This window comes from Salegentibacter salarius (assembly GCF_900168265.1).
GTDB classification, from domain to species: Bacteria; Bacteroidota; Bacteroidia; order Flavobacteriales; family Flavobacteriaceae; genus Salegentibacter; species Salegentibacter salarius.
Map to the genome: position 1 here is coordinate 1 of NZ_FVZF01000030.1, position 48,990 is coordinate 48,990.

Sequence of the window (48,990 nt, forward strand, 5' to 3'; positions counted from 1 at the left end):
ATACTTGATGACTTTGGACTTAAAGGTCTGGATAATATTAACAGACACTCCCTGATGGAAATTATTGAAGATAGGCACGGAAAAAAATCTACTATAATAGCCTCCCAGTTACCGGTAGAGGCCTGGCACGAGATTATCGGAGAACAGACCATTGCAGACGCCATACTGGATCGTTTAGTTCATACCGCTCACAGAATAGATATCAAGGGGGAATCAATGAGGAAAAAACTTAAAAATAAATAGTAAATTTAACCATAATAGAATCGATTTTGAGCACTTAGTTTGCTATGCTCACTTTCATCCGGCGCACGTGGTTCACTTTGACCGGCTCATCCACCAGGGAGCTGGTGGCCTCATCAAGGAATAAATAATCTGGATTTTTATAAACTGCCCTTGCAAGTAAAATTCTTTGTCTCTCTCCGCCACTAAGGAGTTGCCCATTTTCACCAATCTTTGTCTGGTACCCAAGAGGTAGTTTTTCAATAAATTCATTTAGATTAACCATTTCTACAGCTTTTCGCAAGGAGATTCGATCCACCGGAATATCTGGTTGTGATTCTGTAATATTTCTTTCAATAGTATCGTTAAAAAGACAACCATCCTGCATTACCACTCCACACCTGCTTCTCCAAAAAGATGTATTAATATCACGAAGATCTTCATCTCCGACTTTCAAAGTACCTTTCCAGGGTTTATAAAATTTCAAAAGCATTTTTAATAAAGTTGTCTTTCCTGAACCGCTTGACCCAACAATTGCAGTGATCTTTCCTTTAGGAATCGTGATATTCAAATCATTTAACAAAGGAGGTAAGGAAGGGTTTCCATATCCAAAACTTAGATTCCTTAGCCGAAGATCTCCTTCGGGTATGGTATTGTCATACCTTCTTCTGTTATCTTCAGGTTTTTGATTATGTACTTCAGACAATCTATTAAAAGAGAGTTTGGCGCTCTGGTAATCTGTAAGAAAATTGATCATATTCGATATAGGCAAGGACAGTGAGCCAATAATAAATTGGATAGCCAGCATAGCCCCTAAAGTAATTTGACCTGTGATCACGGCTTTTGCAGACCAGAAAATTATCAAAATATTGGTTAATTCATTTAAGAATAAACCGCCTTTAATTTGAGCCTGCCCTACGCTTAAAATCTTTGACTTTATCCTGAAAAGACCATTTTGGTTAAGTTCCCACTCCCCTTTCCTCCTGTTCTCAGAATTGTTTAATTTAATTTCGGAAACAGCCAGAATGATCTGCAGAAATAGGGATTGGTCTTTCCTGTTAAGGTCGAAAAGCTGGTTATCCAAAAGTTCCTTTCTTTTCATAAATAATAATGACCAACCGAAAAACAAAGAAGTGCCGGTAAAGAAGATAAGTGCAATATGGGGATGGAAGTAAAACAGCACTAATCCGAATACTACTATAGAAAAGATATCAAAAGGAATATTTAAGCCACGGCCGGTTAGAAACTCGTCTATCCTTTGATGATCATAGATTCTTTGCATAAAATCACCGGTGTTTTTTGATTCAAAATATGCTAAAGGAAGGCTTAGTAGTTTTCCCAAAAAATCTGAAAGCATCTGAATATTTACTCGTGAATTTATATACAACAGGATCCAGTCTCTGATCACTTCTGATGCGGATCGCGTTAGAAATAGAAAGAACTGTGATAATAATATAAGGTTGATGAAACCAAAATCTTCATAATTAATTCCGTAGTCCACCAGGCTCTGGGTAAGGAAAGGAAGCATTAACTGAATGGTAGCGGCAATTATTAAACCCAGAAATAGCTGGTTTATATATCTTTTGTAAGGTTTGAGATAGTGAAGAAGAAAACCCAGACTATTTCTCTGCCCTACTTCTGGAGGTTCCTCATCTAAAAAATTATTATTGGGTTCTACCAAAAGAAGAACACCCTGTTTATTCTCTGCCTCAGTCCATTTGCTGATGAACTCATTATGGCGGTATTTCAACTTGCCATAGGCCGGGTCGGAGACATAAATGAACTTGTGGTTAACCTTATAAATAATTATAAAATGATTCCCCTCCCAATGTGCAATAGCAGGAAGGGGAATTTCTGAAATTAATTCCTGAAAATTTACTTTGATTCCGACTGATTCTATTCCCAATTTGCTTAATGCCTCGGAAAGTCCTCCCAAAGACGCTCCATCCTTTTGCAAAAAAGAGATTTGTCTTAAATATTGCAGATCATATTTTTTTCCGAAGAATTCTGTGAGCATCTTTAAACAAGATGGCCCACAATCCATTTGATCCATTTGACGATAAACGGGAAAATCGATAGTCCTAAACATAACAAATGAAACTAATTACAGTTAAATTTAATTTGGAATTGATTAGGTTCCATCTCAAATAATCGCTGATTTATAAATCACGTTCTTTTGGAATAGAGATAGGGGATATCTTTTCCTGTAATGTCGCTTATTATAAGATTTGTTTAATCGAGGGTATGCTTAAGACTTCCAATCGATTGGGCAGCAGAAATTTAAGAAATAAAATAATATGTTTTAAATAAATTTTATTAGCAAAAAGAGAAATTTTTAAAATAACAAAGTGATATAAAAAGGGGCAAACAATAAAAAGTATTGCCCCTTTATGTGTGAATTCAAGATGCCACATTTGGATTTTGAGTGGAATCTTCATCTTTCTTCTGTTTCAGAATTCCACGTAAAGCATTCATATCCTGGCTAATCTTGTTTTCCAAAACTCTGGCATAAATCTGAGTTGTAGAAATTTTGGTATGCCCTAAGAGTTTAGAAACTGTTTCTATTGGCACACCATTACTTAAAGTAACTGTAGTTGCAAAGGTATGCCTGGCCATATGAAAGGTCAAAATCTTCTTTATCCCACATAGAATAGCAACTTCTTTTAAATAAACGTTTAATTTCTCATTCGTGATTTTAGGTAATAAGGTTCCTGAGACAATGGTCATAGGGTGTTCTTCATATTTCTTAATCATTTCCATAACAGGCTCTAATAAGGGAACTTTAATTGGTGTATTAGTCTTTTGCCTTTTAGAAATAATCCATTTATTTCTATCTAAACCAATGGAAATATTATCTTTAGTAAGCTTCATTATATCAACATAACTGATACCTGTGTAACAACTGAAGACAAATAGATCGCGAACACGATCAAGCCTTTCTACCGGGAACTCATAAGTTTCCAAATTGGACAACTCACCAACTGACAAGAATTCCCGATCTTTTTTCTCAAAAGTATTTTTCCAACGGCGAAAGGGATCTTTATCTATCCATTCCATATTATAAGCTAGTGTAACCATTTTTCGTAAGCGCTGAATATGCTTCATAATAGTATTATGCCCCATAGCTTTTGGATGCCCTTTTGGATAGTAAGAGCCTAGAAAATCTTCAAAATCGCAGAGGAACTTATAGTTCAATTCTCTTAGATATACATCGGTTGTCTTTTTTTCTTTCTTTAAAAATTTAAAAATATAACCTTCAGTTATTTTGAAATTTTTAATAGTCCCAGGAGATAAGGTATGTTCTATTTTTCTGGAATGATAATCTATAAGATTCTGAAGTGATTTAGAGTTCTCATCTTCTCCTAGGTAAGTCGCTTTGATTAGCTGGGCAGTAATTTTCTTACCACTTGAATTTAAATCCTGATAACATTGGAAAATTCGGGCTTTAGTAGAATCCAAATAGTGATTTATTTGTTTTGCCTCTGAAGAAGTTCCCTTTACTTTCTTTTTCGAAGAATCCCATAAATCAAATGAAATTTTACGCTTTAAACTGACGAGGACCCTTCGTTGGTTCACAGTTATCCTGGCATAGATAATTCCCTGGTTAACCTTTTCATTTGTGGGTTTCACCCAAAAATGTACTGAAAATGTGTTTTTAGTTCGCATTGCTGTCATCTTTAAATTAAACATTTAAAATTTAGATGAAGTCAAATCAACAATACAAGTTCAAATATAAGCTTTTACCTTAAACGTAACCTTAGGTTACATTTGAAAATTAAGGTAACCTTTTAGTTCTCATTACAATTTGAATACTATCAAATAAAATAAAAACCCAAAAACTAAAAAACCGCGCTAATCATAAGATTTGCGCGGTTTTAAAAAGATTTGTTAATCTTTTAAGTGACCTTGCCAGGATTCAAACCTGGAACCTCCTGAGCCGTAATCAGGTGCGCTATTCAGTTGCGCCACAAGGCCATTAAATCATTGCTTTTCCTAAGCGGTTAAGCGGCTGCAAATATATTATTATTTTTATAATCTGGAAATAAATCTTTGATTTTTTTAGTCTAAACTATCTCTGCACTTAGTCCTTCTTCTAATAATTTTGAACATCTGGGTTTTAATTCATCAAAAGAACCGGTTTTAACCGTACACTTCCCTTTATAATGCACCAGAATAGCACATTGTTCAGCCTGCACTGGAGTATGCTCGCAGGCATATATTAAAGTTTCTATTACGTGATCAAACGTATTGTAATCGTCATTATAAAGTACGATCTCATTCTCCTTCTGCGTGGTGGTCTTCACCTCTTCTAATACTTCTTCTTTAGTACTCATCTTCATTTACAATTTTAAAACCTCAAAGATACAAATTATCTATAAAATGCTTATGCTGAAAACTTTACAGCCACCCAATTACTACTTTCGAAATGTTCTATATAAGTTAGCCCAAGTTTTATACAGGCTTCTTTAATTACCGGAATATCTTCCTCATAAAATCCGCTTAAAAAGAGGTCTCCACCCTTATTAAGACAGTCTACATAAATAGGAAGATCCCTTAGTAAAATGTTTCTATTAATATTAGCAAGAATCATATCATACTTTCTATCCTGCAGTAATTCGGCTCCGCCCTCTTCTACATTAATATTATCGCAATCATTTCTGCCTACATTTTCCATGGTATTCTGGTAACACCAATTATCAATATCAATAGCGTCAACAAACTTCGCCCCTTTTAAACTTGCCAGGATAGCTAACACACCGGTGCCGCAACCCATATCGAGCACAGCTTTATCGTTCCAGTCATTTTTTAATATATGCTGAATCATCATATGCGTGGTAGCGTGATGACCTGTTCCAAAAGACATTTTTGGTTCAATTACGATATCATATTCAACATCGGGCTCGGGATGAAAGGGTGCTCGCACACTACAAATATCGTTTACCATAATGGGATTGAAATTCTTTTCCCATTCCTCATTCCAGTTTACCTGTTCTATTTCTCCTTTAGAATAGGTGATTTCAAAATCCTCTGATTGTAAAATATGAACCCCTGCCAGGAGATCATCTTCGTATTCCTCGGCAGGGATATAGGCTGTAATGCCATCTTCTTCTTCCACAAAACTCTCAAACCCCAAATAGCCCAGCTCTGCTACAAGGATTTCCGAGGCAGGCTGCAGCGGTTCTATTTTAAACTTGAATTCGAGATAGTTTGAAGACATACTTAAAAGGCATTTATAATTTCCACAAAATCTACCGCTTTAAGACTAGCTCCACCAATAAGTCCGCCGTCCACATCTTCTTTTGCAAAGATCTCTTTGGCATTTGCTGGTTTCACACTTCCTCCATAAAGGATAGAAACATTTTGTGCGATTTTATCATTGAATTTTTCTGAAATATTCTTTCTGATAAAAGCGTGCATTTCCTGCGCTTGTTCTGGCGAAGCGGTCTCCCCGGTGCCAATTGCCCAAACCGGTTCGTATGCTAAGATCACATTTTTCCAATCTGCTTCTGAAATTTGATATAAACTCTCCTCTAGTTGTTTCGCAACAAGATCAAAATGCTTATCGCTTTTCCTATCGGCAAGTTCTTCCCCAAAGCAAAAAATAATTTTCATCTCGCTTTTAAGCGCTGAATTTACTTTTTCGGCAAGAATATCGTTGGTTTCTCCAAAATGGGCACGGCGTTCACTATGGCCAAGAATAACCGTATCTACACCAATACTTTTAAGCATTTTTGCTGACACTTCTCCGGTATAAGCTCCGTTCTCTGCCTGGTGCATATTTTGCGCCACAACCTGTACAGGAGTATCTTTTAAACCTTGAAAAGCTGAATATAAATTAGTAAAAGCCGGCGCCACCATAACTTCGGCTTCAGGCTCTTTTACCAATTGCATTTTTAAATGTGAAAGCAAATCTTGCGTTTCAGCAAGATCATTGTTCATTTTCCAGTTTCCGGCTACTATCTTTTTTCTCATAATTTCTTAGTTGATTTTAATTATTTCCGCGGAAAAAATCCGCACTCCTACAAATATATCGATAAGTATAAACATAGCTGTGCCCAAGCCGACTGAAGATTGGCTTTTTACCAATATTTTAAAAAATCTTAAGGATGATTTATAATTTTATATCGCCTGCATCAAACCAGTGCTTTTTCTGGGTAATTGTTCCTTTTTCCAAAACCAGAAGTCCGGGATTAGACCTTACAATGGTTTGTAGAACTTTTTTATCTACCTGGTAAAATTCAAAATCGAGCTTGAATTTATTTATGATTTTTTGCTGATCTGCATCATTTGAAGCAGTTAAACCAACTACTTTATAGCCCTTTTCTTCAGCTTCTGCTGCTAGTTTCTGAATGGCTTTAAAACCTTCCTGCTCGGTATGTGAAAGATCATAGGCTACTACCATAAAAAGCTTCTCAGCATCGAGAATTTGACTGGTGATCACCTCGCCATTGTCTTCAATTTCAAAATCCTGGATTGGAGGCACGTATCCTTCCTCGATCATCGTAGTTTCCACGCCAACAAATTCCCCTTCCTGATTAGGATAAGTACCATCTGTAGTTACTTTTACTTCTTCGCCATTTTGATTAAAAGTCCACTCATATTCATAGACGGCTTTTTGAGCGTCTTCAGGCACCTGCATTAATTCTTCAATATTATTTCCAATCTTATAAGCCCTAAAATCAAAGACCGGCAAATGCATCAATACATGGTAGCAAAACCAAAAACAAAGCATAAAGGATAAAAAAATGATCCAGCGATGTGAAATAGGATTAAAAACGGGAGTGATCAATTTTCGGTTAAAGAAAAGTATCAATATAAAAATCAGCAGAATAACATCTTTAATGAACGACTGCCAGGGGGTTAACGGGATCGCATCTCCAAAACATCCACAATCTGTAACCTTGTTGAAATAAGCCGAATAAAAGGTAAGAAACGTAAAGAAAACGATCATTAAAAGCAAGCTCCAGAGGGTAAATTTAGGCAGGTAACCAATTAGAAGCATAATCCCCACCACCAGCTCAAAAACCACCAATACTATAGCGATTACCAGTGAAAATGGAACCAGAACATCAAGCCCTAAAACCTCCGGACTAAAATATTCCTGTAGTTTATAAGAAAATCCCAGTGGATCATTGAGTTTTATAAATCCTGAAAAAATAAATAATACTCCAACCAGTACTCTGGAAATTCCTACTAATAATTTCATGCTCCTTTATTTATAAAATGCTTTTATCTTCTGAAAAGTTATAAAACCTATGCTTCTTCTTCACTCATTAGAATCATTGCGAATATGGAATAATTTATCATATCCTGGTAATTCGCATCAATCCCTTCGCTCACCAAGGTTTTCCCTTTATTATCTTCAATTTGCTTTACACGCAATAATTTTTGAATAATTAGATCGGTTAAAGAACTTACCCGCATATCTCGCCAGGCCTCGCCATAATCGTGATTTTTATTCATCATCAGGGCTTTGGTTTCAGCTATGTTTTCATCATAAAGCTCTGCAGCTTCTTCCACCCCAAGATCTGGTTGGGCGACAACGCCTTTTTTTAACTGAATTAAAGCCATGATCGAGTAATTGATGATTCCTATAAATTCAGATTTCTCATCCTCATCTACTTTTCTCACTCCATTTTCCTGGAGTTTTCTTATGCGCTGGGCTTTTATAAAAATTTGATCGGTAAGTGACGGAAGCCTAAGAATTCTCCAGGCGCTTCCGTAATCTTTCATCTTGTTAATAAACAGGCTGCGGCAGGTAGCCACCACCGCGTCATACTGTTTTGAGGTATTCTGCATAAAAGAGATCTAATTTCCGTAAATTTCGTGCAAATATTTTAGATAGTAAAACAATATTAATCTAATCGTTTTTTACAAATCCTTTCAAATATTAATAATTATGTATAACCTCCTACTTTCTAATATTGAGGTTTTATTTTTTTATACTTTGTAATGTGGATTTTTAAGCGGCCTACCGAAAATTTATCGTGAAAATTGAAGTGATGCACCGTGAAATTTTAGGCTGTTTGAGCTAAATTAATTTCTTTTTTTTAGTTGATTTCTTATAGCGAGTTCCTGAAATTTAGGCGCTGAACGATAAATTTAGATAAAGTTTCGTAAGCCTAGATTTTTTTGGTTCTTTTTTCATCAATGGAAAAAAGAACAAGCATAAATTATTTAAAACAGAATTAATATTAAAACCACATTTTATAATTTCTGAATTGAACTTTAAAAATCATTGTTTTTCACTTCAGAATATTCAATTAAAATCTCACGAAAATGACCATAAATTGCAAAGGCAAACTTATAGATCTTAACAACCCTAAAGTAATGGGGATCATTAATACCACTCCCAATTCTTTTTATGCTGAAAGTCGAAAAACTTCGGAAAAAGATATTCTTAAACAGGTAGAAAAAATGCTGAAAGATGGCGCCGATTTTATTGATGTTGGTGGCTATAGTACTCCGCCCGGAGCACCCAAAGTTGAGGAAACCGAAGAGTTGAAACGTGTACTTCCCGCAATAGAAAATATTTTAAAACATTTCCCGGAAACATTAATTTCTGTAGATACTTTTCGCGCAAATGTAGCCGAACAAAGTATTGAAGCCGGCGCAGCCATAATTAACGATATTTCTGCAGGAAATTTAGATCCTGAAATGATGAAAACCGTGGCAAAGCACCAAGTGCCTTATATTATGATGCACATGCGTGGCACACCACAAACTATGAAAGACCTCAACCAATATGATGATCTTTTGCAGGATATTTTATTCTATTTTTCAGAAAAAATAAGTGCGGCAAGAGCTTTAGGCATAAATGATCTTATTGTAGATCCAGGCTTTGGCTTTGCTAAGAATATTGATCAGAATTTTGAATTGCTTTCTAAAATGGAACTCTTTAAAACTTTAGAACTCCCTTTATTGGCAGGACATTCAAGAAAATCATTGATCTATAAAACTTTAAAAACATCGGCAGCAGAAGCTTTAAACGGAACTACCTTCTTAAATACCATAGCTCTATCTAAAGGCGCCAATATTTTGAGAGTACACGATGTAAAAGAAGCGGTAGAATGCACTAAATTATTTGCAGAACTTAATAAGTAGCCGCATATTTTCTATTTTTACAAAAAACCCCACTAATTTGGATATAATCAATCTTCGTTTTCTAGATGTGCTGGATATTGTATTTGTCGCATTCCTGCTGTATTATCTATATAAATTAGTAAAAGGAACAGTTGCGGTAAATATCTTTATAGGAATCGTGATTATTTACCTCATGGGAAGCCTTACCGAATTACTCCAAATGGAGCTTCTAAGCAGCGTTCTTGGTGAGTTTATAGGAGTGGGAATGTTTGCCCTAATCGTAGTTTTTCAACAGGAAATCAGGAAATTCCTGTTAATGATTGGGTCAACAAATTTCACGCAAAAAGGAAAATTCTTTACTCAGCTTAGATTTTTAAAAGGTGACCTGGAAACCAGCACCAATGTAGATGACATTATTTCTGCCTGTGAAGCCATGGGACAAAGTTATACGGGTGCCTTAATTATTATTCAGAAAAACACGAACCTGGATTTTGTAAAAAATTCCGGAGACGATATGAATATTGAACTCAATCAACCTATTATAGAATCTATTTTCTACAAGAATTCACCACTTCACGATGGTGCAATGGTAATAGAAGATAACAAGATTACCGCCACTCGCGTAATTCTTCCGGTTTCTAACGATAGGTCTATTCCGCTTAGATTTGGGTTACGTCACCGTGCGGCTGTTGGAATTACGGAAAAAACCGATGCGCTTGCACTTGTAGTGAGCGAGGAAACGGGTCAGATTTCTTATGTACGAGACGGGGAATTTGTAATGTTTGAAAGCAACGACGAACTTATAGATCGAATTAAAGAAGATCTTCTGTAATCGCTCATAGAAGGTTTAATTTCAAAAGGTTTACTCTTGAAATTCTATAACAATTTTCCGAATTATCCCTAATTGCTTTCCTTAAATTTCCTCGAGTTTATAAGCTCTCCTCTGCCATAAACTGAACTTCATAAAGGTTTTTGTAGTATCCACCTTTCTTCTGAAGCAGTTGGGTATGAGTTCCTATTTCCACAATTTCACCAGCATCCATTACCATAATTTTGTCGGCCTTTTTGATAGTAGCAAGCCTATGGGCAATTACAATTGAGGTTCTGCCTTTCGTGATCTTATCGGTGGCTTTTTGGATTAAAAGTTCGCTATAAGTATCAACTGAAGACGTTGCTTCATCCAGGATTAAAATACTTGGATTACTCATATAAGCCCGTAAAAAAGAAATAAGCTGGCGCTGCCCAGAAGATAACATGGCTCCCCGCTCTTTTACATTATAATGATAAGCATTAGGCAAGGTATTGATGAAATTGTGAATACCAATCTGTTTGGCTGCATTAATCACGTCTTCTTCAGTGATATCTGGATTACTTAAGTTTATATTGGCAAGAATAGTATCAGCAAAAAGGAAAACGTTTTGCAACACCACCGCAATTTCAGAGCGTAAAGATTCCAGGGTAATATCTTTTATATCAATGCCGTCTACAAGAATTTGCCCGCTATCTATTTCATAAAAACGATTCAGTAAATTGATTACCGTAGATTTCCCGGCGCCGGTAGCACCAACAATAGCAATAGTTTCGCCGGCATTTGCTTTAAATGAAACGCCTTTTAAAACTTCCTCATCATCGGTATAGCTGAAACGAACATTTTTAAATTCTATCTCGCCTTTTAGGTCTTCAACTTCAATTTTACCTTCGTTACTAATAGAAGAATCGGTATCTAAAATTCCAAAAACACGATTCGCAGCAACCATCCCCATTTGCAACGTATTAAATTTATCGGCGATTTGACGTAGCGGCCTAAAAAGTAGTTGAGATAATTCAATAAAGGCAATTATCACACCCAGTGTAATTCCATCGTCTGCAACCGCACGTAAACCACCAAACCAAACGATTAAACCAATGGTTATAGAAGTTGCCATTTCAGCAATTGGAAAGAAAATAGAGTTATACCAAACCGTTTTTACCCAGGCATTTCGGTGTTTATTATTAATTTCTTTAAAATTCTTGTATTCTTCTTTTTCGCGGGTAAAGAGCTGCACGATCTTCATCCCGGTAATTCGCTCCTGCACAAAGGTATTTAGATTGGCAACCTGTGTTCTTACTTCTTCAAAAGCGACTTTCATTTTCTTCTGAAAAACACGCGTAGCGTACATAATTAGCGGAAGCACGGTCAATACCAACAAGGTTAACTGCCAGCTCTGGTAAAACATAAAGCCTATTACCACCAGCATTTTTAGAATATCACTGATAATCATAAAAAGCCCCTGGCTAAAAATACTGGCAATAGTTTCAATATCGCTTACCGCACGGGTTACCAAACGCCCAACTGCCGACTTATCGAAATAAGTCATTTTAAAACCGAGCATATGTTTAAAAAGGTTTACACGAAGGTCTCTAACCACTTCCTGCCCTAACCAGTTGGCGAAATACACAAATAGAAACTGAAAAATAACTTCCAGCACTAAAACCCCGGCCATTAAACCCACATAAAAAACCAGGTTATCATAATCCTGAGGTGTAATTGCATCGTCTACAGTAACCTTCAATAAATAGGGTCTTAAAACAGCAAAAAATGAAAGTAAAATAGCAGCAACCGCCACAAAATAGAAAGTTACTTTGTAGGGATTAGTGTATTTAAGCAGGCGCTTAAATAAATCAAAATCGAATGCGTTACCTGTTTTAGATGCCATTTATTTTATTGCTATTTCCGGATAAGTAACCCTGGTAAGGTATAATGCTTTTGCAGGCACCGAAGTTCCCGCCTTACTCCTGTCTTTACTTTTTATAACCTCGTGCATATTTTCAATAGGTTGCTTCCCCAAACCAATTTCCAGTAAGGTTCCCACAATTGCACGCACCATATTCCTTAAAAATCTGTCGGCTGAAATATGAAAAACCAACACTCCATTTTCAATTTTCCAAACCGCCTCAGTAATCTTGCAATTATAGGTTTTTACATCGGTTTTAGACTTTGAAAAACACTTAAAATTAGTATAATCCTTTAAGATTTCTGCGGCCTTATTCATTTTTTCAACATCCAGCTTATTCTTCAAAAAATAACTTCTATCTTCTAAAAAAGGATCTTTATGCTGAACGATATGATATTCATAACTCCGGCTTAAAGCATCAAAACGAGCATGTGCATCAGGTTTTACTTCAAAGAAATCCCGTAAAGCTATATCTGCCGGAAGTAAGGAATTCATTTTAAAGTGAAAAGCTTCTTTTTCAAGTTCGTTATCGGTATCAAAATGTGCAAAGATCTGTTTGGCGTGCACCCCGGCATCTGTTCTTCCTGCGCCAACAATAGCTACTTTTTGTTGAAAAACAACCGAAAGAGCCCGTTCTATTTCTTCCTGAACCGAAATTGCGTTTGGTTGATTTTGCCAACCGTGATAAGCCTTTCCAAAATATGCCAGTTCTAAAAAATACCTCAACCGAGTTCTTTATTTTTATATTTGCGAACTGCAAAGATAAGGCATTTATTAGAAGCTTAAATCCTTTGAAGGCATCGGTTTCAAAATGATTCTATAAACAAAAACAATCCCGATTTGAAAAAAATATTGCTGTTAAGCGACACCCATAGTCATATTGACGAAAGAATTCTACATTACGCAGCGGAAGCCGATGAAATATGGCACGCCGGCGATATTGGCATAACCGATATTACCGATGAATTAAAAAAAGTAAAACCCTTAAGAGCAGTTTACGGTAACATTGACGATGCAGAGATAAGAAAAGAGTTTCCGCTTCACCAGCGTTTTAAATGTGAAGGAGTAGATGTCTGGATTACGCATATTGGCGGTTACCCCGGCAAATACTCACCTGCAATTAGGGAAGAAATTAAAAGAAATCCGCCAAAACTCTTTATTAGCGGGCACTCCCATATTTTAAAGGTTATGAACGACAAAACCCTGGGATTACTTCATATGAATCCGGGAGCAGCAGGAAAGCAGGGATTCCATAAAAAACGTACTATGCTTAGATTTAAAATTGACGCAGGAGAAATCAAGGATTTAGAAGTGATAGAACTCAAGAGTTAGTAGGCAGTTCTTTAGGTGGCAGTAAGCAGTTTCAGTATACAGTATCAGTTTGCAGCGGGCAGTCGCAGTAACCAATATGCATTTTGAAACTCTAGTTGTTGCAATGGAGGCACGACTGAAGCAATCTCTTCTAATAAATTCAATAAAAACTTTTGATCTAAAGATTACCACGCTCCGAGTAATATTCCGCATCAGCTCTTTTAATATAAGAGTCTTCCTGACTCCGTAATGAACCCTTCCGTCCCATCTATGATGTGCCACCTTCCCTTGAAAAAGGGAAGGAACTTTTATTGTTTTTGTAAAAACAAGTACAATAATTAAAGATATTCGTGTATTAGTGGCATCTTATTAATGCTTATAAAAACTAAAAAACCCGAAGCTTTCACTTCGGGTTTTCACGCACTAATACTACTAAGATGATAGGCTTATCGTAATCGGTCCACAGATTTTACGAGATCTTCGTCCTTTTTAATGGCCTTATTGGCCAAAACAAGAAAAACGATAGAAATGATTGGAAGAAACATCCCAATACCCTTCTCTGAAATATCCATTTCTCCAGGTAAACTTAGCGACCAATAAACAAACACTCCTAGTAAAAAAAAGTTTAATAAGATATTTAGACGCCCCAATACAAATTGAAGCTTTCTGTTTTTGAACATAAAAATACTCACCAAAGATAACAAAGCTGAAGCAAGAAATGCAATAAAAACCATAAGATAATCTTGTGCATACATTGCAACTCCTTCAGAATTTTCCCAGAGCGAAAAAGCAAAAATTAGCCCTCCACTCACAATAACAGCAATAAGTAAATATATAGTTTGGATTCGTTGTAGCATATCTTCCAGTGAAATTCGCGAACAAAAATAAAGATTCTTTTTAGAATTGCTATTCAAAATATTAAAATAAAGTTGTATACTTGCAGGAACATTTCGTAACCAATTCAAAACAGGTTACTTAAGTCTCCAAATTTTTTTCGATTCTTCCTCGAGAAGTTTAACAATCAACCCAAACACAAATTTATTTTTAATTATCCATGTTTGAAATTTCAGAATTAAAAGCTAAAAAGCTTCCTGAGTTGCAGGATATCGCTAAATCTTTAAATGTCCCAAAATTCAGGACCTTGAAAAAATTAGATCTGGTATATCAAATCCTGGACTATCAGGCTGCCAACCCTAAAAAGGCGAAAGAAGCACTTACAGACGACACAAAAAAGGAGGAAACTCCAAAAAGTGAAGTACAAAGTAAATCTTCAGAAAAACCACAGGCTAAAAAAGGTGGCAAAGTAGGGAGTAATAAAAAGCCACCCAGGGCTGCTGCAACCGCAGAGACCAAAGATTCGCGTCCGGCAAAAAAGGAAAGCAATTCTCCTAAAAAAGAAGAAACACCTTCAAAGCCAAGAGAAAATAAAAAGCCGGAGCAAAAGCCAAAGGACACAAGAGACGATAATTCTTCTAAAAACCAGAAGAACAATCCTCGTGAGCATAAAAAAGATACACGCAGTAAAAATAACGGAAGCCGCGAGAGCGGAAACCGTGATGGCCGTAATCGCTACCGCGAACCAGATTATGAGTTTGATGCGATTATTGAGAGTGAAGGTGTACTAGACATTATGCAGGACAACTATGGTTTCCTAAGATCTTCAGACTACAATTACCTTACATCTCCCGATGATATTTATGTATCCCAGTCGCAAATTCGCTTATTCGGATTAAAAACCGGAGACACCGTATTAGGGCAAATAAGACCTCCAAAAGAAGGTGAGAAATATTTCCCATTAATCAAGATCAACAAAATTAATGGATTGGATCCTCAGGTTGTGAGAGACCGTGTTTCTTTTGAACACTTAACTCCACTTTTCCCAAAGGAAAAATTCAATATTGCTGAAAAGCAAAGCAGCTTATCTACCCGTATTATGGACCTCTTTTCCCCTATTGGAAAAGGCCAGCGTGGTATGATAGTTTCCCAGCCTAAAACTGGTAAAACAATGTTGCTTAAGGATATTGCTAATGCAATTGCAGCGAACCATCCTGAGGTTTATCAAATAGTTTTACTTATTGATGAACGCCCTGAAGAGGTTACCGATATGCAACGTAATGTACGAGGTGAAGTGGTAGCTTCTACTTTTGATAAAGAAGCTCACGAACACGTGCGAGTTGCGAATATCGTTTTAGAAAAAGCAAAGCGTTTGGTAGAATGTGGTCACGATGTTGTGATTCTTTTAGATTCTATTACTCGTTTGGCGCGTGCATACAACACCGTACAGCCTGCAAGTGGAAAAGTATTGAGTGGTGGTGTAGACGCAAATGCCCTACATAAACCAAAACGTTTCTTTGGTGCTGCCCGTAATATTGAAAACGGTGGTTCATTATCAATTATCGCTACCGCCCTTACCGATACCGGTTCTAAAATGGACGAAGTGATCTTTGAAGAATTTAAAGGAACAGGAAACATGGAGCTGCAATTAGATAGAAAAATTGCGAACCGTAGAATTTTCCCTGCGATTGATCTTACTTCTTCGAGTACACGTCGAGACGACTTATTACTTGATGAAAACACGATACAAAGAATGTGGGTGTTGCGTAAATATCTTGCCGATATGAATCCTATAGAAGCTATGGAATTTATTAACGATAGGATTAAACAAACCAAAAACAACGAAGAGTTCCTGATCTCTATGAACGGGTAAACCCTTCTTAAGTTATAAATTGAAAAAAATCCGGAAGCTTTTAGTTTCCGGATTTTTTTATGATTCTTTTTAAAAGATCAGGGCTCTGGTCTTATTAATTTCCAATCAGGAAAGGCTTCTCACCCGGCGAATTTTCATCGTTTTTGACAGAAAAAAGATGTCACGTAAAAAGTTCTAAAACCGTCATCCTGAATTTATTTCAGAGCTTGCTCCGAAATTTATTCGGAGATCTAAAATGTCGATAATCAGAACAAGTTAGAAGCTGAAACAAGTTCAGCTTGACGAAACTATACTTTTCAAACAACTTCTCTTCTGAGAGCGGGAGACCGGGTTTCCCGATATTACGCCTTAGGAGGCTCCGATCGGGACAGGCTTCTCACCCGGCGAATTTTCATCATTCTTTTGCATAAAAAAACCCTCACTAAATGTGAAGGTTCTTTTTAGAGCGGGAGACCGGGTTCGAACCGGCGACATTCAGCTTGGAAGGCTGACGCTCTACCAACTGAGCTACTCCCGCATTTGTTCTGCAAATATAAAGTTTAAACCCTTCAATTTCCAAAGGAAAATTAAACTTTTTAGACTCTGCTATCCTATTTACTTAATATTCAGAGTAAAAATAAAATGAAGCGATAAAATCTTGTTAAATGGGTAATTAAAAAACAAGTGTTCCGACAAATAAATCTTATTTTTAATGCCTAACAGAATACATCTTAAATCAATTTCTTATGAGTAATAAACCCGGTAAAACCCAGGACCTAATAGACGCAAAATTCCTTAAAGAACGTAAAGTATTTCTTTGGGGTGAAGTCAACGATGAATCAGCCAAACACGTTATAGACAGACTTCTTTATCTTGATATGGAAGGAGATGAGGAAATCCAGTTTTTTATTAATAGTCCCGGCGGTTATGTAACCGACGGATTTGCGATTTACGATACTATGCAAAGCCTTAAAAGCCCTGTTTCAACCATTTGTAGCGGTCTAGCCGCTTCTATGGGTTCTATTTTACTTTCTGGCGGAACAAAAGGCAGAAGGTTTATACAAACACACGGAAAAGTTATGATCCACCAACCTATGGGTGGCGCTAGAGGACAAGCTTCAAACATCGAAATCCAGGCGAACGAAATCTTAAAAACCCGGGAATTAAGTGCAAAGCTTCTTGCTGATAATTGTGGGCAAACTATAGAAAAGGTACTTAAAGATTTTAATCGTGACTACTGGATGGATGCCCAGGAATCTTTAGACTACGGAATTGTTGACGGTATTTTCAAGAAATAATTTATGGATATTAAACATCGTGAAAACGATAGCCGCGGAATGTTCTTTGTGAAAGATGAAAAAGGAATTTACGCAGAGCTAACGTATCAAAAGAAGGCAGGAGATATTCTTGTTATAGATCACACAGAGGTTAGACCAGAACTGGAAGGCCAGGGAATTGCCACCAAGCTGCTGGCCCATAGTGTAGAATTTGCTCGTGAAAATAATTATAAGATAGAGCCCCTATGCCCTTTCGCTGAAGTGCAATTTGACAGAAACAAGTCTTACAACGATGTAAGAGCTTAAAAACCTACTAACTTTTTCCTCTTTTATGAAGTTCCCCCGTTTACTATTATTCCTTGGTTTAATGATTTTATTTTCTTGTGAAGAAGATCAAAAAACGGGAATTGAAACTTCAAAAGAGGAAGAAGCAGTAGTTATTGAGAAATTGGCTTCAGCTGATTTAATTGCCAAAAGATTCTCCACGCTTTCCAATTCCGTTGGAAATATAGATCTGCAATATCCCGATTTACTTGATTCTATATATTCAAAACGTGATTATAAACCAATTTGGACCGATAGGGCGTTACGGGAAGATCTTTACCGAGGTATAGAAAGAGCTGAAGAAGACGGCCTGGAGCCAGAGGATTATCATTTAAGCTACCTAAAAAAGTCTCTTTCTAATTTATCGGAATTAGATGATGAAGAACGCAGCTTGACCGAAATTATCCTGACCGATGCTTTTTTCAGCCTTACTTCAGATTATAATTCAGGGAAATTAGATCCTAAAGAAATTTATAGTATTTGGGGTGTAGAAAGCAATAAAATAGACCTCCCGGGACTCTTAGATCACGGAGTTGAGCAAAACAATATTCTGGCGGCTATAGATTCTGTAGTACCAAAACACGAGGTCTATAAAGGTTTAAAACGCAGTTTAAAAGAATACAGGGAACTGGCAGAAAACGAAAAAGACCCCATTTTTATTTCCGAAGAAGGAGAGAGCATTAAAGCCGATGAAAAAGACGAGCGAATTCCTAATATAAAAAGGCGCTTAAAAGAATTAGGCTACTGGGATAATGAAATTGCAGACAGTCTTATTACCTACGATGAACCTTTACAGGAAGCAGTTAAGGAATTCCAGGAAAAGTATGGCATTGAAACCGATGGCGTGATTGGCGGCGGCACAATTAAAACCCTTAATAAGACCTATCAGGACAGACTGGAACAGATTTTAGTGAACCTGGAACGCTGGCGCTGGTATCCCAAAGATCTGGGCGAACAATATATCATTGTAAATATTGCAAATTATCGCTTGCATCTGGTTAAAGGTCAAGACACTCTTGCCACACACCGCACCTTGGTGGGTACTGAAGCCAGAAAAACCCCTGTTTTCTCAGATAAGGTAGAACATATAGTTTATAATCCAACCTGGACTATTCCGCCCACGATTAAGAGCAAAGATGTGATCCCTTCAGCTTCCAAAGATCCCGATTATATAAACAGGAAGAATTTCAGCATTTTTAATCAGAGTGGTGAAAAAATGAATCCGCACGAAGTTAACTGGTCTTCTTCTAAAGTGAGAGGTTATACTTTTAGGCAGGAAGCCGGGCCGGCAAATCCGCTTGGTTTGGTTAAGATCATCTACCCAAATCAATATATGATATACCTACACGATACACCCTCAAAATCCCTTTTCAATAAAAATATTAGGGCGCAAAGTTCTGGTTGTGTAAGAGTGCAGGGCGTTTTAGAGTTAGCTAAAACTCTTTTAAACGATCAGCCAAAATATGATGATGATAAAATTCAGGAAATCATTAATTCCGGGAAAACCACAACCATCAAGGTTACGCAAAACGTGAATGTACACCATCTATACTGGACTGCCTGGAACGAAAATGGCAGCACCCGTTTTGCAGAAGATATCTACAAAAGAGATGCTGCCATCTATAAATTACTTACTGAAAATTAATTAGTTCAGCAGGGTAGATTTACTTAGGTAATCTTTATTATTCTTATGGATATATACTACCGATTCTTCTTTGATAGTATCTATTACATCTTTAGCAATGGTATTAGGCACAGCCGGGCAACCATAGCTTCTTCCTAATCTTCCAATTCTGTCTATAAAGTTAGGTTCAGCATAATCTGCTCCGTGAATTACCACATAACGTTTACGAGCATTGCTATTAAAGCCTTTCTCCATACCGTCTATAAATAACGACAATCCGTTTTTTCCGTAGTAAGTTTCAGCCGTAACGTAAAACCCAAGTGAACTTTGCAGGGAGTTTACAGTATTAGAAAATTTGGTAGCAAACTCACCACCGGTATTTTTTCCGTGGGAAACATAAGTATTAAACAGTACTTTTTTAGTTTCCATATTCATAATCCACATCCGTTTTTTTGTAGAGGAAAGTCCAAAATCTATCACGGTAAGGATTTTTTTACCCACTTTACCAGTTTCGTCTAATTGTTCATAGCCTTTAATGGCTTTTTCGAACACAGGCATCGCCGGGACACTAATATTTTTGGTAGAAAACTCGCTATAAAGAGTAGCGACTTTATTTTCGAAATTTGATTCGTTATTTTCTTCAGGAATTGGATCAGCGATCGCTTCTATTTCTGAAGTTTCAAGGTTAGTTTTTAAATCATCTGTTGTTGTAAATGCGAAAGAGAAGGTTAATACGCCAAATACAGTCAGAAGTCTATAAATCATACACGTTGTTTTAAATTAATGTTCTCTTAATTAATTCCAAATGTAATGCCAACATACAAGATAATCTTATTAATTGAACTTTTAACGCTTCAGAGCGCAAATTTTAACATTTACAGGCTTATAAGGCTATAATCCAAGATATTATATATTCACACTAGTCTTTTTAAGAACGATTAATTGAAGAAAAAAGTATTCCAAAGTATAATGTTTATTGTTAAAATTTTAAATCTTATCTTATAGGGGAATTCAAAATTCTTTACCAAAAATATTTAATAGGGAAAACGCTACAAAAATAATCTTCTGCATTTAGATTTAATAAAACATTAGCGAGCGTGGATTTAGCATACCGGCAATTTGTTTTTATCTTTATGCCCAAATTAACTAATATTATGAATAAGAAAGTTCTACTAATGATTTTAGACGGATGGGGAATTACGCAAAACCCAGACGTTTCAGCTATAGCCAAAGCCAAAACTCCATTTATGGATAGTATCCTGGAGAAATATCCTCACGCCGAACTACGCACCGACGGGATGCAAGTTGGATTACCGGAAGGACAAATGGGAAATAGCGAAGTAGGACACATGAACCTTGGCGCCGGCCGCATTGTTTACCAGGATTTGGTAAAGATCAATATGGCGGTAGAAAAGAATACTTTAAAAGATGAACCCGTACTGGAAGAAGCTTTTAATTATGCAATAAAACATAATAAACCCATCCATTTTATGGGACTTTTGAGTGACGGGGGAGTACATTCTCACATCAATCACTTAAAAGGATTACTTTCGGCTGCGGAAGAATTTGGAGTAAAAGAAAAATATGTTCACGCTTTTACCGATGGCCGCGATGTAGACCCACATTCAGGAAAAGGTTTTGTTGAAGAGATCGAAAAACATCTAGAAAAAACCAATGGGAAACTCGCTTCGGTTATTGGGCGTTATTTCGCAATGGACCGTGATAAGCGCTGGGAAAGAGTTAAAAAAGCCTACGATCTTATTACAAAAGGCGAAGGTAAGAAAACCACCAACGCTGCTGAAGCCATTGCTGAAAGCTATAAAAACAATGTTAGCGATGAGTTTATAGAACCTATCGTAATGACCAATGATGCCGGGGAGCCGGTAGCTACCTTAAAAGAGAAGGAAGTAGTAATCTTCTTCAACTTTAGAACGGACCGTGGTAGACAGCTTACGCAGGCTTTAACCCAGGATGATTTTCCTGAATACAATATGAAGAAAATGCCGTTATATTATGTAACGGTAACTAAATACGACGATAGTTTTGAAGGCATTAATGTAGTTTTCAAAAAAGATAATATTAAGTCTACTCTTGGCGAAGTCCTGGAATATATGGGCAAAAAGCAAATTAGAATTGCTGAGACCGAAAAGTACCCGCACGTTACCTTTTTCTTTAGCGGTGGGCGTGAAAAACCTTTTAAAGGTGAAAGACGCTTAATGTGTAATTCACCAAAAGTAGCTACTTATGATCTTCAGCCGGAGATGAGTGCTTTTGAAATTAGAGATAAAATTATTCCAGAACTCAAAGACGAATCGGCTAATTTTATCTGCCTGAATTTCGCAAATCCGGATATGGTGGGTCACACCGGAGTATTTGACGCCGCAGTAAAGGCTTGCGAGACTGTAGATTCCTGCGCTAAAGACGTAGCTGAAGCTGCTCTGGAAAATGATTACTCGGTAATCGTAATTGCAGATCACGGGAACAGCGAAATTATGATTAACGAAGACGGTAGCCCAAACACGGCGCACACCACCAGTCCCGTACCTTTAATTCTATTAGATAAAGACGTAAAATCTATTAAAAGCGGTAAGCTTGGAAACATTGCTCCGACTATCCTGAAACTAATGGGTATCGAGCAGCCAGAAGTAATGACTGAAGACCCTTTAATTTAAATTAAATGATGAATAAGATATTGTTACTTTTTCTTGGAGTTTTTATAACTGCGGGAGAAGTTTCAGATGAAAAAGAGAAATTAGAAAATATAAATTCAGCAGAAATGCTTTTAGGTGAATTCACTAAAGCCGATTTGGAAAAATCTCCTCATTCGAGATGGTTTACTCCAGGTTATGAGAATTACAATCCTAAAGAAGAAGCTGTAAAAACCATAAAGGAAAATATAGATGATTACGAAATTCTTCTCTTTATGGGAACCTGGTGTGGCGATAGCCGTTACGAAGTTCCGAAGTTTTTCAAGCTATTAGATGTAGTAGATTTTAACAGAGAAAACCTTACAAGTATTGCCGTAAACTATGCTAAAAAAGCTCCGGGAGATCTAGACGAAAAGTATAAGATCCACCGGGTGCCTACCATTATCTTTATGAAAGATGGCGAGGAAGTAGACCGTTTTGTAGAATATTCTATAGAAAGTCTCGAAGAAGATATTGCTACAATAGTTGAAGGTAAAGAGTATAAAGATCCTTACTCCCAATAACAGGAACCTAAGGAGATATTCGGTTAATCTTGCTAATTTTGCCCTATGCCCAATACGTTAACCATAGCAGTAGATTTTGACGGAACTATTGTAGAAAATAAATTTCCTGAAATTGGAAAGCCAAAGCTTTTTGCTTTTGAAACGCTGGAAAAGCTTCAGGAAGATGGTCACAGACTTATTTTATGGACTTATAGAGCTGAAGATAAATTAGAAGAAGCAGTCAAATTTTGTGAAAAAAGAGGCATTAAATTTTACGCTGTAAATAAAAGTTATCCCGAAGAGGTTTTTGACGATGATATAAGTAGAAAGATCCTGGCCGATATTTTTATAGATGATAGAAATATTGGCGGAATGTGGGGTTGGGGTGAAATATACCAACGGTTAAAAGACCGATCTATAATAAGAGAACAGAAAAAAGAAAAGAAGAAATTCGGATTTTTAGGCCGATTTTAAATTACACATATGATAATTACCAAAAACCCTGAAGAAATTGAATTAATGCGTGAAAGCGCGCTAATTGTATCTAAAACCCTGGGAATGCTTGCGCCGCATATTAAACCCGGAGTAACTACTTTGGAGTTGGATAAAATGGCCGAAGAATTTATACGCGATCACGGCGCCGAACCTGGATTTTTAGGAATGTACGATTTTCCAAATTCACTTTGTATGAGTCCTAATGCTCAGGTGGTACATGGAATTCCAAACGACAAGCCTTTGCAGGAAGGGGATATTATCTCAATAGATTGTGGTGCTTTAAAAAATGGATTTTACGGAGACCACGCCTATACTTTTGAAGTTGGTGAAGTAAAACCAGAAGTAAAAGAACTTTTAAAAGTTACTAAAAAATCTCTTTACGAAGGAATAAGGGAATTTAAGCTCGGAAACCGGGTTGGAGATGTTGGCTATGCCATTCAAAAATACACCGAAGACAGAGGCTATGGTGTAGTAAGAGAATTAGTAGGTCATGGCCTTGGTGCTACTATGCACGAAGATCCTGAAATGCCTAATTATGGTAAACGTGGCAGAGGTAAAAAATTTGTAGAAGGAATGGTGGTAGCCATTGAACCTATGATAAACCTTGGAACAAAACGAATAAAACAATTGCCTGATGGCTGGACCATTCTAACCGCAGACAATAAGCCCAGCGCACATTTTGAACACGATATTGCGCTAGTAGACGGTAAACCACAACTTCTGTCTACCTTTGATTATATATATGAAGCTTTAGGAATTGAAAGTGATGAAGAAGATGAATTCAAAGCAAAAGTCTATGGTAAAGAGCTATAGAGGCGAAGTATGGAAAAGACTTCATAAAGAGGAATGGCAGGATCGTTTTGTATACGATGTTTCTAACTACGGAAGATTAATTAGTTATGTACAATATCCTGAAGGTGAATTAATAAATGGTGGCCGTACCAACGGTTATACCAGTTTTTCTCCCAGGCTGCAAAATGACAAGCATAAAGCCTATTATATGCACCGTATTGTTGCTGAATTATTTCTTGTGAAAAATGACGACGACAAATACGTGATCCATAAGAATTTTAAAAAAGATGATAATCGCGTAGAAAATCTCGCCTGGACTACCCAGGAAGAATGGGTACAACACCAGCATAATAGTCCTGGCGTTAAGGAGAACAAACGCAAAAGAAAACTGAGACGAGTAGTTACCTATTCTAAACTCACATACGCGCAGGCAGTAATTCTTAAAAAGAAACTTTTAGACCCTAACCGAAAAACAAGGATTAAAGTACTTGCCAAGCAATTTGGTGTTTCAGAAATGCAACTTTACCGTATAAAATCTGGTGAAAACTGGGGCGATATTAAAGTCTAGGACGAGCAATTCTTAATGAAAAAGCTTTTTAAAGTAGTTTTAAATACCGTTCCCCGCCCCTTGCTTATAAAAGTAAGTTATTGGGTTAAACCTTTCTTTAAATATGCGCTGCGCGGAAGTAAATACACCGATCCCATAGACGGGAAAAGCTTTTCTAAATTTTTACCCTACGGATATATTAACCAGCGGGAAAATGTACTCTCTCCTTCTACTCTTTCCCTGGAAAGGCATCGCTTACTTTGGTTATACTTAAAAAATGAAACCGATTTCTTTAGCAAGAACCTAAAAGTACTGCACTTTGCACCCGAACAGGCTTTTTATAAACGCTTTAGAAAGCTTAAAAACCTTGATTACACTACTACTGACCTTAATTCCCCTTTAGCCGATGTAAAGGCTGATATTTGTAATTTGCCTTTTAAAGAAAATGAATTCGACTTTATTCTTTGCAATCATGTTTTAGAACATATTCCGGATGACACTAAAGCGATGCACGAACTTTACCGAATTCTAAAACCCGGCGGCACGGCAATATTGCAAATTCCGCAGGATTTAAAGAGGGAAAATACTTTTGAGGATGATTCGATTACCGATAGAAAAGAACGGGAACGTATTTTTGGCCAGTACGATCACGTAAGAATATACGGCAGAGATTACTTTGATAAATTAAAAAGTATTGGTTTTAAGGTTGAAGAAGTTGATTACACCAATCAATTATCTACTGAAGAAATTGATAAATACCGTCTTGCAAAAGGGGAAGTTATTCCGGTTTGTTATAAGAATTAATCTTCCACTAAGGCTTCCTCAAATCCGTTTGAAGTAAACACCCGAATACTTTCCGCTTCATCTACATAAATTAAATACACATCTACATTATCCAGTTCTTCCAGCATTTCTAAGGATTTTTCGTAGCCTAAAGCCATAAAAGCGGTGGCGTAACCATCGGCAAGGGTGCAATTTTCAGCAAGTACAGATGCGCTGAGTAAATTGCTTTTTTCGGCTTTACCGTTTAAGGGATTTATAGTATGTACATAGCGGTTTCCTGTAACGCTGTCTAATCTGAATTTTCGGTAATTCCCTGAAGTTGCCATCGCGCGGTTCTTCAGCGCAAGCACGGTTTGTAAAGTTCGTTCTGCATCAGTTTGCTGCGGATTATCTATTGCCACCATCCAGGGCGATTCGCGCTCTATATTCTGTCCTTTGGCAACCAACTCGCCCCCAAGTTCTATCAGATAATTTTCAACGTTTTGCTTATCCAAATATTCAGCGATAACATCAATTGTATATCCCTTTGCTATAGCATTAAAATCGAGGTAGATATTTGGGTTTTCCTTCTGAATAGTATTACCGGCGGTTAATTTAACTTTTTCAAATCCCACCAGTTGCCTTATGGAATCTAAAACAGCTTCGCCTGGTTCATTTAAAGCTTTACCAGGGCCAAAACCATAGGCGTTGACTAAACTACCTACAGTGGGGTCAAAATAGCCATTGCTTTCTTTAAAAACCTGCTCAGAATATTTAAATACATGTTGAAAATGGACATCTACTTTTACATCTTCAGCTCCGGAATTTATCTGGGAGATATCAGAATCATCCTGATAAGTACTCATAGAAGTATTGATCACTTTAAAAATAGAATCTAAAGCCTTTTCAGTATTAAAGTCTTCGGAAGAAAAATATTTTACCTGGTAGGTAGTTCCAAGGGCATTTCCGGTATATGTGTTTGCCTGGGGGCCATCATTTTTACAGGAAATACTTAGTAAAACAAGAAAGAATAGTACAGTAATTTTTTTCATCTAATTATAAATATCAGTTTCAGGGAATTAAATTTCCTGCCAGCCTTCATAGTTCACCACGTATTCTTCCCCGTGCATAACGGGTTTTTCATAATCGGAAGAATTTGCAAGACCTACTCCGGCGTAAAATGTACGTGCCTTGAATTTAATGGCATGGTCTTTAATAGATCGCAGAAATGCCATATCATATTCTTTAGGATTATGTGGATATTCTATGGCGCGCACGATTACAAAGTGAAGTTTTTTGTCTTTTAAAGCAACGAACTGCGGATCCTTTTTTATCTCACTATTTACTCCAAGGAATTCGTAACCCTGTTCCTCCAGTTCTTTTCCTACAATATTCATTGCAAGGTTGTGTAGCTCCTGATCATTTAATTTCGCCATAGTGCAAAAATAAAAAAAGCTGTCTAAAAAGCCTTATTACCGTCAAGCTGAACTTGTTTCAGCTTCTAACATGTTTCAATTAAAAACATCCTAGATCCTGAAATAAATTCAGGATGACGAATTAAAAACTTCTTAGACAGCTTGTCTAAATTGTTTAATTCTTAACCTCCAAAATCATCAAACCTGATGTTTTCTGGTGGCATTCCATAGTCTTCACCCATTTTCTGAACGGCTTTGTTCATTAACGGCGGTCCACAGAAATACAATTCAATATCTTCTGGTTCTTCGTGATGACTTAAATAGTTATCTATTACAACCTGGTGAATAAAGCCAACAAATCCGTCTCCATCATCATCAAGACTTTTCTTCACTTTCCAGTTATCTTCTTCCATTGGCTCAGAAAGTGCAAGGTAGAATTTAAAGTTAGGGAAATCTCTTTCCAAAGCTCTAAAGTGCTCAATATAGAACAATTCTCTTTTTGAACGTCCACCATACCAGTAAGTAACTTTTCTACCGGTTTTAAGCGTACGGAACAAATGGTAAAGGTGAGAACGCATTGGCGCCATACCTGCACCACCACCAACGTAAAGCATTTCTGCTTCACTATGGTTAATAAAGAATTCACCATAAGGCCCTGAAATAATTACTTTATCTCCTTTTTTCCTTGAGAAAATATACGAAGAAGCAATACCAGGATTTACATCCATCCAGGTATCTTTTGATCTATCCCATGGCGGAGTAGCTACACGTACGTTAAGCATAATCTCGCGTCCTTCGGCAGGATAAGAAGCCATAGAGTAAGCACGCTCTACGGTTTCAGGATTTTTCATTACGAGTGGGCGAAGTTTAAACTTGTCCCATTCTTCTTCAAACATATCTGGAGTATCGTGTTCTTCAGGGTGAGCTGTGATATCCATATCACTAAATTTAACCTCACACTTAGGAATTTCGATCTGGATATAACCTCCAGCCTTATAATCCATATCTTCGGGAATTTCAACTACAAATTCCTTAATGAATGATGCTACGTTATAATTTCTTACTACGGTAGCTTCCCATTTCTTAATTCCGAAAACTTCTTCCGGAATAGTGATTTTCATATCTTCTTTCACCTTTACCTGGCAACCTAATCGCCATCCCTGTGCGATCTCTTTACGCGTAAAGTGTGGCTCCTCGGTTGGAAGAATGGCACCGCCACCTTCTTTTACGATACATTTACACTGCACGCAGGTTCCACCACCACCACAGGCAGAAGGTAAAAATAATTTATTGTCTCCCAGAGTTGAAAGTAAAGTTCCTCCAGAACCCACTTCCATATCTCTTTCTCCATTTACGTTAATGGTCACGGGTCCAGAAGGCGCTAATTTTGCCTTTGCTCCCAGTAACACAGAAACCAATATGAGTATTAATGCTAAAAATACTACTATACTTGCTATAATAACTGTCATAATCTTTCTTTTGCGATTATAATTTAATTCCCATAAAACTCATAAATCCTAACGCCATAAGCCCGGTGATAATAAATGTTATCCCCAAACCTTTTAATGGAGCAGGCACATTAGAGTAAGCTATTTTTTCACGAATAGCTGCAATACCAAGAATTGCCAGGAACCATCCAATTCCACTACCAAACCCGTAGGTTAGCGCTTCTGTTATAGCTCCAAAATCCTTTTGTTGCATAAAAAGTGATCCTCCAAGGATAGCACAGTTTACAGCAATAAGCGGTAAGAAAATACCAAGCGCACCGTATAGTGCAGGGGCAAATTTCTCAACGATCATCTCTACTAATTGTACCATAGATGCAATTACCGCAATAAACATGATAAAGCTTAAGAAGCTAAGGTCTACATTGGCATATTCTGCACCGAGCCACTGTAAAGCTCCCGGTCTTAACAAGTAGTTATCCAGCAAGTAGTTAATAGGCACGGTAATACTAAGTACAAAGATTACCGCAGCACCTAACCCAACAGCTGTTTTCACGGTTTTTGACACTGCTAAATAGGAACACATCCCTAAGAAGTAGGCAAAAATCATATTTTCTATGAAAATACTTCTAACAAATAAATTTATTAATTCCATAATTTAATTTTATTTAAGCTGTTGCGCTTTTAGTTCTCTTCTATCAGTTTACGGTTTCTGGCACGTTGTACCCAAATAAGCAAACCAACTACGATTAAGGCCATTGGGGAAAGCAACATTAAACCGTTGTTTTCATATCCAAAAGCATATAATCCTGTAGAGTCAGCTAAAGTGGCTCCTTTATGTCCTAAAACTTCAAATCCGAATAATTTTCCTGAACCTAAAAGCTCACGGAAAAATGCCACGATTACAAGTATTAAACCATATCCTGCGGCATTACCAACACCATCAAGGAAAGATTTGTAAACTCCGTTTCCTAAAGCAAAAGCTTCCAAACGTCCCATTACAATACAATTGGTAATAATAAGACCAATAAATACCGAAAGCTGTTTACTTACATCATAAGCATAAGCTTTAAGAACCTGGTCTACTAAAACCACCAGGGATGCTACTACTACCAGCTGTACAATAATCCTAATTCTACTTGGAATTAAGTTACGCAGCATAGAAACGATCATGTTACTAAAAGCCATAACCGCAACTACCGCGATAGCCATAACCACTGCCGGTTCTAATTGTACCGTAATTGCCAGTGCCGAACAAATACCCAATACCTGAACAGTAATAGGGTTATTATCGTCCAATGGATCTGACAATAATTTTCTATTGCCTTTAGAAAGGAAGTGCTCTTTTTCTTCTGAATTAGACAGAAAAAGGATCATTTCCTTCTTTTTGGCTTCTTTCTCTTCTGAAATATTTTTTTTCTCTGTAGCCATAATTACTTAGTTGCAACTTTAATTTCTGTTTGCTGTTTGAAGTAAGGCAGATAACGCTGAAGCCTTTCTGAAATCATATCAGATACTCCGTCTCCGGTAATTGTAGCTCCAGAAATAGCGTCTACCTTATTATCGCCTTTATCTGAAGGATCTATATCACCTTTTACCACAGATACACCAATTAGATTACCATTACTATCAAAGATCTTTTCGTTTTCAAAACTTTTTCTAAACCATTCTTTAGTGATCTCTGCACCAAGACCTGGAGTTTCCCCAAGGTGGTCAAAAGTGGCACCTTTAATAGTATTTACATCATCCCTTAAAGAAATGTAACCAAAGATCGCATTCCAAAGTCCATTACCTCTTAAAGGAACTATATAATATTTAGAACCTTCGTAATTAGCAATATATAAAGGATAGTTTTGATCTATAGGCTCTTTCTTAAGCTCCTTTGCCAAATCTACCGTAAAAGCATCTACGCCTTCTTTTACATTCCCCTCTTGATTTAAGGTTAATGCCTCGGTTATATATTGATTATAAAGCTCTTCTGCTCCTGCTCTATCGGTTTCAACACCAATAGTAGCCAGAATACTCTGCATCTTTTCCTGACGCACATTTTCTCTTTGAATAGGCTGAAGCGAGGTTGCTGTAAAAGCCAAGACAGAGGCTACAACCAACACCATAATCACCGCAAAAAGAAACGTATAGCCGTTACTGTTTGTTTTATTTACTGATTTTTCTTCCATAACTAAACTGCTGTTTTTACCTGTGTGGTAGCCGATTTAATTCTTTTCTTTCTACGTTTAATATTCGACTGAATAACGTAGTGATCTATCGTTGGCGCAAATACGTTCATAAGTAAGATACCAAGCATTACTCCTTCAGGATATGCCGGGTTAAAGACCCTGATCATTACTGAAAGGAAACCAATTAAAAATCCGTAGATCCATTTTCCTTTCATAGTTTGCGCGGCAGATACTGGATCTGTAGCCATAAATACAATACCAAAAGCAAGCCCACCAATAATAAGGTGACCGTACCATGGGAAGTTTGTAAGTTGATTACCCGTAAGACCCATTGAAGGCAATGCGTTGAAAATAAGTCCCATTACTGCTGCACCTATAAACGCACTCAATATAATTCTCCAGCTTCCTACCTTTGTTAAGATTAAAAGCAAGGCCCCTAAAAGAATAAAAAGTGTTGAAGTTTCTGCGACGGAGCCCGGAATAAATCCGTAGAACATATCCATCATACTGTAACTGGCATTCTCTCCTGCTGCCAAAGAACCAAGAATAGTTTCTCCAGAAATTGCATCTACACTGCTTGCTTCGCTAACCCAAACCTGGTTACCAGACATATAAGTAGGATACGCAAAAAAGGCAAATGCCCTTGCGGTAAGCGCAGGGTTAAGAATATTCATCCCTGTTCCTCCAAATGCTTCTTTACCAACAAGAACTGCAAATACTACAGATAATGCCAACATCCAAAGTGGAAAATCTATAGGCATAATCATTGGTATTAGCAATCCTGTCACCAAATATCCTTCGTTTACCTCGTGCCCTCTAAAGATAGCGAAAGCAAACTCAATTCCTAAACCAACCGCATAAGAAACAACGATCATAGGAACAATTTTTAATGCGCCGTGACCAATAGCTTCCCAAAAAGTAAATGCTTCAATGGTACCAGCATCTACAAGTTGAGTAAAATGTTGGTAACCTGCATTCCACATTCCGAAAATAAGCGCCGGAATAAGGGCAAGTACAACCGTGATCATGGTACGCTTTAAATCTACTGCGTCACGAATATGAGCTCCTTTTTGCGTGGTATGATTTGGGGTAAATAAGAAAGTATCTATTGCATTAACTGCAGGCGCATACTTTTCATATTTTTTACCAGGTGCAAAAGGCTCCTTTATTTTATCTAATCTTTGTCTAATCCATTCCATAATTCTACTGCTTTTTAACCTACTTCAGTAATCATTAAATCCAAACCAAGACGAATTACATCCTGAATCTCGATCTTGGATGTATTCACATATTCTACCAAAGCAAAATCTTCTGGAGCTACTTCATAGATCCCAAGATTTTCCATCTTTTCAATATCACCGGCCATACAGGCTTTAATAAGCTGCATTGGGTAAACATCCATAGGTAAAACCTCTTCCATTTCCCCGGTAACTACAAGCGCTCTTTCCTCACCATTTAAATTGGTAGTAGGTTTAAACTTCCTGTTTGGAAACAACCAGGATAAAGAAGTTCTTGAGTTTGAATGAATATTATTATAAGTGAATGGTAACCAACCAAAGGCTCTATAATTGTTTCCTTCCGGAAGAAGCGTTACTTCGTTAGAAAAGAAACTCACGTGTTGATCGTAAGCTAATTTTAAACCGGTAAGCACATTTCCTGAAACGATACGCACATCTTCATCAACTTTTTGAATAAGATCTGAAACCTCAGCTCCAATTTTTGTTGAAAAATACTTGCGGTTAGTAGCTTCACTACCTGTTACTGCAACAGTTTTATCGGCAATATAATTTCCCGTAAGGAAAAGATTTCCAATAATCGTTACATCTTCAGGATTCACAGTCCAAACTCTATCACCCTGATTAACAGGATCTATTTTATGAATTTGAACCCCAACATTTCCTGCAGGGTGTGGCCCTTTTACGGTATGAAGTTCCACTCCTTTAATATCCTTTAAATATTGTGCCGAGCTAGCATCTACACCCAGGTGTACTTTACCCGGAGTAAGTTTTTTTAGCGCGTTTATTCCTTCCTGAAAAGCAGCTAGCTTATCTTTCAAAATAAAACCCCAGTCTGGAGCTAGTGGCGCCGTACTTACTGCAGAAATAAAGATAGCTTTTGGCGTATCTTTAGGATCGGCTATAATATCGTAAGGCCGTTGATTAATAAATGCACCACAACCACTTTCTAAAATGCGTTGTTTTACAGCTTCAGCATCAGAAGAAGCAGCGTCCATTTTTCCAAAATCTCTGTAAGTGTCTTCAGGATCGGCCTCTATAATCACTTCCATGATCTTACGCTTTTCCCCTCGCTTAATGTACTTAAGCACCCCACTTACAGGGCTGGTAAAACGTATTTCATCAGTGTATTTTGAAAAGAAAAGTTCATCACCGGCAAGGACTTTAGCCCCTTCTTTTAAAACCATTTTTGGTACCAATGCGTGAAAATCTGGCGGTTTGATTGCGTAGGTCTTAGACCTTGGAGCTTTTACAAGCTCTTTTTCCGCCTCCCCTTCTAATTTTAGAGATAATCCTCTTTTAATTCGAATGTCTTTTGACATAGGATGGAGTGTATGTTAAAAATTTTTTGTTTTGAGTCGTGCAAATTTAGGAATTTTAAGCACACTTTTCCCAAGAAACCAAAGATTTTTAAGCATTTAAAACTGTTAAAATGAAATGTTAAAAATTATGGAATAAGAATTGTAATTACATTTGTCCAGATTCTATTTGTAATGAAAAAACTTTTCACCCTCTTACTCTTTTCTATTTCATCGCTCGTATTGACCGCCCAGGTTGCAAAAGAAACACTCGCCCCAAATTATATAAGAAGTATTCAGCTCTCTGGAAACACAGAAAACAACTATGGAAATCCTTTTTTGCAACTGGGGGAACCATTAATATTAAAGTTTGATGATATAATTGGAGACGAAGCCGATTACTATTACACCATAGAACATTATAATTACGACTGGACACCTACCCAGCTAGCTAAAACTGAATATTTAATTGGTTTTGATGATATTAGGATCTTTAATTATTTAAATTCTTACAACACGCTTCAACCCTTTTCTCACTACGAGCTTAAAATACCTAACGAAGATACCGGCGGTTTTAGAGTAAGTGGAAATTATATGATCAATATTTTTAATTCTGAGAAAGAACTGGTTTTTTCCCGAAAATTTATGGTTTATGAAAATATAGCCCAGGCCAGGATTAACCTAAGACGCTCCAGGGATCTTAAATATATAAATGAAAAACAAGTTGTGAATTTCACGATTGAATCTCCTAATTTAATATTGAAAAATCCCGAAAACAACGTTAAGGTGCTAATCACCAAAAATCACAACCTAAAAACGGGTATAAAAAACATTGAGCCTCAATACAACATTGGCAACGACCTGGTTTATCGCTATGATGCCGAAACAGCATTTTGGGGTGGCAACGAATACCTTCAGTTTGACAATAAGGAATTAAGAGCCTCTACTGCCGATATTAGTTCGGTTGCTTTAAAAGATCTATACCACCACTATTTATTTACAGATCGCACCCGTGCCAATGAGCCCTACACTTATAATCCCGATATAAACGGACAATTTCTAATAAGGAGTTTACCTGCAGAAAACCCATCGATAGAAGCTGAATATGTTTGGGTTCATTTTCAACTTCAGAATTATTCAGAATTAAATGGAGGGGAAGTTCATATTTATGGAGCATTCAATAATTTTAATTTAGATGAAAGCACCCGTCTCAATTACAATGAAAATTCCGATCTTTATGAAGGTGCAAGGCTATTTAAACAAGGATTTTATAATTATAAATATGTACTAAAACGTCCCGACGGAACGATCGATGAAGGTTTTTTTAGCGGAAATTTTGATGAAACCGAAAATTCCTACCAGGTTTTGATTTATTACCGAAGTCCGGGTGCCAGATATGACCGATTAATTGGAATAGGCACCGGAAATTCAACAAATATCAGCAACTAACTAAGAGTCTAACCAACTCCTTCTAAAAAAATGGCAAGCAATAGATTTGATCTAAAATATAGGGGCACTAAATGTCTAAATTGTGAGTTTCCACTGGATAAAAGTGATAAATATTGCCCCACCTGCGGACAATTAAACAGCACCAAAAAATTAAAATTCGACGATTTTTTCTCTGAATTTTTTTCAGGCCTATTTGCTTACGATTCCCGTTTTCAAAGAACCCTAAGGGTTTTATTATTTTCTCCCGGTAAAATTTCAAAAGATTACATTAACGGAAAGCGCATGTGTTACGCCAATCCATTTAGATTTTACCTAAGCGCTTCTATTATTTTCTTTTTAATCTGGAGTTTTACCAACTCTTGTGAAAACATTCAACCAATTACCGATGATGCAGCAATACAACAGGAACTTGAACAGGATAGTTTAAACCAGGACATCCCGAACATTATTCCAACCCCTGCCGGCGATATGAATTTGGATTCCATTATTCAAAATCAACAGAAGAACAGGGCAAAATCATATAGGGAATTTTATGTGCCTAACGAAGAGTTAGACACAATGAGCTATTTAGATGCGAGCAATAGGAAACTTAATATTTATTCAAGATTTTATAAAGAAACTGCCATAAGAAACGCTGAAACAGCAATGGATAGCCTTGCCTACCCGCAAACCACCTACAATCACTGGCTTTACAAAAAAGCGGTAGATTGGAATACCGTAAAAGACAACCCGGGATTATTCTTTAATTATTTTGTAAATAAGCTACCATTTATCATTTTCTTTTATCTACCGGTGTTTGCGCTTTTCATTTGGCTGCTATACTTAAGAAGGCCGTTTAACTATATGGAGCATTTAATCTTTGCATTTCATGTACAAACCACTTTCTTTATAGTTTACGCCCTGGCATTGCTAGTAGATTATCTTCTAAAAAACTGGGCATTTACCATTGCCAATACCGTTTTTATCTTCTATTTGTACAAGGCAATGCGTAATTTTTACGGCCAGGGACGTGTTAAAACCATTGTAAAGTTCATTCTCTTAAACTTTATATTTTTTATTTTAGCAGGAATTGCAGCAATAATATCAATTTTAGCATCTTTTGCTATTTACTAATATATGGTTCAACAAGTTACAAGAGGGATAAAGATTTCTGTTAATACCAGTTTTGAAGGTACTTTACTCAAGAACCTAGGCTCTCGTTTTGCCTTTTCTTACCATATTACTATAGAAAATCAAAGTAATGATTCGGTGCAGCTAACCTCTCGTTTTTGGAAGATCAAAGATGCTTTAAATAATACTGAAATTGTTCAGGGTGAAGGCGTAATTGGGCAGAAACCTGTTTTAAAGCCTGGCGAATCCCACACTTATCAGAGTGGCTGCCTGCTAAATTCTCCATTTGGCTCCATGAGCGGTTATTATAATATGGTGAGTTTTACTTCTACCAGGAAATTCAGGGTTAAGATCCCTACTTTTAAACTAAGCGCTCCTTTTGCCCTAAATTAAAGTCCCGGGAATTCCTTTCTGGTGATTTCTTCTTTCTGAAGGTCTTCATATTTAAAAATCAACTTTCCTGGCAAGAATTCTATCTGCGAGATACTCTTGGTTTTTAGAAAACCGCGATCAATAATTAAATCAATTTCTTTATCACCTTTCCCTGCGGAATGATGAAATTCCCATAAATTTTCAGCCGAAAGATCTTTTTCCTTTTGAAATGTTGAAAACCAATCTTCTCGTAGCTTTTTCATTTCTGAAGTATATAAAGGAGAAGAAGACCAAATTTGCGATTGAAACGGCAGCTTTTTAAAATATTTCTCTTTCCCATCCCAAACAAATTCAGCAAAAAATAATCCTGAAGACCAATCGGCTATCACCACTGTAAAGGGCTCTATATTTTTCAGGTTATAGTTTTCAATTTTAGCCTTAATATTATTGGCAACAAGCCAGTCTTTTAAAACCAATCCCCTGCTCTTTCGGTAAGAATCTTCACGCTTATGAGAGACAAAACCGCCATTCATTAAACACAAAACCCTCTTTTTTTCGCTTACTCCAATCCAGCTTCCACCGGCCACGGCATCTTCAGGAAAAAGCAATTTTGTATCGTTTTCAGACTTAAAATCGGGCGGAAAGGTTTCTCTTTCGCTCGCTTCATCCCTGTTAGATGTTAAGATAAATCCATTGGGATTTTCAAGATGAGGCGTGAGACTTATGGTGCACATAAAATTTTCTTAATAAAAGTCTTGAATTTACAAAAATAGTTAAGCTTTAGTGAATGCTCATTCAGAAGGATTAAAAATCACGTAATTTTTTTACCTTTATAGGTACAATAATTAAAAACCAAAAAAAACACAAAATAACTATGGGAAAAGGATTTTTTCACGTTCCAAAGGCGGTTAACGAGCCAGTAAAATCTTATGCGCCGGGAACCCCGGAAAGGGAAGAAGTTTTACTCACTTACAAAGATCTATATAACTCCAATATGGAAGTTCCACTTTACATTGGATCTGAAGCGATAAAAACCGGAGATACGGCAGATATTCGCCCTCCACATGACCATAAACATAAAGTAGGAACTTATCATCTTGCTAAGAAAAAGCACGTTGAACAAGCTATAGACGAAGCTTTAAAAGCAAGAGAAAGATGGGCCAAATTAGAATGGGAACAGCGCGCTGCAGTTTTCTTAAAAGCAGCCGATCTTATTGCCGGACCATACCGATCTAGAATTAATGCTGCTACCATGATTGGGCAGTCAAAAAATATTTACCAGGCAGAGATTGATTCAGCTTGTGAGCTATGTGACTTTTTGCGCTTCAACGTAGAATATATGTCAGATATGTATAACGAGCAACCAAACTCTTCTGATGGAAACTGGAACCGCGTAGAGTATAGACCTTTAGAAGGTTTTGTATATGCTATTACTCCTTTCAACTTTACCGCTATTTCTGGAAACCTTCCATCAAGTGCGGCCCTAATGGGTAACGTTGCTGTTTGGAAACCTAGTGACAGTCAAATTTTTTCTGCACAGGTAATCATGGAAGTATTTAAGGAAGCTGGTTTACCAGATGGTGTTATCAATATGGTAATGGGAGATCCAGAAATGATCACCAACACCGTACTTGACAGCCCTGATTTTGCCGGAATTCACTTTACAGGAAGTACAAATGTATTTAAAGGAATTTGGGGTAAAATTGGTAACAATATCCAGAAGTACAAAACATACCCAAGAATTGTAGGAGAAACAGGAGGGAAAGACTTCATCGTAGCCCACCCAACCTCTAAGCCAAAACAAGTAGCAACTGCTATTTCTCGTGGTGCATTTGAATACCAAGGACAAAAATGCAGTGCAGCTTCAAGAGTTTACCTACCAAAAAGTCTATGGCCAGAGATCCAGGAATTTGTAAGAGAAGATCTGGAATCTTTCAAAATGGGATCTCCAGAAGATATGACTAACTTTATTAATGCTGTTATTCACGAAGGCGCATTCGATAAATTGGCTGGCTACATAGATCGCGCTAAGAAGGATAAAGATGCTGAAGTAGTAATTGGAGGAAATTACGATAAATCTGAAGGTTACTTTATTGAACCTACAGTAATCTTAACTTCAGATCCTCATTACACAACTATGGAAACAGAATTGTTTGGGCCTGTAGTAACTATTTATGTGTATGACGATAAAAACTATAGTGAAGAAAAATGGAGAGATCTGCTTAAAACCGTAGACAATACAAGTATCTACGGACTTACAGGAGGAGTTTTCTCTGGAGATAGATATATGGCTGCAGTTGCCACAGATATGTTGCAAAATGCGGCAGGTAATTTCTATATAAATGATAAGCCTACCGGGGCCGTAGTTGGACAACAACCATTCGGTGGCGCTCGATCTAGCGGAACCAACGATAAAGCCGGTTCTAAGATGAACTTGCTAAGATGGGCTTCTGTTAGACTAATTAAAGAAACCTTTGTACCTGCAGAAGATTACAGATACCCATTTATGGGAGAGTAATTTGTAGGAAATATACCTCACAAAAAGCCACAGTGTAAAAGCTGTGGCTTTTTTTTATTTTTCACCTCCTACCTTCGTCTTACAAAGCTTCTCTAAGGCTTCACATCACCCTATATATATTATAACCAATTAATTAACACATAAAATACAATATTTAAATTCTTTTAACGAGTTAAATATCCCTTCACCGAATTAAAACCTACAACGGTATTAAAATTCGTAATTTTAATCGTTAATTGTCTCCGCCCCAGAAGGTTATCCCTCATAGACTTTTATACACTGTTATCCCTACGTAATCATTATTGCTCTAAAACATTACAATTATGGGAAGAAAATTACTTTATTATTTATTCCTGGTATTCTCTATTGTTATAATTTCTGAAAATGGATATTCCCAGGCCTGTCCTACCTCGGTTAGCATAAGTGCAGCTGAAGGTAGAACCATTTGTGAAAACACCCAGGTTACTTTCAACTCATCAATTACTGGAGGTAGTGGCTTAATTTACCAATGGCAAATAAATGGAACCGATGTTGGAACTAGTCAGACAAACTTTAGCACCTCCACACTTCAGAATAATGATGAGGTAAGGCTTATTATAACCTCAGATGACGATACAACCTGCGAAATTACTTCTCAACCTATTAAAATGACGGTGAACCGCATTCGTCAGGGAAGCGTGGTAATTCAGGCCGATGAAAACCCGGTATGTCCAGGTGAAAATATAAATTTCAGCATTGCAAGTATTTCTGAAGCCGGTAACAGTCCCGTGTATGATTGGAGAGTTAATAACACTAGTGTGGGAAGTAGCTCAACTCTAACTACCCCACTTGATACAGGAGATCAGGTTCAGCTTTTTGTTACTTCAAGTAATCCCTGTACCGATGATTTTTCGAGTAATCAAATTACTATTTCCGAAAAACCAGCAGCTCCAGATATACCTTCTGGAATCAATGGAGCAACTTTTGTTTGTCCGGGGATTTCCGAAACTTACAGTATTAACCCGGTAAATAACGCTATTTCTTATCAATGGGAATTACCTGCTGGCTGGAGCGGTTCCAGCAACACCTCCTCCATAACACTTACTGCCGGAACCAACAGTGGCGCTATAAAAGTGATTGCAATAGGTGAGTGTGGCAATAGCGAACAAAGTATTAACGTAAATGTACAACCCGGAGCTCCTGCCCAACCAGGGAGTATTTCAGGCAACGAATCGGTTTGTCCAGGGGAAGAAGAAACCTACAGTATAACTTCCATAGCAAATGCCGAAACCTACGAATGGACGTTCCCTTCAGGATGGGGTAATGGAAATATTATAACAACGAGCACTCCAGAAAAAACTATTCTCACAGGAAATTCAGGAAATGGGCAAATTACAGTAAAAGCCCTAAATTCTTGTGGCGAAAGTGCTAGCACCAGTTTGGCTGTAAATGTAGAACCTGGCACTCCCGAAGTGCCCGGAACCATAACAGGAGCGACCGAAGTCTGCCCAGGCACGAATGAAACCTATTCAATAAATGCCGTAAGTAATACGGAAGAATACATATGGGCCTTCCCTTCTTCCTGGGGAATTCAGGAGCAAATTACTACAATCCCACAGGTTAGTATTCAAACCGGCACTTCGGGAAGTGGTAACATCACAGTGTCAGCAAGAAATTCATGTGGCGCCAGTACATCTCAAAGCTTATCTATAGAGATGCAGAATGGCGCTCCCACTGATGCGGGCGCAATAAGTATTACTTACAGTAACCCCAATGAAGTGATTTGCCCGGGAGATCAAATAGAATTTTCTGTTCCGGGACTGGTTGAAGCTGAGGAGTATATCTGGAGTATCCCAACAGGATGGGAAATTACAGGCTCTGAAACCGGAAATAGCATTGTAGTAAATGCTGGCAACTACGGAGAAAATGGAAATATAAGTGTAGTGACCAGTAATTCTTGTGGACAAGGGTCGACAAGTACTTTAGCGGTTAGCATAGAGGCACCAGCCCCTGAAATTGGAACCACAGAAATTACTGGTCCAGCCGAGGTTTGCTCTAGTGATACACAACTAGAGTATAGTATTCCACTTATTAATCATGCCACTTCCTATGAATGGTCATTACCTTCGGGCTGGGTAATCACATCAGGAGAAAACACCAACAATATTGAGGTAAGTGCCTCGGGAACTTCTGGAAATATTGAAGTTTTTGCGAAAAACGATTGTGGAGAGAGCGTAGCGATTTCTAAAACCATAAATTCTGTTACCGCTGTCCCCGCAAAACCTTTAGCCATATCTTCTAATTTACCCAGTACTGCAATTTGCCCTCCACTTACGAATGTTGAGTTCTGGATTGATGAAGTTCAAAATACCGAAGAATATTTATGGAGTTTACCTAATGGATGGAATATTGTAAGTGGCGCAGGAACCACTAATATCAATGTAAATATTACCGCAAATTCTAATTATAGTGCCAACGAGAGTGTTTCGGTACAAGCTGTAAACATTTGCGGGAAAAGTGAAACTCAAACAATTGGAGGAATAGCGATTGACAATTATGTAATAGCCGATCTTGGAGAAGATATGATTTTATGTAGTCTCAGCAATCCTGTTACGAGTATTGCCTATGTAGCTTTTGGCTCCAATAATGCCAAATTAAAAATTGAAAGCCTTGTGACTTCGTCGGGCACTCAAATTACCACACCAAATGGAAAAGTAGACGATTTTGAATTTACTTACACCCCGACTGCCGCAGATATAAGCAATGGACAAGTAACCTTTTACCTCACCACTGAAAAACCGGGTGGCGCTTGTAGTGCCGGGCAAGACGAAATGACTATATTTTTTCGTGAAGACCCTACAGCCACTTTTTTAACCGAGAACCAAGATATTTGTGAAAATTCAGTGACACAAATCAACATCCAGGGAACACCGGAAACACGAATCTCTTATACTGAAAACGGCGCCTCCAAATCTATAGATCTGGATGAAAATGGAGAAGCCATTATAAATACTGGTAATTTAGCTTCTTCTACTACTTTCGAATTAATAAGTTCACAATACCTGGAAGAACCATTATGTGAAAAATCACTTTCAGGAACCCACGAGGTTATCGTCAATCCAGTCCCTTCAGCAGATCTCGTATATGCCCAAACGGCGTTTTGTGAGGATGACACTGAGACTAAACAAGTAACTCTTGAAAATACTCTTGGCGCAACAGCGAATGGCAGCTTCACGGCAGCACCTTCAGGTTTAAGCATCGATGAAACTTCAGGTGTTATTATTCCTGGTAATAGTAATCCTGGCGATTATATAGTAAGCTATATTATTCCCGCTTCAGTTGGTTGCGAAAGTGTTGAATTGACCACTAATGTAAGTATAACTGCAGTACCGGAGGTAAGTTTAAGCTATGAAGACACCTATTTCTGTTCTTCAGAGGAGAATACCAAAGCAGTAACTCTAAATGGTAGCGGAAATTATGAAAATGGAACATTCTCTGCCGGCACTGACTTGCAAATAGATCCTGAGACAGGAGAAATTAATCCATCAGATAGTAATCCAGGCACTTATCAGGTAACTTACACTACTCCAGAAGACGCTGGTTGTGGAACTTATGATTTCACTACCGAAATCATAATAACCGAAGCGCCAAATCCTACGATTACATATCCGGCAACAGAAGTCTGTAACTCACAAACCACAGCATTTGAGGTGGAACTTACCGGAAATGAAAATATTCAGGGTGGAACTTATTCCGCAGAGGTAGGTTTAGAGATAAACGCTACAACCGGGGCTATAAATCCAGAAAACAGTTCAGCGGGAACCTATACGGTTACCTATACCACTCCTGAGATAAATGGATGCGCTCCGGTGACAACTGAAACAAGTGTAACAATCACAGAATTGCCATCGGCAGAGATAAGTTACAACACACCTATTTGCGCTTCCGAAACTGAGTTACAGCAAGTGACCTTTAGCAGTACCATAGGCAATTATGAAGATGGAACATTTACAGCAAGTCCCGCCGGGCTCTCAATTAATGAGGAAACCGGAGCTATTAACCCAGTCGAAAGTAATCCGGGAATTTACAGCATAGCATACACTATTCCGGGACAGGGAGGATGTGAAGCAGTAATCCTAAATACTTCAGCAACTATAACCGAAATACCATATGCAACTATAAGCTATGAAAATGCAGCCCTCTGTACTTCTGTAGAGCAAGATCAACAGGTAACTTTCGTAGATACTCCCGTTGAATATCAAAACGGAACATTCTCGGGAAGTAACGGTCTTGCCATAAGCGTAGATGGAAGCATAAATCCGGCTGCCAGTACCGGTGGCCCACATACGGTATTTTACAGTATTCCTGCTGAAAATTCCTGCGAAGAAGTCGTTATAAATCTGGCGATAGAAATTTTCAAAAAACCACAGATCACTTCTCAACCATTTAATGTTGGAATTTGCTCTACTCAGCCAAGCGAATTAAGTGTTAGCGCAATTGGGGATAATCTCAATTATCAATGGTATCAAAACGGAAATGCTGTAAGTGGAGCAACTTCGCCAACGCTTAGCTTTAGCAATACTACTTCTACCAATGCAGGGGATTATTACGTGGTGGTTACAGGAGCTCAATCTTGTTCAGAAGTGATTTCTGATACAGTTAATCTTAATGTAGATGAAGATATTATTATTGAAGAACCTATCACTGAAATCCCAATTTGTGGCGACGGATTTTCAGAGGTTAGTATGAAATTTATCGCGAACGCAAATGGCGCACCCTTAACTTTCACCTGGTACAAAGGAAATACCCCAGTAGATGATTCTGATGAAAATATTACGATTACTTCAGAACTAGCCGATGAAAATGGAAGGTATGAAGGTACTCTGGAGATTATAAATGTAACTACCGCATACAACGGAGATTATTATGTGGAAATTCAGGGACCTTCCGAGTTCACTTGTTCTACTGCAGTCACTAATTCTTTTCAATTACGTTTAAATGAAGTTCCGGAAAAACCAACAGTAGAAAATTTTGAATACTGCCAGTTTGAAGAAGTTCCAGCTTTAACTGTGATTAATGGCGAAAAGCTTACCTGGCACGCCTCAGAAACAGGAGATGATGCTTTTTCTGAAACCCCGGTTCCAAATACAGATGAACCAGGGGAAACCGTATATTGGGTTACTCAAACCCCAGATGTCTGTGAAAGTGAACGTATAGCAGTTACTGTAAGTATAAAGGAAAAACCAGCACCACCGGCAACTACTATTCTTATAGAATACTGTGAGGGAGAAACAGCAAATGTTCTTGAAGCCGTGGCCGTTGGCGAAGCCAATCTAAATTGGTATGATGAAGAGGAAAATCTTCTTTCTACAGCTCCAACTCCCAATACTGAAAATGCAGGTACGCATACCTACTATGTTTCCCAAAGTCTCGAGGCCTGTGAAAGTGACAAAGTGACTATTGAAGTAATAATTTATGATTTACCTGAAATTACCATCACTACTTCAGAAACACTGGTTTGCGCAGCCTCACAGGTAAGTTTAACAGCAGAGGGAGCTGACAGTTTTATTTGGTATAACGAGGCGGAGGAAGAAATTGGAGAAACCGCTTCTATTCAAATAAACCCGGAAATCACAACTACTTATAAGGTTATTGGCACCGGTACAGGGGAATGCTCTTCTGAAGCTGAGGTTACTATACAAGTAGACCAACCCAGTAACGCCGGAACGATCTCTGGAGAAACCAGTGTTTGTATTGGAAACAATTCCGGGAAAGTTTCCGTTGCTGATATAAATGGAGAAGTAATTCGCTGGGAGTTCTCTGAAGATGAGGGAGCAACCTGGGGAACTATCACACAGGAAGAATCAGAAATTTCCACGGTTTATTCCTACGAAAATATTATTACCACTACTAATTTTAGAGCTGTAGTGCAAAATGGTGTTTGTGAGGAAGCTATCTCAGAAGCAGTTTCTATACAAGTGGATGAGTATCCTATCGGCGGAGAATTAAATTTTCAAGGTTTTGATCGATTATTCACAACTTGTCAGGATCCGGAGTTTCTGGAAGATCTTGTTCTTTCGGATCATACGGGTCAGGTTTCCGCATGGAAATACAGAACCGCTCAGGGTACTTTTCAAACTATACCAGGGGAAACCGGAGCCACGCTTCCTTCTTCTGTAATAGCAAATTTACTTAGTAATGAAACCCTTATTTTCCAGGCAGAAGTTACAAATGGCGCTTGTAATGTACCTGTTACAAGCAGAACCGCGATTTTAAGTGTAATTTCATCAGATATTGAGCCTGCCCCGGTAAGTGTAAGTGATGATCTAATTTGCCTGGGAGACGAAGTTACTTTAACTGCGGAAACCGGCTATGAATCTGGTGATGGAGTAAACGACCGTGGCGATTTTGACAATGCTGCTATAGATCAGCACGGGTGGAGGATTACCAATTCCGATGGAGTGGTAGAGAATTTTGAAACCAGCGCTAATAACACCAACCCAAATATTTGGAAAAGGGTTACGCCTCGTGAATTTATTACCGCAAATCTCTCTTCCCCCTACAACACCTCCATGCAAAGATTTGATCACGGTTTGGATGACGGGAACAAAGGTTTCGCGCTGGTTTCCGGGGATAATACTTCCACTATGGAAACCAATGTTTTCGCACTCGATGGTATGGATTCCGGAATTCTAACTTTTGACCAGGCCTATAACCTTACTGATGGAGCCTCCATTGAAGTTTTAATTTCAACGAATGGCGGGAACACTTATACTTCGTTATATAGCAATAATGATGACCCATCAAGTGGAAACTATAACGATTTTGCCTCCGGCACACCTTCTTCCCGACCAGAAAATAAAATTGAAATTGATCTCGGAGATTATATTGGACAAAATAACCTTAGGATAAAATTCAGTTTCGTCGGAGCAAGAAATGGTGATGTGTGGGCTCTGGATAATATTATTATGCCCGATGGCCCTCAACATGTTGGAGTACTTTGGGAAGATACCACAGATCCTGATACGCCAATTGTCATTGGAACCAACAATTCAGAGCAATGGACGCCCACCGAAATTGGCTGGAATGTTTCTATAATTACCACCACATTAGAATACACCGGTGGCTCTTGTGCTACCGCAATAAATAACGAAGAAATCAAGGTTTTCGTTTTTGATCAATATACTACAACCGTAGCTGCTCAAACTGGTAGCTGCGGTGTTTATTCTGCACAATTGAGTGCTACGGTAAACAGTGAAGCTCAGGGCGAAATCACCTCCTACCCAACAAAAGATGGATACATCGGAAAATGGGTGGTGGAAGGTCCTGAGGATTATGAATTTACAAATACTGACCCTGAGGATGAAGTTGAACCAATAAACAATCCGAATGCCCTTTTCACTTCAGAATCCCAAAATCCGGAGAGTTACACTATCACCTGGGTATTGGAACCAACTGAAACCGATGAGGATGGGAATTTAATAGTAAATGAAGCTTGTACACCCGATTATGAAGCTCTAGATGTGGTCTTTGAAGGCTGTATTGCCCTGGATTTCGATGGTATAGATGATTATATAGACCTGGGCGAAACTTATAGTGGAAACTATAGTTTAGAAGCCTGGATTCGCCCTGAAGCTTCAACAGGAACTATTATTAGCGGACCTAATTTTGAAATCAATATGGAAAATTTACCAGGAGGGGTAAATTCTAATTCCCGCTGGTATCATATCGCTGTTTCAGGCGGAAAAATATATGTTGATGGAATCGATATGGGGAATTTTAATATAACCAACACAGGAACTAACACCCTAATAGGTGCCAGATGGAATGCTGAAATACAAAAGGCTGAGAATCACTTCTCGGGCTGGATAGAAGAAGTGCGAATTTGGAATACAGCGATTTCAGTAGATCAAATTAGATTTATGATGAACCAGCGACTTTTTAACAACGGAACAGAAATGGGAGTAGAAATACCAATGGATGTTCCGGACGGGCTAAGCTATACCAATCTCGCAGGATACTACCAACTACTTGCGGATCCATCATTAGTAGCAAACGGAACAACTCCCGATCTTGCTCCTAGCTCGATCCCTGGCAGATTGGTAAATATGGAAACTTTTCAGGAAAACACCGCTCCCCTACCTTATACTTCACGCATAGATGGCCAAAATTGGGGAACTGATAATACCTGGACACACTTTGATGTTTGGGATGCACCAAACAGCAACGGTATAAATGGAGCTCCAATTGATTGGAATATCGTTAGAACCTCCCACAATATTAATTCAGGAAGTAAAAATATTACTGTTCTAGGATTAAAATCAGAAACGGGAAAATTGGACATATTTAATCCATCTGGAGTTCATAATGAAACTAACTCCGGGCAATATTTAAGCATTAGTCATTATTTAAAATTAGATGGAAGTATAGACCTCACCGGGGAATCTCAATTAATACAGGATATTGGAAGTATCGTTGATGCCGGCAGTTCTGGATACCTGGAACGAGATCAACAGGGAACAGCGAACAGCTATAATTATAATTACTGGAGCTTTCCGGTTAGTGCAGGAGCCTCCAATACCGGTGGCTCTATAAAAAGTCTTTTAAAGGATGGAACTGATTCCAATAATCCTAAGGATATTTCCTTTGCTTATGACCATACCCATGCCGACAATTATAATTATAACACCGGTCCCAAACGTATTAGTGCTTACTGGCTTTTTAAATTCTTTGGAACTGCCAATGTTTATGCTGAATGGAAATGGATAGGCGAAAATGGCCAGCTTAATACTGGCGACGGCTTTACAATGAAAGGGACTTCGGGGGATGTGGCGATTTCAACTCCACAAAACTACGTTTTTAAAGGATTACCAAATAATGGACCCGTAACTGGGGTTAGCATTGGCTCAAATCAAAACCGTTTAATTGGAAACCCATATCCATCGGCCATTGAAGCAAAACAATTTATTTTAGATAATCTTGATAAAAATACAGTGCCAAACGCTACTAATACACAAAACATTTTTAACGGAGCACTCTATTTCTGGGATCACTTTGGGCCCGAGAACACTCATATTTTAAGAAAATATATAGGCGGTTATGCAACTATAAACCTCGCTGGTGCGGTAAAATCTGCATCTTCTGTAGATGAACGTATTAATAACGATGGTTCCTCAGGAACTAAAAAACCGGGAGAATTCGTTCCGGTTGGTCAGGGATTTTTCATCAATACAGTTTTAGATCCAGCAATTGGCAATGGTATTACCATACATGGAGGCACTGTTAATTTCAATAATGGTCAACGAGCTTTTGTTACCGAGGTAAATCCAAATGACTCACAATTTTTAAAACCTATTTATCCAACTAAAAGCCAGAAAGCGGTAAGAACGGAAGATTCAAGATATAAAATAAGGCTAAATTTCACCTCCCCGCTTGGTTTCCAAAGACAAATTTTAGTAACTGCTGATGCCTATACCACTAATGGTTTTGACTTAGGTTACGATGCCCTTTTAATTGATGATATTCCTGAAGACATGTTCTGGTTAATCCAGGACAATGAATTTGTAATTCAGGCAGTCTCCAACTTTAATTCAGATCAGGTTTTACCATTAGGTATAAAAATAAAGGAGGAAGGGGAATTTAAAATAAAAATTGGAGGTATCGAAAATTATCCGGAAACTCTACCAGTCTACTTAAACGATAAGTTAAACGATAGTGTTCATGACCTTAGATCAGGTGAATATTCTGCAGTTTCAGAACCTGGAAGTATTAAAGATAGGTTTGAAATAGTTTTCAGAAATAAAGAACAGCTGGAAAATCCTGACAAACCATCACTTAGTACATCATTAGATTTCGGTTATAATCATAATACCAGGGAACTGATAATTGACAACCCAGACCTTGTTGATATTTCGGAAGTGCTTGTGTTCGATTTAGGTGGAAGACTCATACAAACTTACGCGAACATCCCTACTCAAAAAGAATATATTATCAACATTAGGTCTATCCATACAAGTGTCTATATCATAAAACTAATTACCGAAAAAGGAAATAAGGACAAGAAGTTTATTATGAACTAAGAAAGAATTTTCTTACAAAAAGTTAAAATTCCATTTAAAAAAAGGCCTTTTAGCTGGTTTTTAGACATTTAAATCTTTATTTTGTAATTAAATTCTTGTTAAAATAGATTTTTTATATGTAATTTTACCCTCTAAAAGCAATTAGTTGCCTATGGGTAAAATTACTCCCCGGTTTTTCTTAGCGGTTTTTATTTTCGGATTGTGCCTACTTTCCGCAAACACTGTTTTGGCTAATATCAATTTTGGCCCGGAAAAACCTATATCCGAAAAGCAAATTAAAGACAAATCATTTTTTGTAGGTTTTTTATTAGAAGCAGCGCCTACGATTACAGCTCCTGCTGATATCAATGATGTTAACGAGCCTGGTGAATGTTTTGCTTTAAAAACAAATATTAATCTTGGAAACGCAACATTTTCAGGAACTACTAATAGCCCCTCAAATGATGCCCCAGCAGAATTTCCGGTGGGAACGACTACAGTCACATGGACAGTTACCGATGATTCCGGAAATACCGCTACGGATACTCAGTTGGTCAATATAACAGATTCTGAAAATCCTGTAGTATCAACTCAAAATATTAGCATTTCGTTAAACAATGGTATTGCAACCATTCAACCTTCTGATATAAATAATGGATCTTATGACAACTGCGGAATAGATCAATTATCTCTAAATAAAACTTCCTTCACTTGTTCCGACGTAGGCGCAAATACAGTTGACTTAAGTGTAACAGACATTCACGGAAATACCTCTTCAGCTAATGCTACCGTTACCGTTGAAGACAACACCAATCCACAGGCAATTACGCAAGATATTACCGTACAGCTTGATGCCAGTGGATCAGCAAGTATTACACCCGATGAAATCGATAATGGCTCAAGTGACGC

The 48,990-nt window shown here is 37.7% G+C and carries 40 protein-coding genes and 2 tRNA genes; 20 read left to right on the forward strand and 22 right to left on the reverse strand.

Going from position 1 to position 48,990, the window contains the following annotated elements:
• Window positions 1-243 (forward strand): ATP-binding protein (locus B5440_RS14015; RefSeq protein WP_159447425.1); only part of this gene is annotated, 243 nt, incomplete at its 5' end.
• Between the two features lie 34 nt (window positions 244-277).
• On the opposite strand, the gene B5440_RS14020 is transcribed toward B5440_RS14015, so the two are convergent.
• From B5440_RS14020 to B5440_RS14055, 8 genes are all read right to left on the reverse strand, one after another.
• Window positions 278-2,308 carry a peptidase domain-containing ABC transporter gene (locus B5440_RS14020; protein WP_079711164.1) on the reverse strand — a complete coding sequence of 677 codons (2,031 nt, stop codon included), beginning with the start codon at window positions 2,306-2,308 and terminating at the stop codon, window positions 278-280.
• A gap of 311 nt (window positions 2,309-2,619) precedes the next feature.
• Entirely contained in the window at window positions 2,620-3,885 is a 1,266-nt protein-coding gene (locus B5440_RS14025; RefSeq protein ID WP_070054642.1) for a site-specific integrase, read from the reverse strand.
• A gap of 235 nt (window positions 3,886-4,120) precedes the next feature.
• Window positions 4,121-4,194, reverse strand: a tRNA-Arg gene (locus B5440_RS14030).
• Between the two features lie 89 nt (window positions 4,195-4,283).
• Window positions 4,284-4,553, reverse strand: coding sequence for an ATP-dependent Clp protease adaptor ClpS (locus B5440_RS14035; RefSeq protein ID WP_070054610.1), 270 nt, complete (start codon window positions 4,551-4,553; stop codon window positions 4,284-4,286).
• 50 nt (window positions 4,554-4,603) lie between these two features.
• Window positions 4,604-5,437, reverse strand: coding sequence for a 50S ribosomal protein L11 methyltransferase (prmA, locus tag B5440_RS14040; RefSeq protein ID WP_070054611.1), 834 nt, complete (start codon window positions 5,435-5,437; stop codon window positions 4,604-4,606).
• 2 nt (window positions 5,438-5,439) lie between these two features.
• Window positions 5,440-6,192, reverse strand: coding sequence for a triose-phosphate isomerase (tpiA, locus tag B5440_RS14045; protein ID WP_070054612.1), 753 nt, complete (start codon window positions 6,190-6,192; stop codon window positions 5,440-5,442).
• A 139-nt stretch (window positions 6,193-6,331) separates the two neighbouring features.
• Window positions 6,332-7,426 carry a BT_3928 family protein gene (locus tag B5440_RS14050; protein WP_070054613.1) on the reverse strand — a complete coding sequence of 365 codons (1,095 nt, stop codon included), beginning with the start codon at window positions 7,424-7,426 and terminating at the stop codon, window positions 6,332-6,334.
• Between the two features lie 47 nt (window positions 7,427-7,473).
• Window positions 7,474-8,019 carry a DUF1599 domain-containing protein gene (locus B5440_RS14055; protein ID WP_070054614.1) on the reverse strand — a complete coding sequence of 182 codons (546 nt, stop codon included), beginning with the start codon at window positions 8,017-8,019 and terminating at the stop codon, window positions 7,474-7,476.
• Window positions 8,020-8,499: 480 nt separating this feature from the next.
• On the opposite strand from B5440_RS14055, the gene folP reads away from it, so the two are divergent.
• Window positions 8,500-9,324, forward strand: a complete 825-nt coding sequence (gene folP, locus B5440_RS14060) for a dihydropteroate synthase (protein ID WP_070054615.1) — start codon at window positions 8,500-8,502, stop codon at window positions 9,322-9,324.
• 37 nt (window positions 9,325-9,361) lie between these two features.
• Complete coding sequence (gene cdaA, locus B5440_RS14065; protein WP_070054616.1) at window positions 9,362-10,135, forward strand: diadenylate cyclase CdaA; 774 nt, start codon at window positions 9,362-9,364, stop codon at window positions 10,133-10,135.
• Between the two features lie 97 nt (window positions 10,136-10,232).
• Here the strand turns inward: cdaA and B5440_RS14070 are convergent, their stop codons facing one another.
• Both B5440_RS14070 and truA read right to left on the reverse strand, forming a co-directional pair.
• Complete coding sequence (locus B5440_RS14070) at window positions 10,233-11,999, reverse strand: ABC transporter ATP-binding protein (protein ID WP_070054617.1); 1,767 nt, start codon at window positions 11,997-11,999, stop codon at window positions 10,233-10,235.
• Window positions 12,000-12,743, reverse strand: a complete 744-nt coding sequence (gene truA / locus B5440_RS14075; protein WP_070054618.1) for a tRNA pseudouridine(38-40) synthase TruA — start codon at window positions 12,741-12,743, stop codon at window positions 12,000-12,002.
• A 114-nt stretch (window positions 12,744-12,857) separates the two neighbouring features.
• Here truA and B5440_RS14080 point away from each other — a divergent pair, with 114 nt between their 5' ends.
• Complete coding sequence (locus B5440_RS14080) at window positions 12,858-13,349, forward strand: metallophosphoesterase family protein (RefSeq protein ID WP_070054619.1); 492 nt, start codon at window positions 12,858-12,860, stop codon at window positions 13,347-13,349.
• Between the two features lie 425 nt (window positions 13,350-13,774).
• Here the strand turns inward: B5440_RS14080 and B5440_RS14085 are convergent, their stop codons facing one another.
• On the reverse strand, window positions 13,775-14,185 hold the full coding sequence (locus tag B5440_RS14085) for a DUF4293 domain-containing protein (protein WP_070054643.1): 411 nt from the start codon (window positions 14,183-14,185) through the stop codon (window positions 13,775-13,777).
• A 197-nt stretch (window positions 14,186-14,382) separates the two neighbouring features.
• Between B5440_RS14085 and rho the strand changes: the two genes are divergently transcribed.
• Window positions 14,383-16,035, forward strand: a complete 1,653-nt coding sequence (gene rho / locus B5440_RS14090) for a transcription termination factor Rho (RefSeq protein WP_070054620.1) — start codon at window positions 14,383-14,385, stop codon at window positions 16,033-16,035.
• Between the two features lie 444 nt (window positions 16,036-16,479).
• Here the strand turns inward: rho and B5440_RS14095 are convergent.
• A tRNA-Gly gene (locus tag B5440_RS14095) sits at window positions 16,480-16,552 on the reverse strand.
• Window positions 16,553-16,760: 208 nt separating this feature from the next.
• Here B5440_RS14095 and B5440_RS14100 point away from each other — a divergent pair.
• Genes B5440_RS14100 through B5440_RS14110 form a run of 3 tightly spaced genes read left to right on the forward strand, consistent with a single transcriptional unit; the run spans window position 16,761 to window position 19,260 of the window.
• The gene (locus tag B5440_RS14100; RefSeq protein WP_070054621.1) at window positions 16,761-17,312 is read left to right on the forward strand and encodes a ClpP family protease; all 552 of its coding nucleotides are present in this window, start codon (window positions 16,761-16,763) and stop codon (window positions 17,310-17,312) included.
• A 3-nt stretch (window positions 17,313-17,315) separates the two neighbouring features.
• Window positions 17,316-17,597, forward strand: a complete 282-nt coding sequence (locus B5440_RS14105) for a GNAT family N-acetyltransferase (RefSeq protein WP_070054622.1) — start codon at window positions 17,316-17,318, stop codon at window positions 17,595-17,597.
• 25 nt (window positions 17,598-17,622) lie between these two features.
• Window positions 17,623-19,260, forward strand: a complete 1,638-nt coding sequence (locus tag B5440_RS14110) for a L,D-transpeptidase family protein (protein ID WP_070054623.1) — start codon at window positions 17,623-17,625, stop codon at window positions 19,258-19,260.
• Here the strand turns inward: B5440_RS14110 and B5440_RS14115 are convergent, their stop codons facing one another.
• Window positions 19,261-20,004, reverse strand: a complete 744-nt coding sequence (locus B5440_RS14115; protein WP_070054624.1) for a murein L,D-transpeptidase catalytic domain family protein — start codon at window positions 20,002-20,004, stop codon at window positions 19,261-19,263.
• Between the two features lie 389 nt (window positions 20,005-20,393).
• Between B5440_RS14115 and gpmI the strand changes: the two genes are divergently transcribed.
• From gpmI to B5440_RS14145, 6 genes are read left to right on the forward strand one after another with little or no spacing between them, the layout of a single operon-like run.
• Window positions 20,394-21,911, forward strand: coding sequence for a 2,3-bisphosphoglycerate-independent phosphoglycerate mutase (gpmI, locus tag B5440_RS14120; RefSeq protein ID WP_070054644.1), 1,518 nt, complete (start codon window positions 20,394-20,396; stop codon window positions 21,909-21,911).
• A gap of 5 nt (window positions 21,912-21,916) precedes the next feature.
• Entirely contained in the window at window positions 21,917-22,450 is a 534-nt protein-coding gene (locus B5440_RS14125; RefSeq protein WP_100970643.1) for a thioredoxin family protein, read from the forward strand.
• Between the two features lie 45 nt (window positions 22,451-22,495).
• On the forward strand, window positions 22,496-22,903 hold the full coding sequence (locus B5440_RS14130) for a BT0820 family HAD-type phosphatase (protein WP_070054625.1): 408 nt from the start codon (window positions 22,496-22,498) through the stop codon (window positions 22,901-22,903).
• Window positions 22,904-22,912: 9 nt separating this feature from the next.
• A complete protein-coding gene (gene map / locus B5440_RS14135; RefSeq protein ID WP_070054626.1) occupies window positions 22,913-23,737 on the forward strand; it encodes a type I methionyl aminopeptidase in 825 nt (274 codons plus the stop codon).
• Window positions 23,700-24,284, forward strand: a complete 585-nt coding sequence (locus B5440_RS14140) for an HNH endonuclease (protein ID WP_232756023.1) — start codon at window positions 23,700-23,702, stop codon at window positions 24,282-24,284. The genes map and B5440_RS14140 overlap by 38 nt, the downstream gene beginning before the upstream one ends.
• A 15-nt stretch (window positions 24,285-24,299) precedes the next feature.
• Window positions 24,300-25,067: a class I SAM-dependent methyltransferase gene (locus B5440_RS14145; protein ID WP_070054627.1), complete on the forward strand. Its 768-nt coding sequence runs from the start codon at window positions 24,300-24,302 to the stop codon at window positions 25,065-25,067.
• On the opposite strand, the gene B5440_RS14150 is transcribed toward B5440_RS14145, so the two are convergent.
• The 8 genes from B5440_RS14150 to B5440_RS14185 form a co-directional block, all read right to left on the reverse strand.
• Window positions 25,064-26,077, reverse strand: a complete 1,014-nt coding sequence (locus B5440_RS14150; RefSeq protein WP_070054628.1) for an FAD:protein FMN transferase — start codon at window positions 26,075-26,077, stop codon at window positions 25,064-25,066. The two genes, B5440_RS14145 and B5440_RS14150, sit on opposite strands and share 4 nt — an antisense overlap.
• A 27-nt stretch (window positions 26,078-26,104) precedes the next feature.
• Complete coding sequence (locus B5440_RS14155) at window positions 26,105-26,461, reverse strand: Na(+)-translocating NADH-quinone reductase subunit F (RefSeq protein WP_070054629.1); 357 nt, start codon at window positions 26,459-26,461, stop codon at window positions 26,105-26,107.
• A gap of 161 nt (window positions 26,462-26,622) precedes the next feature.
• Entirely contained in the window at window positions 26,623-27,909 is a 1,287-nt protein-coding gene (gene nqrF / locus B5440_RS14160; protein WP_070054630.1) for an NADH:ubiquinone reductase (Na(+)-transporting) subunit F, read from the reverse strand.
• A gap of 16 nt (window positions 27,910-27,925) precedes the next feature.
• Window positions 27,926-28,540 (reverse strand): NADH:ubiquinone reductase (Na(+)-transporting) subunit E, encoded by a 615-nt coding sequence (nqrE, locus tag B5440_RS14165; protein WP_070054631.1) that lies wholly within the window; start codon window positions 28,538-28,540, stop codon window positions 27,926-27,928.
• 29 nt (window positions 28,541-28,569) lie between these two features.
• Window positions 28,570-29,316, reverse strand: a complete 747-nt coding sequence (locus B5440_RS14170; RefSeq protein WP_070054632.1) for an NADH:ubiquinone reductase (Na(+)-transporting) subunit D — start codon at window positions 29,314-29,316, stop codon at window positions 28,570-28,572.
• A gap of 2 nt (window positions 29,317-29,318) precedes the next feature.
• Entirely contained in the window at window positions 29,319-30,062 is a 744-nt protein-coding gene (locus B5440_RS14175; protein WP_070054633.1) for a Na(+)-translocating NADH-quinone reductase subunit C, read from the reverse strand.
• A gap of 2 nt (window positions 30,063-30,064) precedes the next feature.
• The gene (locus B5440_RS14180; RefSeq protein WP_070054634.1) at window positions 30,065-31,261 is read right to left on the reverse strand and encodes an NADH:ubiquinone reductase (Na(+)-transporting) subunit B; all 1,197 of its coding nucleotides are present in this window, start codon (window positions 31,259-31,261) and stop codon (window positions 30,065-30,067) included.
• Between the two features lie 14 nt (window positions 31,262-31,275).
• The gene (locus B5440_RS14185) at window positions 31,276-32,619 is read right to left on the reverse strand and encodes a Na(+)-translocating NADH-quinone reductase subunit A (RefSeq protein WP_070054635.1); all 1,344 of its coding nucleotides are present in this window, start codon (window positions 32,617-32,619) and stop codon (window positions 31,276-31,278) included.
• 171 nt (window positions 32,620-32,790) lie between these two features.
• Here B5440_RS14185 and B5440_RS14190 point away from each other — a divergent pair, with 171 nt between their 5' ends.
• The 3 genes from B5440_RS14190 to apaG are packed head-to-tail and all read left to right on the forward strand — an operon-like array spanning window position 32,791 to window position 35,547.
• A complete protein-coding gene (locus B5440_RS14190) occupies window positions 32,791-34,044 on the forward strand; it encodes a type IX secretion system plug protein (protein WP_070054636.1) in 1,254 nt (417 codons plus the stop codon).
• Window positions 34,045-34,074: 30 nt separating this feature from the next.
• Complete coding sequence (locus B5440_RS14195; protein ID WP_070054637.1) at window positions 34,075-35,157, forward strand: DUF3667 domain-containing protein; 1,083 nt, start codon at window positions 34,075-34,077, stop codon at window positions 35,155-35,157.
• Window positions 35,158-35,160: 3 nt separating this feature from the next.
• On the forward strand, window positions 35,161-35,547 hold the full coding sequence (gene apaG, locus B5440_RS14200) for a Co2+/Mg2+ efflux protein ApaG (RefSeq protein WP_070054638.1): 387 nt from the start codon (window positions 35,161-35,163) through the stop codon (window positions 35,545-35,547).
• Here the strand turns inward: apaG and B5440_RS14205 are convergent.
• The gene (locus tag B5440_RS14205; protein WP_070054639.1) at window positions 35,544-36,260 is read right to left on the reverse strand and encodes an NRDE family protein; all 717 of its coding nucleotides are present in this window, start codon (window positions 36,258-36,260) and stop codon (window positions 35,544-35,546) included. The genes apaG and B5440_RS14205 overlap by 4 nt on opposite strands.
• A gap of 140 nt (window positions 36,261-36,400) precedes the next feature.
• Here B5440_RS14205 and pruA point away from each other — a divergent pair, with 140 nt between their 5' ends.
• The 3 genes from pruA to B5440_RS14220 all read left to right on the forward strand — a co-directional run.
• Window positions 36,401-38,044, forward strand: coding sequence for an L-glutamate gamma-semialdehyde dehydrogenase (gene pruA, locus B5440_RS14210; RefSeq protein WP_070054640.1), 1,644 nt, complete (start codon window positions 36,401-36,403; stop codon window positions 38,042-38,044).
• A 323-nt stretch (window positions 38,045-38,367) separates the two neighbouring features.
• Entirely contained in the window at window positions 38,368-48,102 is a 9,735-nt protein-coding gene (locus B5440_RS14215) for a LamG-like jellyroll fold domain-containing protein (protein ID WP_070054641.1), read from the forward strand.
• 151 nt (window positions 48,103-48,253) lie between these two features.
• A partial coding sequence (locus B5440_RS14220; RefSeq protein WP_143533317.1) for an HYR domain-containing protein occupies window positions 48,254-48,990 on the forward strand: 737 nt, incomplete at its 3' end.

Coding starts and splice junctions, on each gene's coding strand:
- B5440_RS14020 (WP_079711164.1), bottom strand. CDS start 2,308: ATGTTTAGGACTATCGATTTTCCCGTTTATCGTCAAATGGATCAAATG.
- B5440_RS14025 (WP_070054642.1), bottom strand. CDS start 3,885: ATGCGAACTAAAAACACATTTTCAGTACATTTTTGGGTGAAACCCACA.
- B5440_RS14035 (WP_070054610.1), bottom strand. CDS start 4,553: ATGAGTACTAAAGAAGAAGTATTAGAAGAGGTGAAGACCACCACGCAG.
- prmA (WP_070054611.1), bottom strand. CDS start 5,437: ATGTCTTCAAACTATCTCGAATTCAAGTTTAAAATAGAACCGCTGCAG.
- tpiA (WP_070054612.1), bottom strand. CDS start 6,192: ATGAGAAAAAAGATAGTAGCCGGAAACTGGAAAATGAACAATGATCTT.
- B5440_RS14050 (WP_070054613.1), bottom strand. CDS start 7,426: ATGAAATTATTAGTAGGAATTTCCAGAGTACTGGTTGGAGTATTATTT.
- B5440_RS14055 (WP_070054614.1), bottom strand. CDS start 8,019: ATGCAGAATACCTCAAAACAGTATGACGCGGTGGTGGCTACCTGCCGC.
- folP (WP_070054615.1), top strand. CDS start 8,500: ATGACCATAAATTGCAAAGGCAAACTTATAGATCTTAACAACCCTAAA.
- B5440_RS14070 (WP_070054617.1), bottom strand. CDS start 11,999: ATGGCATCTAAAACAGGTAACGCATTCGATTTTGATTTATTTAAGCGC.
- B5440_RS14085 (WP_070054643.1), bottom strand. CDS start 14,185: ATGCTACAACGAATCCAAACTATATATTTACTTATTGCTGTTATTGTG.
- rho (WP_070054620.1), top strand. CDS start 14,383: ATGTTTGAAATTTCAGAATTAAAAGCTAAAAAGCTTCCTGAGTTGCAG.
- B5440_RS14100 (WP_070054621.1), top strand. CDS start 16,761: ATGAGTAATAAACCCGGTAAAACCCAGGACCTAATAGACGCAAAATTC.
- B5440_RS14105 (WP_070054622.1), top strand. CDS start 17,316: ATGGATATTAAACATCGTGAAAACGATAGCCGCGGAATGTTCTTTGTG.
- B5440_RS14110 (WP_070054623.1), top strand. CDS start 17,623: ATGAAGTTCCCCCGTTTACTATTATTCCTTGGTTTAATGATTTTATTT.
- B5440_RS14115 (WP_070054624.1), bottom strand. CDS start 20,004: ATGATTTATAGACTTCTGACTGTATTTGGCGTATTAACCTTCTCTTTC.
- gpmI (WP_070054644.1), top strand. CDS start 20,394: ATGAATAAGAAAGTTCTACTAATGATTTTAGACGGATGGGGAATTACG.
- B5440_RS14125 (WP_100970643.1), top strand. CDS start 21,917: ATGATGAATAAGATATTGTTACTTTTTCTTGGAGTTTTTATAACTGCG.
- B5440_RS14130 (WP_070054625.1), top strand. CDS start 22,496: ATGCCCAATACGTTAACCATAGCAGTAGATTTTGACGGAACTATTGTA.
- map (WP_070054626.1), top strand. CDS start 22,913: ATGATAATTACCAAAAACCCTGAAGAAATTGAATTAATGCGTGAAAGC.
- B5440_RS14140 (WP_232756023.1), top strand. CDS start 23,700: ATGAATTCAAAGCAAAAGTCTATGGTAAAGAGCTATAGAGGCGAAGTA.
- B5440_RS14145 (WP_070054627.1), top strand. CDS start 24,300: ATGAAAAAGCTTTTTAAAGTAGTTTTAAATACCGTTCCCCGCCCCTTG.
- B5440_RS14150 (WP_070054628.1), bottom strand. CDS start 26,077: ATGAAAAAAATTACTGTACTATTCTTTCTTGTTTTACTAAGTATTTCC.
- B5440_RS14155 (WP_070054629.1), bottom strand. CDS start 26,461: ATGGCGAAATTAAATGATCAGGAGCTACACAACCTTGCAATGAATATT.
- nqrF (WP_070054630.1), bottom strand. CDS start 27,909: ATGACAGTTATTATAGCAAGTATAGTAGTATTTTTAGCATTAATACTC.
- nqrE (WP_070054631.1), bottom strand. CDS start 28,540: ATGGAATTAATAAATTTATTTGTTAGAAGTATTTTCATAGAAAATATG.
- B5440_RS14170 (WP_070054632.1), bottom strand. CDS start 29,316: ATGGCTACAGAGAAAAAAAATATTTCAGAAGAGAAAGAAGCCAAAAAG.
- B5440_RS14175 (WP_070054633.1), bottom strand. CDS start 30,062: ATGGAAGAAAAATCAGTAAATAAAACAAACAGTAACGGCTATACGTTT.
- B5440_RS14180 (WP_070054634.1), bottom strand. CDS start 31,261: ATGGAATGGATTAGACAAAGATTAGATAAAATAAAGGAGCCTTTTGCA.
- B5440_RS14185 (WP_070054635.1), bottom strand. CDS start 32,619: ATGTCAAAAGACATTCGAATTAAAAGAGGATTATCTCTAAAATTAGAA.
- B5440_RS14190 (WP_070054636.1), top strand. CDS start 32,791: ATGAAAAAACTTTTCACCCTCTTACTCTTTTCTATTTCATCGCTCGTA.
- B5440_RS14195 (WP_070054637.1), top strand. CDS start 34,075: ATGGCAAGCAATAGATTTGATCTAAAATATAGGGGCACTAAATGTCTA.
- apaG (WP_070054638.1), top strand. CDS start 35,161: ATGGTTCAACAAGTTACAAGAGGGATAAAGATTTCTGTTAATACCAGT.
- B5440_RS14205 (WP_070054639.1), bottom strand. CDS start 36,260: ATGTGCACCATAAGTCTCACGCCTCATCTTGAAAATCCCAATGGATTT.
- pruA (WP_070054640.1), top strand. CDS start 36,401: ATGGGAAAAGGATTTTTTCACGTTCCAAAGGCGGTTAACGAGCCAGTA.
- B5440_RS14215 (WP_070054641.1), top strand. CDS start 38,368: ATGGGAAGAAAATTACTTTATTATTTATTCCTGGTATTCTCTATTGTT.